58 protein-coding genes and 1 other RNA gene (1 of these 59 cut by a window edge) are annotated in these 56848 nt (G+C 64.6%); 23 read left to right on the top strand and 36 right to left on the bottom strand.

Going from position 1 to position 56848, the window contains the following annotated elements; translation table 11 throughout:
* Window positions 1–33, bottom strand: partial view of an FtsX-like permease family protein gene (locus PHI64_RS11020; RefSeq protein ID WP_299882564.1) — the 5' end (the start) only. 1194 nt of this gene lie to the left of the window's left edge; the window shows 33 of its 1227 coding nt (coding positions 1–33); the start codon lies at window positions 31–33; the stop codon falls past the left edge of the window.
* Between the two features lie 183 nt (window positions 34–216).
* Window positions 217–1086 carry a PEP-CTERM sorting domain-containing protein gene (locus PHI64_RS11015; RefSeq protein WP_299882562.1) on the bottom strand — a complete coding sequence of 290 codons (870 nt, stop codon included), beginning with the start codon at window positions 1084–1086 and terminating at the stop codon, window positions 217–219.
* Here PHI64_RS11015 and PHI64_RS11010 point away from each other — a divergent pair.
* Window positions 1085–1222 carry a hypothetical protein gene (locus tag PHI64_RS11010; RefSeq protein WP_299882560.1) on the top strand — a complete coding sequence of 46 codons (138 nt, stop codon included), beginning with the start codon at window positions 1085–1087 and terminating at the stop codon, window positions 1220–1222. The two genes, PHI64_RS11015 and PHI64_RS11010, sit on opposite strands and share 2 nt — an antisense overlap.
* A gap of 124 nt (window positions 1223–1346) precedes the next feature.
* On the opposite strand, the gene PHI64_RS11005 is transcribed toward PHI64_RS11010, so the two are convergent.
* The gene (locus PHI64_RS11005) at window positions 1347–2786 is read right to left on the bottom strand and encodes an HDOD domain-containing protein (protein WP_299882558.1); all 1440 of its coding nucleotides are present in this window, start codon (window positions 2784–2786) and stop codon (window positions 1347–1349) included.
* Window positions 2787–2878: 92 nt separating this feature from the next.
* The gene (gene secA, locus PHI64_RS11000; RefSeq protein WP_299882556.1) at window positions 2879–5605 is read right to left on the bottom strand and encodes a preprotein translocase subunit SecA; all 2727 of its coding nucleotides are present in this window, start codon (window positions 5603–5605) and stop codon (window positions 2879–2881) included.
* Window positions 5606–5751: 146 nt separating this feature from the next.
* On the opposite strand from secA, the gene PHI64_RS10995 reads away from it, so the two are divergent.
* Window positions 5752–6183, top strand: coding sequence for a DUF721 domain-containing protein (locus tag PHI64_RS10995; protein ID WP_299882554.1), 432 nt, complete (start codon window positions 5752–5754; stop codon window positions 6181–6183).
* Here the strand turns inward: PHI64_RS10995 and PHI64_RS10990 are convergent.
* The 19 genes from PHI64_RS10990 to PHI64_RS10900 all read right to left on the bottom strand — a co-directional run bounded on the left by PHI64_RS10990 (window position 6180) and on the right by PHI64_RS10900 (window position 25497).
* Window positions 6180–6368: a hypothetical protein gene (locus PHI64_RS10990; RefSeq protein ID WP_299882552.1), complete on the bottom strand. Its 189-nt coding sequence runs from the start codon at window positions 6366–6368 to the stop codon at window positions 6180–6182. The genes PHI64_RS10995 and PHI64_RS10990 overlap by 4 nt on opposite strands.
* Before the next feature lie 8 nt (window positions 6369–6376).
* A complete protein-coding gene (gene lpxC / locus PHI64_RS10985; protein ID WP_299882550.1) occupies window positions 6377–7294 on the bottom strand; it encodes a UDP-3-O-acyl-N-acetylglucosamine deacetylase in 918 nt (305 codons plus the stop codon).
* A 146-nt stretch (window positions 7295–7440) separates the two neighbouring features.
* Window positions 7441–8577, bottom strand: a complete 1137-nt coding sequence (ftsZ, locus tag PHI64_RS10980; RefSeq protein WP_299882548.1) for a cell division protein FtsZ — start codon at window positions 8575–8577, stop codon at window positions 7441–7443.
* 150 nt (window positions 8578–8727) lie between these two features.
* Complete coding sequence (gene ftsA / locus PHI64_RS10975; RefSeq protein ID WP_299882546.1) at window positions 8728–9957, bottom strand: cell division protein FtsA; 1230 nt, start codon at window positions 9955–9957, stop codon at window positions 8728–8730.
* Window positions 9957–10832, bottom strand: a complete 876-nt coding sequence (locus tag PHI64_RS10970) for a cell division protein FtsQ/DivIB (RefSeq protein WP_299882544.1) — start codon at window positions 10830–10832, stop codon at window positions 9957–9959. Before PHI64_RS10970 ends, ftsA begins: the two co-directional genes overlap by 1 nt.
* Window positions 10825–11739, bottom strand: a complete 915-nt coding sequence (locus PHI64_RS10965) for a D-alanine--D-alanine ligase (protein WP_299882542.1) — start codon at window positions 11737–11739, stop codon at window positions 10825–10827. Before PHI64_RS10965 ends, PHI64_RS10970 begins: the two co-directional genes overlap by 8 nt.
* A 4-nt stretch (window positions 11740–11743) precedes the next feature.
* Entirely contained in the window at window positions 11744–13138 is a 1395-nt protein-coding gene (murC, locus tag PHI64_RS10960; RefSeq protein WP_299882539.1) for a UDP-N-acetylmuramate--L-alanine ligase, read from the bottom strand.
* A gap of 22 nt (window positions 13139–13160) precedes the next feature.
* The gene (murG, locus tag PHI64_RS10955; protein WP_299882537.1) at window positions 13161–14219 is read right to left on the bottom strand and encodes an undecaprenyldiphospho-muramoylpentapeptide beta-N-acetylglucosaminyltransferase; all 1059 of its coding nucleotides are present in this window, start codon (window positions 14217–14219) and stop codon (window positions 13161–13163) included.
* A complete protein-coding gene (ftsW, locus tag PHI64_RS10950) occupies window positions 14219–15454 on the bottom strand; it encodes a putative lipid II flippase FtsW (protein WP_299882535.1) in 1236 nt (411 codons plus the stop codon). The genes murG and ftsW overlap by 1 nt, the downstream gene beginning before the upstream one ends.
* Window positions 15451–16845 (bottom strand): UDP-N-acetylmuramoyl-L-alanine--D-glutamate ligase, encoded by a 1395-nt coding sequence (gene murD / locus PHI64_RS10945; protein WP_299882533.1) that lies wholly within the window; start codon window positions 16843–16845, stop codon window positions 15451–15453. The genes ftsW and murD overlap by 4 nt, the downstream gene beginning before the upstream one ends.
* Before the next feature lie 6 nt (window positions 16846–16851).
* Entirely contained in the window at window positions 16852–17940 is a 1089-nt protein-coding gene (mraY, locus tag PHI64_RS10940) for a phospho-N-acetylmuramoyl-pentapeptide-transferase (protein WP_296564745.1), read from the bottom strand.
* 60 nt (window positions 17941–18000) lie between these two features.
* On the bottom strand, window positions 18001–19377 hold the full coding sequence (gene murF / locus PHI64_RS10935; protein WP_299882531.1) for a UDP-N-acetylmuramoyl-tripeptide--D-alanyl-D-alanine ligase: 1377 nt from the start codon (window positions 19375–19377) through the stop codon (window positions 18001–18003).
* On the bottom strand, window positions 19374–20882 hold the full coding sequence (locus PHI64_RS10930; protein WP_299882529.1) for a UDP-N-acetylmuramoyl-L-alanyl-D-glutamate--2,6-diaminopimelate ligase: 1509 nt from the start codon (window positions 20880–20882) through the stop codon (window positions 19374–19376). Before PHI64_RS10930 ends, murF begins: the two co-directional genes overlap by 4 nt.
* 8 nt (window positions 20883–20890) lie before the next feature.
* Window positions 20891–22648 (bottom strand): penicillin-binding protein 2, encoded by a 1758-nt coding sequence (locus tag PHI64_RS10925; RefSeq protein WP_299882527.1) that lies wholly within the window; start codon window positions 22646–22648, stop codon window positions 20891–20893.
* A complete protein-coding gene (gene ftsL, locus PHI64_RS10920; protein ID WP_299882525.1) occupies window positions 22645–22911 on the bottom strand; it encodes a cell division protein FtsL in 267 nt (88 codons plus the stop codon). The genes PHI64_RS10925 and ftsL overlap by 4 nt, the downstream gene beginning before the upstream one ends.
* A gap of 1 nt (window position 22912) precedes the next feature.
* The gene (gene rsmH / locus PHI64_RS10915; protein WP_299882523.1) at window positions 22913–23842 is read right to left on the bottom strand and encodes a 16S rRNA (cytosine(1402)-N(4))-methyltransferase RsmH; all 930 of its coding nucleotides are present in this window, start codon (window positions 23840–23842) and stop codon (window positions 22913–22915) included.
* Complete coding sequence (mraZ, locus tag PHI64_RS10910) at window positions 23839–24285, bottom strand: division/cell wall cluster transcriptional repressor MraZ (RefSeq protein ID WP_296564731.1); 447 nt, start codon at window positions 24283–24285, stop codon at window positions 23839–23841. Before mraZ ends, rsmH begins: the two co-directional genes overlap by 4 nt.
* Window positions 24286–24635: 350 nt before the next feature.
* An RNA gene (gene rnpB / locus PHI64_RS10905) (RNase P RNA component class A) lies at window positions 24636–25025 on the bottom strand.
* A gap of 43 nt (window positions 25026–25068) precedes the next feature.
* Window positions 25069–25497, bottom strand: coding sequence for a hypothetical protein (locus PHI64_RS10900; protein WP_299882520.1), 429 nt, complete (start codon window positions 25495–25497; stop codon window positions 25069–25071).
* A gap of 180 nt (window positions 25498–25677) precedes the next feature.
* Here PHI64_RS10900 and PHI64_RS10895 point away from each other — a divergent pair, with 180 nt between their 5' ends.
* The 4 genes from PHI64_RS10895 to PHI64_RS10880 all read left to right on the top strand — a co-directional run bounded on the left by PHI64_RS10895 (window position 25678) and on the right by PHI64_RS10880 (window position 28704).
* On the top strand, window positions 25678–26220 hold the full coding sequence (locus tag PHI64_RS10895) for a hypothetical protein (RefSeq protein ID WP_299882518.1): 543 nt from the start codon (window positions 25678–25680) through the stop codon (window positions 26218–26220).
* Window positions 26217–26705, top strand: a complete 489-nt coding sequence (locus PHI64_RS10890; protein WP_299882516.1) for a YMGG-like glycine zipper-containing protein — start codon at window positions 26217–26219, stop codon at window positions 26703–26705. Before PHI64_RS10895 ends, PHI64_RS10890 begins: the two co-directional genes overlap by 4 nt.
* A 63-nt stretch (window positions 26706–26768) precedes the next feature.
* Complete coding sequence (locus tag PHI64_RS10885) at window positions 26769–27932, top strand: UbiH/UbiF family hydroxylase (protein ID WP_299882514.1); 1164 nt, start codon at window positions 26769–26771, stop codon at window positions 27930–27932.
* A 43-nt stretch (window positions 27933–27975) separates the two neighbouring features.
* Complete coding sequence (locus PHI64_RS10880) at window positions 27976–28704, top strand: DsbC family protein (protein ID WP_299882512.1); 729 nt, start codon at window positions 27976–27978, stop codon at window positions 28702–28704.
* Window positions 28705–28758: 54 nt separating this feature from the next.
* Here PHI64_RS10880 and PHI64_RS10875 read toward each other — a convergent pair whose 3' ends face one another.
* Together PHI64_RS10875 and PHI64_RS10870 are read right to left on the bottom strand one after the other, a co-directional pair.
* Window positions 28759–29607, bottom strand: a complete 849-nt coding sequence (locus tag PHI64_RS10875; RefSeq protein WP_299882510.1) for an EAL domain-containing protein — start codon at window positions 29605–29607, stop codon at window positions 28759–28761.
* Window positions 29608–29746: 139 nt separating this feature from the next.
* Window positions 29747–30991 (bottom strand): murein transglycosylase A, encoded by a 1245-nt coding sequence (locus PHI64_RS10870; protein ID WP_299882508.1) that lies wholly within the window; start codon window positions 30989–30991, stop codon window positions 29747–29749.
* Between the two features lie 188 nt (window positions 30992–31179).
* Between PHI64_RS10870 and PHI64_RS10865 the strand changes: the two genes are divergently transcribed.
* Together PHI64_RS10865 and PHI64_RS10860 are read left to right on the top strand one after the other, a co-directional pair.
* Entirely contained in the window at window positions 31180–32043 is an 864-nt protein-coding gene (locus PHI64_RS10865; protein WP_299882506.1) for an ATP-binding protein, read from the top strand.
* On the top strand, window positions 32040–32978 hold the full coding sequence (locus PHI64_RS10860; RefSeq protein WP_299882504.1) for a Nudix family hydrolase: 939 nt from the start codon (window positions 32040–32042) through the stop codon (window positions 32976–32978). Before PHI64_RS10865 ends, PHI64_RS10860 begins: the two co-directional genes overlap by 4 nt.
* Window positions 32979–33004: 26 nt before the next feature.
* Here PHI64_RS10860 and PHI64_RS10855 read toward each other — a convergent pair whose 3' ends face one another.
* From PHI64_RS10855 to glnA, 10 genes are all read right to left on the bottom strand, one after another.
* Window positions 33005–33211 (bottom strand): DNA gyrase inhibitor YacG, encoded by a 207-nt coding sequence (locus PHI64_RS10855; RefSeq protein ID WP_299882502.1) that lies wholly within the window; start codon window positions 33209–33211, stop codon window positions 33005–33007.
* Window positions 33208–33963, bottom strand: coding sequence for a cell division protein ZapD (gene zapD, locus PHI64_RS10850; protein ID WP_299882500.1), 756 nt, complete (start codon window positions 33961–33963; stop codon window positions 33208–33210). Before zapD ends, PHI64_RS10855 begins: the two co-directional genes overlap by 4 nt.
* Before the next feature lie 66 nt (window positions 33964–34029).
* Window positions 34030–34653: a dephospho-CoA kinase gene (coaE, locus tag PHI64_RS10845; RefSeq protein ID WP_299882498.1), complete on the bottom strand. Its 624-nt coding sequence runs from the start codon at window positions 34651–34653 to the stop codon at window positions 34030–34032.
* On the bottom strand, window positions 34650–35438 hold the full coding sequence (locus PHI64_RS10840; protein ID WP_299882497.1) for an SPOR domain-containing protein: 789 nt from the start codon (window positions 35436–35438) through the stop codon (window positions 34650–34652). The genes coaE and PHI64_RS10840 overlap by 4 nt, the downstream gene beginning before the upstream one ends.
* 74 nt (window positions 35439–35512) lie before the next feature.
* Complete coding sequence (locus tag PHI64_RS10835; RefSeq protein WP_299882494.1) at window positions 35513–36232, bottom strand: type III pantothenate kinase; 720 nt, start codon at window positions 36230–36232, stop codon at window positions 35513–35515.
* Window positions 36232–37035, bottom strand: coding sequence for a biotin--[acetyl-CoA-carboxylase] ligase (locus PHI64_RS10830; protein ID WP_299882493.1), 804 nt, complete (start codon window positions 37033–37035; stop codon window positions 36232–36234). Before PHI64_RS10830 ends, PHI64_RS10835 begins: the two co-directional genes overlap by 1 nt.
* Before the next feature lie 131 nt (window positions 37036–37166).
* Window positions 37167–38570 carry a nitrogen regulation protein NR(I) gene (gene ntrC / locus PHI64_RS10825; RefSeq protein WP_296564686.1) on the bottom strand — a complete coding sequence of 468 codons (1404 nt, stop codon included), beginning with the start codon at window positions 38568–38570 and terminating at the stop codon, window positions 37167–37169.
* Window positions 38571–38650: 80 nt separating this feature from the next.
* Window positions 38651–39724: a nitrogen regulation protein NR(II) gene (glnL, locus tag PHI64_RS10820; protein ID WP_299882491.1), complete on the bottom strand. Its 1074-nt coding sequence runs from the start codon at window positions 39722–39724 to the stop codon at window positions 38651–38653.
* 79 nt (window positions 39725–39803) lie between these two features.
* Window positions 39804–40292, bottom strand: coding sequence for a DUF4124 domain-containing protein (locus PHI64_RS10815; protein WP_366945177.1), 489 nt, complete (start codon window positions 40290–40292; stop codon window positions 39804–39806).
* A gap of 145 nt (window positions 40293–40437) precedes the next feature.
* On the bottom strand, window positions 40438–41847 hold the full coding sequence (gene glnA, locus PHI64_RS10810) for a type I glutamate--ammonia ligase (RefSeq protein WP_299882488.1): 1410 nt from the start codon (window positions 41845–41847) through the stop codon (window positions 40438–40440).
* A gap of 355 nt (window positions 41848–42202) precedes the next feature.
* On the opposite strand from glnA, the gene PHI64_RS10805 reads away from it, so the two are divergent.
* From PHI64_RS10805 to PHI64_RS10735, 15 genes are all read left to right on the top strand, one after another.
* Window positions 42203–42655, top strand: coding sequence for a rhodanese-like domain-containing protein (locus tag PHI64_RS10805; protein WP_299882486.1), 453 nt, complete (start codon window positions 42203–42205; stop codon window positions 42653–42655).
* A gap of 18 nt (window positions 42656–42673) precedes the next feature.
* Entirely contained in the window at window positions 42674–43774 is a 1101-nt protein-coding gene (gene nadA / locus PHI64_RS10800; protein ID WP_299882484.1) for a quinolinate synthase NadA, read from the top strand.
* Window positions 43775–43883: 109 nt separating this feature from the next.
* Window positions 43884–44633, top strand: coding sequence for an endonuclease/exonuclease/phosphatase family protein (locus PHI64_RS10795; protein WP_299882482.1), 750 nt, complete (start codon window positions 43884–43886; stop codon window positions 44631–44633).
* A gap of 4 nt (window positions 44634–44637) precedes the next feature.
* Window positions 44638–45798, top strand: a complete 1161-nt coding sequence (gene clsB, locus PHI64_RS10790) for a cardiolipin synthase ClsB (RefSeq protein WP_299882480.1) — start codon at window positions 44638–44640, stop codon at window positions 45796–45798.
* A 74-nt stretch (window positions 45799–45872) separates the two neighbouring features.
* A complete protein-coding gene (gene rfaE2 / locus PHI64_RS10785) occupies window positions 45873–46358 on the top strand; it encodes a D-glycero-beta-D-manno-heptose 1-phosphate adenylyltransferase (RefSeq protein WP_299882478.1) in 486 nt (161 codons plus the stop codon).
* Window positions 46359–46415: 57 nt separating this feature from the next.
* Window positions 46416–46796 carry an antitoxin Xre/MbcA/ParS toxin-binding domain-containing protein gene (locus PHI64_RS10780; RefSeq protein ID WP_299882476.1) on the top strand — a complete coding sequence of 127 codons (381 nt, stop codon included), beginning with the start codon at window positions 46416–46418 and terminating at the stop codon, window positions 46794–46796.
* On the top strand, window positions 46756–47505 hold the full coding sequence (locus tag PHI64_RS10775) for an RES family NAD+ phosphorylase (protein ID WP_299882474.1): 750 nt from the start codon (window positions 46756–46758) through the stop codon (window positions 47503–47505). The genes PHI64_RS10780 and PHI64_RS10775 overlap by 41 nt, the downstream gene beginning before the upstream one ends.
* Before the next feature lie 87 nt (window positions 47506–47592).
* On the top strand, window positions 47593–48525 hold the full coding sequence (gene cysK, locus PHI64_RS10770) for a cysteine synthase A (RefSeq protein ID WP_299882472.1): 933 nt from the start codon (window positions 47593–47595) through the stop codon (window positions 48523–48525).
* Between the two features lie 4 nt (window positions 48526–48529).
* Entirely contained in the window at window positions 48530–49684 is a 1155-nt protein-coding gene (locus tag PHI64_RS10765; protein WP_299882470.1) for a MalY/PatB family protein, read from the top strand.
* Between the two features lie 9 nt (window positions 49685–49693).
* The gene (locus PHI64_RS10760) at window positions 49694–50905 is read left to right on the top strand and encodes an MFS transporter (protein ID WP_299882468.1); all 1212 of its coding nucleotides are present in this window, start codon (window positions 49694–49696) and stop codon (window positions 50903–50905) included.
* Window positions 50906–51009: 104 nt separating this feature from the next.
* Window positions 51010–52803 (top strand): NAD(P)H-dependent oxidoreductase subunit E, encoded by a 1794-nt coding sequence (locus tag PHI64_RS10755; protein WP_299882591.1) that lies wholly within the window; start codon window positions 51010–51012, stop codon window positions 52801–52803.
* Window positions 52800–53504, top strand: coding sequence for a 2Fe-2S iron-sulfur cluster-binding protein (locus tag PHI64_RS10750; RefSeq protein ID WP_299882466.1), 705 nt, complete (start codon window positions 52800–52802; stop codon window positions 53502–53504). The genes PHI64_RS10755 and PHI64_RS10750 overlap by 4 nt, the downstream gene beginning before the upstream one ends.
* Window positions 53501–54049: an NADP oxidoreductase gene (locus PHI64_RS10745; RefSeq protein ID WP_299882464.1), complete on the top strand. Its 549-nt coding sequence runs from the start codon at window positions 53501–53503 to the stop codon at window positions 54047–54049. The genes PHI64_RS10750 and PHI64_RS10745 overlap by 4 nt, the downstream gene beginning before the upstream one ends.
* Window positions 54050–54059: 10 nt before the next feature.
* Window positions 54060–55526 (top strand): Ni/Fe hydrogenase subunit alpha, encoded by a 1467-nt coding sequence (locus tag PHI64_RS10740; protein WP_299882462.1) that lies wholly within the window; start codon window positions 54060–54062, stop codon window positions 55524–55526.
* A 4-nt stretch (window positions 55527–55530) separates the two neighbouring features.
* On the top strand, window positions 55531–56022 hold the full coding sequence (locus PHI64_RS10735) for a hydrogenase maturation protease (protein ID WP_299882460.1): 492 nt from the start codon (window positions 55531–55533) through the stop codon (window positions 56020–56022).
* Between the two features lie 15 nt (window positions 56023–56037).
* Here PHI64_RS10735 and PHI64_RS10730 read toward each other — a convergent pair whose 3' ends face one another.
* On the bottom strand, window positions 56038–56535 hold the full coding sequence (locus tag PHI64_RS10730; protein WP_299882458.1) for a hypothetical protein: 498 nt from the start codon (window positions 56533–56535) through the stop codon (window positions 56038–56040).
* Window positions 56536–56848 lie beyond the last annotated feature (313 nt).

Genomic DNA, 56848 nt, shown 5'->3' with positions numbered 1-56848 from the left:
TGCGGCGGTGCGGAGAGTCAGGATGCCGTGCAATTGAGCTACCCAGTCGGGCTGTATTGGATTGGACGGTGCCCCGGAAGGGAAGGGTTGCGGAGCACCCCAGGCACTTGCACGACATACTTTAAAGGTCTGCGTATCCTTTGGCTATAAAAAAAGGGCCACTCTGATGAGTGACCCTTTTTTAGCCGAGACCCGAGCGGGCCTCAAGCTACCGACTTAGGCCTTGCGGCGACGGGCGGCGAAGAGGCCGGCGAAGCCGAGACCCACCAGAGCCAGGGAAGCGGGCTCAGGGATCACACCGCTGATGGTGCCGTCCAGCTTGGTTTGGCGCACAGCAACACGGTTGCCATCTCCATCGACGAATTCCAGCAGCTGGCTAGCGGTCGGAATCGGGGGGAACACGTTGGTGTCCAGGTTGAACTTGGTGCCATCGCCAACTGCAGAAAAGTTGCCGAAACCATCGTCAATGAACAGGAAGCCGGCTTCAGCGGAATCCACTTCCAGGAACAGATTCAGGTTGGCAACCTGAAGTTCAGAGCCAACCAAGTGGCCGGACACAACAACGCGGTCGTTGGCATTGTTCGTAAAGTCATTGAAGAACAGTTCCCAAGTGCCACCAGTGTAGCTCGGGCCGGAAGCGCTCATGACGCCGTTGAACCTGTAACGGACTTCCAAGTGCCAGCTGTCGTTGTAACCTTCGGCATCGGAGCCAAACGACGGGGGAACCAGCGGAGCCAGAGAGTCGATGTTGACCTGACCAACAGTCGGGTAGGTCAAATTAACGGTGGTGACGCCGTCCATGGCCGTATCACTGCGGGCAATCCCGAGCTTGGCGAAGTCGCTGGCCAGGTTGGTGTCGTAGAAAGCGCCATTGACAGAGTTGTCGCTCAGATCATAGACCGAAGTGGCCAGTAGCTGGTTGAAGCCAAATTCGGTGAAGGTACCGGTGTTGCTATCGGCATCCTGAGTGTTCTTGGCGCTCTGGTAGCTATTGCTGCCAACGTTGATGTAGAAGGACGGAGCCGCGACGGCTGCGGTGGCGGTCATCGCCAGAACGCTTGCAGCGGCAAGAAGTTTCATTTTCATGAGTGTTTCTCCGGAATTAGAGGCGGCAATAACGCGCAAAAAACATAGAGCAGATTCCATGCCCGCTTCCAGCCAAATCAAAATTCAAGCACAAGGCATTAATTTTATTGAAATTTTTTTCATCAAAAAAAAATGACTATGGAGTCCACGACACGCTCTGTAAAGATTTTCGACACAATCTGACTGCTTCTATCCCCCTCCCTTTCAAGCGCCACGCCACATCGGCTCGTCGATTCGGACACGGCACTACTGAAGGGTCATCAGCGGGGGGAGAAGGTGCGCCGTTCTGTAGCGCCGAGCTCCACGGCGAGGCTTGCCTGCAAGGCAAAGTGCCGGATGGCATCCCAGCACTCGCCGGCCAGAGGCTTGCCGCCACAATCCACATAGAGGACGCCAATCTGGCAGTTCGCAGTACCGATAGGGACCACCCCACACTCGCCGCAAGCGGTCACCCGGACAAGCCGCTCCGCACCGGGACGCATCAGGCGCCCCGCATCGACCAGGGCCGCCTCCCCACTGTCGATCGCCGCATCTAGAACGTCGTCCGGCTCCCCTTCCATCGGGAACACAAAGCGGGCAGCCAAGGCATCCGCATCGGCCCCAAGGGCAATCCTTCCGACAAGAGATTGGCGGTCCTCCGTCAGGAGGGCAACGACGACACGCCGACAGCCGATCGCGCGATAGACCCCCTCGACCACCAGCTGCAGAATATCGGCGATATTCGCGCGGGCCAGGCTCATATCTGCAAGGTCATGGAGGATGCGCAACTGCAGGCGTACATCGGGATCAGCAGGTGCAGGCGGAACCGGCGTCTCAGGCTGCGGGGCTGTCAGCGGAATCAGCCCTGCCGCTTCGGAAGCGCCGAATACACGCGCAACCCGGGCCGCCTCGGCCGCATTGGCAAGGATGTCTTCTTTGACTACGGCCACAGGCTGATCAAGATAGTCTGCAACTTCGTGCATGCTCTGCCGCCCGCGGATCGAATCCCAACCTTCGTCAGCGATCCGGGCAAGGCGATGGGCGAGGAAGATAGACCGGCCCGGACCGCGGCCACGGGAGTCCATCTCCATGGCGGCCGAGACCAACGGCCCCAGCTTCCATTCCTTCACCAGGCCGTGGGACAACTGGCGCAAGGGAAAGCCCAGCACCCGTTGCTGAGCCTCTTCTTCCTTGACCCCCGGCAGTACCAAGCATTGATCCAGTCTCCGCGCCTGCTCACCGCCGAAGCACCAGAACGCCATCTCACCCACACGCCCGAGCAATGCGGCGATGAAAACCTCTTCGCCAGCCCCCTCCCCGCGCTTGCGGGCAATCCAGCGGGCCTGGACCGCCGCATGGAAGCTCCGTGCCATCTCGGCATGCACCCGCTCGCGAATTCCCTGATTGAGCAGCGAGTCGATCAGGGCAACAGAAAGGGCGAGTTCGACGACCGGATCGAAACCCAGCACCACGATGGCCCGCGAAACGGTGCTGACGCCCTGATGGGAGTGATTGAAGAAGGCGCTGTTGGCAAGCCTGAGCACCTTTGTAGTCATCGGGGCATCCATCAGGATGACCTTGGCGAGGGCCGACGCCGACGCCCTGTCATCGGCAATCAGGGCCCGCAGGGCGTCCACCGTACGCCCGAACACCGGCATCTCACGCCCACGGATACGGGCGATCCAGCCAGCCAGATCGAGAGAGAATTCACTGGGGTTCATTGGCTCGGTAACGGCAGGGGGCATTGTTGCTTGAGGCGCCCGGTCAACGAAAACGCCGGCACAAGGCCGGCGTTTTTTCTGACGCACAAGACTCAGGAGAGCTTGCCGTGGCAATGCTTGTACTTCTTCCCGGAACCGCAGGGGCACGGGTCGTTGCGACCAGCTCTAGGCGCTGCCTGGGCAACCGGTTGGGCAACTTCGCGATCTGGATTGGCGGTGGCCAGAGCCTCGTCGTAGTCGGCATGGTGATACTGGACGTTCTCCAGTTCAGCCGGCGCCTCAACCTCCTCCAACTGGGCCTCGGAGCGGATCTGGACAGTCATCAGCAGACGGGTGACCTCGGTGCGGACAAGCTGCAGCAGATTCTCGAAGAGCTCGAAGGCCTCGCGCTTGTACTCCTGCTTCGGATTCTTCTGGGCATATCCCCGCAGATGAATGCCCTGACGCAGATGATCCAAGGCCGACAGATGCTCGCGCCAGTGGGTATCCAGGCTCTGCAGCATCACATTGCGTTCGAAGCCATGCCATGCGCTGGCATCCACCAGAGCGATCTTGTCAGCGTAGGCCTGGGACCCCGCTTCCAGCAGACGCTGCAGGATGTCGTCGTCACTCAGGCCGGAATCGGCCTTCACCCACTCACCGACAGGCACCTTGAGTTGATATTCGGATTCGAGGGCCAGTTCGAGGGCGGGGATATCCCACTGCTCCTCCACGGAGTCGACCGGCACGTAGATTCGGAAGAGGTCGTGGAGCACGCCCTCGCGCATCGCCGCGACGGTCTCGGAGATGTCGGTGCTCTCCAGCAACTCGTTGCGCTGCTGGTAGATGACCTTGCGCTGGTCGTTGGAAACGTCGTCGTACTCAAGCAGTTGCTTGCGGATGTCGAAGTTGCGCTGCTCGACCTTACGCTGAGCCGACTCCAGCGAGCGGGTCACCATGCCGGCCTCGATGGCCTCGCCCTCGGGCATCTTCAGGCGGACCATGATGGCGTTCAGGCGCTCGCCGGCGAAGATCTTCATCAGGGGATCTTCCAGCGACAGGTAGAAGCGGCTTTCGCCCGGATCACCCTGTCGGCCGGAACGGCCGCGCAGCTGGTTGTCGATCCGCCGGGACTCGTGACGCTCGGTGCCGATGATCTTCAGCCCCCCCGCCTGCAGGACTTTCTCGTGAACCGTCTTCCACTCCTCACGCATGGCCGCAATGCGGGCGTCCTTCTCGGCATCGGAGAGGGATTCGTCCTCGCGAATCAGGGACACGGGCTTCTCCACGTTGCCGCCCAACACAATGTCGGTACCCCGACCAGCCATGTTGGTCGCAATGGTGATCACCCCGGGACGTCCGGCTTCGGCAACGATCTCGGCCTCGCGGGCGTGCTGCTTGGCGTTGAGCACGTTGTGCGGGAGCTTGGAGCGAGTCAGCAGATCGGACAGCAGCTCCGAGTTCTCGATGGACGTCGTACCCACCAGCACGGGCTGGCCACGCTCCACGCAGTCCTTGATGTCCGCCACGATCGCGTCGTGCTTCTCCTTCATGGTGCGATACACCTTGTCGTTCTGATCCTTGCGGATCATCGGACGGGAGGTGGGCACCACCACGGTCTCAAGTGCGTAGATCTGGTGGAACTCGTAGGCTTCGGTGTCGGCCGTGCCGGTCATGCCGGACAGCTTGCCGTACATCCGGAAGTAGTTCTGGAAGGTGATCGAGGCCAGAGTCTGGTTCTCGGCCTGGATCTTCACGCCTTCCTTGGCTTCGACGGCCTGATGCAGACCCTCGGACCAACGGCGGCCGGACATAAGGCGGCCGGTGAATTCATCGACGATCACCACTTCGCCGTTCTGCACCACGTAATGCTGATCCTTGTGATACAGCGCGTGCGCCCGCAGGGAGGCGTAAAGGTGGTGGATCAGCAGAATGTTGCCCGGATCGTAAAGGCTGGAGCCCTCCGGCAACATCCCCAGCCGGGTCAGGATTTCCTCGGCGTGCTCGTGGCCCTGCTCGGTAAGGAGTACGGAGTGGGCCTTGAGATCCACGGTGTAATCGCCCGGGACGGTGATGTTTTCGCCCTCGCCTTCCTGACGGGTCAGGAGGGCGGGAACGGCGTTCATGCTGAGGTACAGCTCGGTGTGATCCTCGGCCTGACCGGAAATGATCAGCGGCGTACGAGCCTCGTCGATCAGAATGGAGTCAACCTCATCAACGATGGCATAGTTGAGGCCGCGCTGCACCCTCTCACCCGACTCGTACACCATGTTGTCGCGCAAGTAGTCGAAACCGAACTCGTTGTTGGTACCGTAGGTGATATCGGCCTCGTAGGCGGCCTTCTTCGCATCATGGGGCATCTGCGACAGGTTGCAGCCGACGCTCAGCCCAAGGAAACGGTAGATGCGCCCCATCCAGTCCGAGTCACGGCTGGCGAGGTAATCATTGACGGTGATGACATGCACCCCCTTGCCGGTGAGCGCGTTCAGGTAGACCGGCAGGGTGGCGGTCAGGGTCTTGCCTTCACCGGTACGCATTTCGGCGATCTTGCCGGCGTGCAGCACCATGCCCCCCACCATCTGCATGTCAAAATGGCGCATGCCATGCACCCGCTTGCCGGCTTCGCGGACCACCGCAAAGGCCTCGGGCAGCAGGGCATCGAGGCTTTCTCCCTTGGCGATGCGCCCACGGAATTCGTCTGTCTTGCCGCGCAATTCCTCATCGGACAAGGCCTGGATCTTCGGCTCGAGTGCGTTGATGGCACGCACTGTCTGGGAGTACTGGCGAATCAGCCGGTCATTGCGGCTGCCGAAAATTTTCTTGAGTAGGCCTGCGATCATTTGATTTCGAAGGAAAAACGCGGCAAAACGCGGATTCTATCATGGCACCCGGACGCGACCGTGACGGACCACCGGGCACCAGTGATACTTGTCCGCCCCGGACTATCCCCCTACGATGGGGACGGTTTCATGATTTCCAAGCCCTGATGAGCACCAGTTCGATCGACAACTTCCTGGGCAGCGGCGACGCCCTTGCCCGCCTGCAGGCCCATGCCGGCCGCCTGCTGCGCCTGCAGCAACAGCTAGAGACCCTATTGCCTGGCTACATGGCGGACGCCTGCCGGGTGGCAAACCTGAAGGGAGAGGAACTGGTGATCCACGTGGAAAGCGCCGGTCTGGCGGTCAAGCTGCGCCAGGCCGTGCCCAGCCTGCTGGCAGATTTCGCCCGGGCGGGCGTGATCCTCAGGGACATCAAGGTCAAAGTGGCGGTACGGGAATACCGGCCCGCAGCACCGCCTCCACCCCACAGGCATGTAAGCGATTCAACGCGCTCTGGACTCGACCACCTGGCGGCAAGCCTGCCGGCAGACTCTCCGCTGGCCAAGGCCCTCAAGCGCTTCGTAAAACAGGCCGGCTAAACAAAGGGGACGAAGACGCGCTCGACGATGAGTAGCGCAAAGAACACCAGCGCAACGATGATGGCGTAGCGGAACAGTCGCCAGCCCAGCGCCAGATAACGGCGATCACGGGTGAACACGAAAGCCAGCAGCGAACCGGCAATGCCGATCGCCACCAGCACCGCGACCAGTCGCAGGATCAGCATGATTCAGCTCAGGCGCTGGCCAGATCGAACAACCGGGCCACCGCCGGCGGCGTGCTGGCCTCTTCCTCGAAGGTCACGATATCCCACGCACTCCTGTCTTCGAGAAGCACCCTCAGAATCTGGTTGTTGAGGGCATGACCGGACTTGTAGGCGCTGTACGAGGCCAGCAGGGAATGGCCGGCCAGGTACAGGTCACCAATGGCATCAAGCACCTTGTGCTTGACGAATTCATCGGCATAGCGCAGGCCGTCGGCGTTGAGCACCCGGTATTCGTCCATCACGATGGCATTATCCAGGCTGCCGCCCAGGCCGAGCCCGTTGGCACGCATGAACTCCACGTCCTGCATGAAGCCGAAGGTGCGCGCCCGGGACACCTCGCGCACATAGGAGTGCTTGGCAAAATCGACCACCACCGAGGTGCCGGTGCTGTCGATGGCCGGATGATTGAAGAGGATGGAGAAGCTGAGCTTGAAGCCGTCATAGGGTTCCAGGCGCACCCATTTGTCGCCCTCCACGTACTCGACGGGCTTGAGCACCCGCAGGAAGCGCTTGGGGGCCTTTTGCTCTTCGATGCCAGCCGACTGGATCAGGAATACGAAGGGGCCGGCGCTGCCGTCGAGGATGGGGATCTCGGCCGCATCCACGTCGATGTGGGCGTTGTCGATACCCAAACCGGCCAGCGCCGACATCAAATGCTCGACGGTATTGACCTTGGCACCCTCGCGCTGCAGCCCGGAACACATGCGGGTATCACAGACGGCGTAGGGGTCGGCGGGCAGGTCAACAACCGGGGCAAGATCGACCCGATGAAAAATGATGCCGGTATCCGGTGCGGCCGGCCGCAGGGTGAGTGTCACCTTGGCGCCGCTGTGGAGCCCGACACCTGTGGCGGTGACAACGGTTTTGAGGGTGCGCTGCTTCAGCATGATCCGGATCCGCGTTCAAGTCCTTGAATCTTAACACAGACAGCGTGCTGCGCCGCAGCAAGCCGCCTGTCAACGAAAAACGCGCAGCGGGTGGAGGCGACCTCCCGCTGCGCGTTTTTCTGAGCCACCGGAGCGGCCCGGAGCAATCAGTCCGCCTGCTTACGCAGGAAGGCCGGGATGTCCAGGGTAGACATCCCATTAGCGCTCATGGCCTCGACGGTGGTCCGGGAAGTGCGGCGGATGACCGCGGGCAGCTCCAGGTTACCGTAGTCGATTTCCATACCGACGTTGTCGGTACCGGTACGCACCACCTCGATCTTGCGGGGCATGGCCGCAGCACGCACTGCACCAAGCCCCGTCGCCACAACAGTGACGCGGATGCGGTCTTCCATGTTCTCATCGAACACGGTGCCGTACTTGACGAAGGCTTCGGAGGCAGCAAAGGCCTGAACGGTCTTCACGGCATCACGGACCTCCGACATCTTCAGGCCGCGGCTGGCAGTGATATTGATCAGCACACAGCGGGCGCCTGACAGCTCGGTACCTTCCAGCAGCGGGGACACCGCAGCCTGCTCGGCGGCGATGCGAGCACGATCGAGACCGGAAGCCTGGGCAGAGCCCATCATCGCACGGCCCATCTCGGCCATGGCGGTGCGCACGTCCTGGAAGTCCACGTTGACCAGGCCGGGCACATTGATGATCTCGGCGATGCCACCCACCGCGCTTGTCAGCACGTTATCGGCGGAACGGAAGCAGTCCTCGAAGCCGGCGTCGTCGCCATACACCTCAAGCAGCTTGTCGTTGAGCACGACAATCAGGGAGTCCACCTGTTTGGACAGCTCTTCCACACCACTCTCGGCGACGCGGATGCGGTTCTCGAAATCGAAGGGCTTGGTCACCACGGCAACGGTCAGGATGCCCATTTCCTTGGCGATCTCGGCCACCACGGGCGCTGCACCGGTACCCGTTCCACCACCCATGCCGGCGGTGATGAAGCACATGTGGGCACCTTCAAGGGCCGCCGCGATGGCATCGCGGGACTCCTGGGCTGCGGCACGGCCGGCCTCGGGTTTGGAACCAGCGCCAAGGCCGGTCTTGCCGAGCTGGACCTTGGTCTGCGCCAGGCAGCGGGACAGGGCCTGCGCATCGGTGTTGGCGATGATGAAATCCACGCCCTGAACACCCTCACGGATCATGTGATCGACGGCATTGCCACCCGCACCACCGACACCAATCACCTTGATGTTGGTGCCGCCGCTCGCCTTTTCAACTATTTCAAACATTTACCTCGCCTCCAAGAGAAACTGCGCTCATTTGCCCTGCGCGCAAGCAGTCCTATATTTAGTATTAACCCGAAATTCTATAACTAAATAAAGGGCAACTGCACACAAATAATCAATTCAAAACACCCCATTGCCGGAGTGCCTCAACCATCAGAAATTGCGTTCGAACCAGGAACGCATTCTTGAAAACACCTGCCCCACATTCCGCGCCTGACGCGCCTGAATGCCGCGCCGCTTCTGCGCTGCCCCCTCCATCACCAGCCCCATTGCATTGGCATAGCGCGGCTCGCAAACGACATCGGCCAGCGCTCCGTCGTACTTCGGGTAACCGATGCGTACGGGCATGTGAAACACTTCTTCACCAAGCTCGACCATCCCCTGCATCACGGCAGCCCCACCGGCCAGCACGATGCCGGATGACAACAGCTCTTCGTAACCGGAACGGCGCAGCTCGGCCTGGACCAGTTCGTACAGTTCACACACCCGCGGCTCGATCACATCGGCCAGCGCCTGACGGGACAGCTTGCGCGGCGGGCGATCGCCGACGCCCGGCACCTCGATCATCTCCGAGGCATCGGCCAGGGTATGCATGGCCACGCCGTGACGGATCTTGATTTCTTCGGCCTCGGCGGTAGGAGTGCGCAAGGCCATGGCGATATCGTTGGTCACCTGGTCACCGGCGATGGGGATGACCGCTGTGTGACGGATCGCGCCCTGGGTGAACACGGCGAGATCGGTGGTGCCGCCACCGATGTCCACCAGGCACACGCCCAGCTCTTTCTCGTCATCGGAAAGGGTCGCATAGCTGGAGGCCAGTGGCTGAAGTACCAGGTCCAGCACTTCCAGCCCGCAGCGCCGCACGCACTTGACGATATTCTGGGCAGCGGACACGGCGCCGGTGACGATATGCACCTTCACCTCAAGACGCACACCACTCATGCCAATCGGCTCGCGCACGCCATCCTGTCCGTCGATGATGAATTCCTGGGTAAGGATGTGCAGGATCTGCTGGTCCGCCGGCAGGGGCATCGCCCGGGCGGTCTCGATGACCCGCTCCACATCGATCGGCGACACTTCCTTGTCCTTGATCGCCACCATGCCGTTGGAGTTGAAGCTGCGGATGTGGCTGCCGGCGATCCCTGTGTAAACATCGCGAATCTTGCAATCGGCCATCAACTCCACCTCCTGGATGACCCGGGAAATGGCATCGACGGTGGCCTCGATATTGACCACCACCCCCTTCTTCAGGCCCGAGGAGGGCTGGGTGGCCAGACCGATCACGTCCATCCGGCCGTCCGGCTTGAGTTCGGCCACCACACAGGTGATCTTCGAGGTGCCGATGTCGAGGCCGACGATCAGTTCCTTGTACTCTTTGCTCATTACTTACCTTTGCTTTCTTGCTTGCCCGACGGTGCAGCGGACGCGATTGGCCGCAGGGCAAAACCACTGGGGTAGCGGAGGTCCACCACCGCCACATTCATGTTCAGCTGGGCCTTGGCCTTTGGAAAATGACGCACGAAGCGTGACAGGCGCTCGTCGATCGGCGCTTTGGCCTGGTCATGGCCGAGCTCAATGGTCAGGCCGTCTTCCATCTTCAGCTGCCAGGCCTCCCGGGCAGACAGGGAGACACCAACCAGTTGCTTGCCGAGGGGCCCCAGCTTGTTGGTGAAGTCTTCGAACTTGGCCAGCAGCACCCCCGACGAACCCTCGGGGCCGCTGAAAACGGGCATCCGTGCGTTGCTGGCGGCCGAGAAGATCTCTCCGTAGCGGTTTACCAGGCGCATGTCACCGGTTTCACCCACTCGCCAGTAGGCTGAGGCCACATGCTCTTCGAGACGCACCTCGATACCTCCCGGCCAGCGCCGACGCACGTCGGCCCGACGTACCCAGGGCAGCTTCTCGAAGGCACCGCGCACGTCGTCCAGATCCACCGTAAAGAAATTGCCGCGCAGGGACGACCGGGCTGCGTACTCAAGCTGGGCGTGGGTCACCTGGGCCAGCGGGGTGGTGACCACGACTTCCCGCAGGGGGTACACCGGCAGGCGCGACAGCGCGGCAACAGCGGCATAGCCCAGGCCGGCTGCGCCAAAGACCAGCAGCACATCGGAGATCAGGTTGAGGAGCTGGGGACGATCCCACAGCCCGTTGCCACTCACATCCCGTGCCGGACGTGCGGGGCGCGCACGCTTCCCGCCGGCGGACGACTTGCCGCTGGCCTCAGGAGGCACGTTGGAAGTGGGGCGCAGATCAGCCAAGGCGGGCTCCGGCAAGGATCTCAAGGCACAAGGCCTCGAAGGACAGACCCGCCACCCGTGCCGACATCGGCACCAGGGAGTGGTTGGTCATGCCCGGCGCGGTATTGATCTCGAGCAGGGTGAAGCTGCCGTCGTCACGCAGAATCAGATCGGCACGCCCCCAGCCGCGGCAGCCCAGTACCTTGGCGCAGCGCACGATGGCGGCCTGGATCTCTTGCTCAAGGGCTTCCGGTAAGCCACTGGGGCAAAAATACTGGGTGTCGTCGGTGAAATATTTGTTCTGGTAATCGTAGTTGCCACCGGGGGCCACAATACGCACCAACGGCAAGGCCCGATCCCCCAGGAAGGGGGCGGTGAGTTCCTGGCCGGTGACGAACTCTTCGGCCAGCACCAGGGAGTCAAACTTCGCAGCAAGCTCCCAGGCGGCCTTTAGCTGCCCCGCCTCGGTGACCTTGGTAGCCCCCATGCTGGAACCCTCATGGGCCGGCTTGACGAAGATCGGCAGCCCCAGATCGGCCACCACCGCGTCAAAGTCGGTGCTGGCATCGAGGATCGCGAAGCGCGGCGTGGGCAGGCCCGAAGCAAGCCACACCAGCTTGGTACGCCACTTGTCCATGGCAATGGCAGAAGCCATCACGCCGCTCCCGGTGTAGGGGATCCCCATCAACTCAAGGGCGCCCTGCACGGTACCATCCTCGCCCCCCCGCCCGTGCAGGGCGATGAAAGCACGGTCATAGCCCTGCTCCTTGAGGATGTGCAGATCGGTCTCGGCCGGATCGAAGGCGTGCGCGTCCACGCCCTCGGCCAGCAGGGCGGCCAGCACGGCCTTGCCCGACATCAGGGAGATCTCCCGCTCGGCGGAGCTTCCGCCCAGCAGAACCGCAACTTTTCCGAATTGACTGCTCACGTCCTCAAACCTCGCCACTCACCAGTTTTCCCGGCACACCGCCGATGCTGCCAGCACCCATGGTGATCACCACGTCGCCATCCTGGGCCGAGGACAGAATGGCCCCCGGCATGTCCTCGATGTTCTCCACGAACACCGGCTCGATCTTGCCCGCCACCCGCAGGGCCCGTGCCAGCGAACGACCGTCGGCAGCCACGATGGGCGCCTCTCCGGCCGCATACACCTCGCCCAGCAGCAGGGCATCTACGGTGGACAGCACTTTCACGAAATCCTCGAAACAGTCCCGTGTCCGCGTGAAACGGTGAGGTTGGAAAGCCAGTACCAGACGCTTGTCGGGGAAGGCACCGCGCGCAGCAGCAATGGTTGCAGCCATTTCAACCGGGTGATGACCGTAGTCATCAACGATGGTGGCCGTCCCGCCACTCGGCAGCGCCAGTTCGCCGTAGCGCTGGAAGCGCCGGCCAACCCCCTTGAACTCGGCCAAGGCCTTGATGATGGCTTCGTCGGAGACGCCCACCTCGGTAGCCACGGCAATCGCTGCCAGGGCGTTGAGCACGTTGTGGCGGCCAGGGAGATTGAGCACCACCGGAATGCGGCTAGTGGTGCCATTGACCCGGACCACGTCGAAGCTCATGCGACCGTCGTCTGCATGGATGTTCTCGGCGCGCACATTGGCCGATTCGGAGAAGCCGTAGCGGACGATCTGCTTGGACACCAGCGGCATGATGGAGCGCACATGCTTGTCGTCGTCGCACAGCACCGCCACGCCATAAAAGGGCAGGTGCTGGAGGAAGTCCACGAAGGACTGCTTGAGGCGTGCGAAGTCGTGCCCGTAGGTCTCCATGTGGTCGGCGTCGATGTTGGTGACCACGGAAATCACTGGTGTCAGCAGCAGGAAGGACGCATCGGACTCATCCGCCTCGGCGACCAGGAAATCGCCCTTCCCCAGTCGGGCATTGGCGCCCGCAGCGTTGAGCTTGCCGCCGATCACGAAGGTCGGGTCGAGCCCGCCTTCGGCCAGAATGCTGGCCACCAGCGAGGTGGTGGTGGTCTTGCCATGGGTGCCCGCGATGGCGATACCCTGCTTCAGGCGCATCAGCTCTGCCAGCATCTGGGCTCGCGGCACCACCGGAATGCCCTTGGCCCGGGCTGCGATCACCTCCGGGTTGTCACCCTTGACAGCGGTGGACGTCACCACTGCATCGGCATCCAACACATTGCTGGCATCGTGCCCCTGGATCACCCGGGCGCCCAGAGCCTTCAGCCGGCGGGTGGCCGCGTTGTCGCCCAGATCAGAGCCACTGACGCAATAGCCCAGGTTGAGCAGCACTTCGGCAATGCCGCTCATCCCGGCACCGCCGATGCCCACGAAATGGATGCTTCTGACTTTGTGTTTCACGTTCTGTCCTGTTGAATACTTTTCAAGCGGCGAGGCCGGCGCACACGTCGGCCACTCGCGCCGTGGCGTCCGGCCTGGCCCGCCCCCGCGCCTTCTCGGCCATGCCCAAGAGGCGCTCACGGTCCATCTCCTTGAGCAGCGCGGCGAGGCGCTGCGGCGTCAGCTCGGCTTGGGGCAGCAACACCGCAGCACCTGCATCAGCCAGGAAGCGGGCGTTGCCGGTCTGGTGATCGTCCACCGCATGGGGAAAGGGCACCAGCACGCTGGCCACACCCACTGCCGCCAGTTCGGCTACGGTCAGCGCGCCGGAACGACAGATCACCAGGTCAGCCTGGGCATAGCGGTCCGCCATATCATCAATGAAGGGTAGCAACTCGCCACTCACCCCGGCCGCTTGATAGGCCGCCTTCAGGGCCTCGATCTGCTTGCTGCCGGCCTGATGCGTCACCTGCGGACGATCCCCCTGCCCCAGTAGGGCCAGGGCCCGCGGCATCGCCTCATTGAGGGCTGCAGCGCCCAGACTGCCGCCGACGACGAGCACCCGGAGGGGGCCATTGCGCCCCGCAAAACGCGCTGCAGGCGGCGCCACTGCGGTGATCTCCGCACGCACCGGATTGCCGGCCCACTCACCTTTTTTCAACACCCCGGGGAAACCCGTGACCACCTTGTCGGCCACTCCCGCAAGCACCCGATTGGCCAACCCGGCCACCGAGTTCTGTTCGTGCACCACCACCGGCTTGCCGAGCAGGGCCGCCATCATGCCGCCAGGGAAGGTCACATACCCTCCCATGCCAAGCACCACGTCCGGCTTGATCCGGCGGATCTGGCCAAGGGCCTGCGCAAAACCGCGCAGCAGGTTGAGCGGCAGCAGCAGCTTGCGTAGCAGCCCCTTGCCGCGCAGGGCCGTGAAGCGCACCCAGGCCACCTCATAGCCGCTGGCCGGCACGATGCGCGCCTCCATGCCATCAGGGTTGCCCATCCAGACGATCTTCCAGCCCCGGTCTCGCAGGGCGTCCGCCACCGCGAGTCCTGGGTAGATATGGCCACCGGTACCGCCGGCCATGACCATCAAGGTCGGCATCAGGCGTTGCCTCCGCGCATGATCTGCCGGTTCTCCCAGTCGATCCGCAGCAGGATCGCCAGGGCCACGCAGTTGGCGAGGATGCCGGATCCGCCGAAACTCATCAGCGGCAGGGTCAGGCCCTTGGTGGGCAGCAGCCCCATGTTCACACCCATGTTGATGAAGGACTGCACACCGATCCAGATACCGATGCCCTGGGCCACGAGAGCCGCATAGGTGCGCTCAAGGGTCACCGATTGCTTGCCAATGGCAAAGGCCCGCTGAATGAGCACGGCGAAGAGAGCCACAACCAGGAAAACTCCGACAAAACCGAGCTCTTCGGCAATCACGGCAAGCAGGAAGTCGGTATGGGCCTCCGGCAGGTAGAAGAGCTTCTCGATGCTGCCTCCAAGCCCCACACCGAACCACTCTCCCCGCCCGAAAGCGATCAGGGCGTGAGACAGCTGGTAACCCTTGCCGTAGGCATCCTGCCATGGGTCCATGAAACCCAGGATGCGCTGTCGCCGGTACTCGGAGAAGGTAATCAGGAGGACGAAGCCAATGGCCGCGACAATCGCCAACAATACAAACAGACGCACGTTGATCCCGCCCAGAAAGAGCACGCCGAAGGCGATCGCGGTGATTACCACGAAGGCGCCGAAATCGGGCTCTTTCAACAGCAGGAAACCGACGAACAGGATCACACCGGCCATGGGCATGAAACCCTGCTTGAAACTCCCCATCAGGGGCAGCTTGCGGGCGGTGTAATCGGCGGCATAGAGCGCCGCAAACAACTTCATCAGCTCCGAGGGTTGCAGATTCACCACTCCCAGGGGCAGCCAGCGGCGAGCACCGTTCACATCCCGCCCGATGCCGGGAATCAGCACGATCAGCAGCAGCACGACCCCGGCGATGAACAGCCACGGCGCTATCTCCTGCCAGGCACGCATGGGAATCTGGAATACCACCACCCCGGCAATCACCCCGATGGCCAGAAAGACCGCGTGACGGATCAGGAAATACGCCGGCTGATGACCGAACATCCGGCTGCCTTCGGCGGTAGCGATGGACGCCGAAAAGACCATCACCAGGCCCAGCAGCAACAAGGCTGCCGCCGACCAGATCAAGGCGGGGTCGAGCTCCCGCGGCTGTCCGTTGGGGCGCAGCAGGCGCCCAACTGCCTGACTGGTAACAGGGGCGATGCCACCACCACCATGACGGGCAAAGAAGCCGGAGAGGCTGGCAGCAAGTTTCATGCGGGGCTCACTCCGGGCAGACGGCGCACCGCGTCGATGAAGACCTGGGCGCGATGGGCATAGTTGCGGAACATGTCGAGACTGGCACAGGCGGGCGACAGCAGCACCACATCACCGGCCTGAGCCCGGGCGTTGGCCTCCAGCACGGCGGCGTCCATGTCGGCCGCGTGAACCAGGGGCACCTCACAGCCGTCCACCGCCGCGGCGATGGTGTCGGCATCGCGTCCGATCAAGACGACAGCGCGGGCATAGCGGGCAAAAGCATCCTTCAGGGGGGAGAAATCCTGCCCCTTGCCATCTCCGCCGGCAATCAACACCACCTTGCAGCGCAAGCCCTCAAGGGCGGCCACGGTAGCGCCCACATTGGTGCCCTTGGAGTCGTCGTAATAGCTCACGCCGTCGCCGCGCGCAGCCACCTTTTCGACCCGATGGGGCAAACCGCGAAAGGCCTTCAGGGCGGCGATCATCGGCGCCCGGGGCAGACCGGCGGCTTCGCCCAGGGCCAGGGCCGCCAGGGCATTGGCCACATTGTGGCTGCCGGCCAGAGGAAGCTCGGCGCGACGCAGGAGCTTTTCGCCCCCCCGCACCAGCCAGTCACCGCCCTCGGCATCGATCACACCGAAGTCGTCGGGGCCGCTCGGCGCATCAACGCCGAAGGTGAACACCCGGCGCTCCGGCAGGGCCATGGCGGCCACGCGGGCATCCTGCCGGTTGAGCACCTGCACACCCTTCCCCTGGAACACTGCGGCCTTGGTGCTGGCGTAGTCGTCCAGACCGGCATAGCGGTCGAGGTGGTCGTCGGTCACGTTGAGTACGGTCGCCGACACGGCCTGCAAGGCGGGGAAGGTCTCCAACTGGAAACTGGAAAGCTCCAGCACCCAGGCCGCCGGCGGCGGCAGGCCGGCATCCTGGCGTGCCATCAGCACGTCGAGGGCGGCGGGGCTGATGTTGCCCGCCACCACGGCGTCGACACCCGTCGCCTTGACCATTTCGCCGAGCAGGGTGGTGGTGGTGGTCTTGCCATTGGTTCCGGTGATGGCGATCACGATGGGCCGTGACGGCTGCCCCGGCTGTGCCAGGGCTTCAGCCAGCAGATCCATCTCACCGATCACCGGAATGCCCCGCGCCCGGGCGGTGCTCACCAGGGGCTGACGAGGGTCGAGCCCGGGGCTGATGGCGATGCGGCCAACACCTTCCAGCAGGGCATCCGAAAACGCCCCGGTGATCAACTCGGCCTCAGGCGCATCGGCGCGCAGACGCTCGACGCCAGGCGGTGCCTCGCGGGAATCGGCCACCCGCAGGGCCACGCCCTGGCGGGCAAGCCAGCGGGCCATGGCCAGGCCGGACTCGCCAAGGCCAAGCACGAGGGTGAGGGGCGCAGTGTGTGCCATGTCCGATCAGCGCAGCTTGAGGGTGGACAGGCCGAACAACACCAGCATGATGGTGATGATCCAGAAACGGACGACCACCTGGGTCTCCTTCCAGCCACCCAACTCATAGTGGTGATGCAGGGGCGCCATGCGGAAGATGCGCTTGCCCCCGGTGTATTTGAAGTAGAGCACTTGCACCATCACCGACAGGGCTTCGGCCACGAACAGGCCACCCATGATGAAGAGCACGATTTCCTGACGCACGATCACAGCGATGGTGCCCATAGCCGCGCCCAGGGCAAGCGCGCCCACGTCACCCATGAAAACCTCGGCCGGGTAGGCGTTGAACCACAGGAAGCCGAGCCCAGCGCCAGCGATGGCACCGCAGATCACGGCCATCTCGCCGGCCCCCGGGATGTAGGGCACACCCAGATACTTGGAGAAACCCATGTGGCCGGCCACGTAGGCAAAGATCGCCAGCGCGGCGCTAACCATCACGGTGGGCATGATCGCCAGGCCATCGAGCCCGTCGGTGAGGTTCACCGAGTGGCTGGTGCCGTTGATGACGAAGTAGGTCAGGATGATGAAACCCAGCACGCCCAGGGGGTAGCTCACGGCTTTGAAGAAGGGCACGATCAGTTCGAGCTGGGCCGGCAAGGTGGCGGTGAGCCCCAGAAAGGTGGCGGCAGCCAGAGCGATGGCCGAGGTCCAGAAGTACTTCCAGCGGCTCGCCAATCCCTTGGGGTCGCGGTACACCACCTTGCGCCAATCATCCACCCAGCCCACGGCGCCGAAGCCCAAGGTGACGAAGAGCACGACCCAGACGTACTTGTTGCTCAGGTCACCCCACAGCAGAGTGGTGACCGAGATGGAGATGAGGATGAGCGCACCGCCCATGGTCGGCGTACCGGCCTTGGTGAGATGGGACTTGGGACCATCGTCGCGGACCGCCTGCCCGATCTTCTTGGCGGCCAGCCAGCGGATCACAGGCGGTCCGAAGACCAGCGACAGGAGCAGCGCCGTCCCGGCGGCCAGCATGGTGCGCAGGGTGATATAGCCGAACACGTTGAAAAAACGCGCGTCCTTGCCGAGCCACAGGGCCAGTTCAAGCAGCATGGCGCTTCTCCGATAGCGTTACGGAAAAAACTGCACCCACATCTGCGCTACACACAATCATCAAACCTTCTCCGCGATGGCGTCCACGACCCGTTCCATCTTCATGAAACGCGAGCCTTTTACGAGCACCACCGTATCTGCATTCATTTCCGCCTTCACCGCAGCGACGAGATCGTCGAGCCGGGTGAAGTGGTGTCCGCCTTCTCCGAAGTTGCGCGCGGCAACCTCGCTCATCTCACCCAGCCCGAACAGGAAATCGACGCCTTCACTCTTGGCGTAGCCGCCGATCTCGTCGTGGTACTGGAAACTCTGATCGCCGATCTCGCCCATGTCACCGACGACCAGGATCTTGCGACCCGGCGTAGCCGCCAGCACCGCGATCCCGGCGCGCATGGAGTCCGGATTGGCGTTGTAACAGTCGTCGATCACCACCGCTCCGCCAAGCCCCTTGCGCAGGTGCAGGCGCCCGGGCGTTCCGGCATAGCCGCCCAACCCATTCGCGACGGCAGTCAGGGACACGCCGGCAGCCAGACAGGCCGCCGCAGCTGCCAGGGCATTGCGCACATTGTGCTGGCCCGGCACTTGCAACCGAAACTGGGTCACGCCCTTCGGCGAGTTCAGCACCACGTCACTGGCAAAACCATGGGTGGTGCACCGGGCGCTGACATCCGCATCAGCCGACAGACCGAAGGTGAGCGTACGGCGGCCGGCGTTGGCCGATTTCCAGTACGCGGCAAACGGGTCATCCGCATTGATCACCGCCACGCCATCGGAGGACAGGCCTTCGTAGATCGCACCTTTTTCCCGAGCCACCTCGTTGACGCTGCCCATGCCCTGCAGGTGGGCGCGCTGGGCATTGTTGACGATGGCCACGGTGGGCCGGGCCAGGTGGGTCAGATAGCCGATCTCGCCAGGATGGTTCATACCCATCTCGATCACGGCCGAGCGGTGGTTGCCCGACAGGCGCAGCAGCATCAGCGGCAGGCCGATGTCGTTGTTCAGGTTGCCACGGGTAGCCAGCACGGCCAGATCAGGGTCAAAGCCGTCGATACGGGCCTGGGCGCGGAGGATCGCCGCGCACATTTCCTTTACAGTGGTCTTGCCATTGCTGCCGGTCACGCCGATCAGAGGGAGATCGAAACGGCCACGCCAGCCGGCAGCCAGACGACCGAGCCCGAGGCGCGTATCTTCGACCACAAGCAGGGGCAGGGGCACCGGATGGGTTGCCGCCCAGGCACGATCAACCATCGCAGCAACGGCACCCTGGGCCGCCACGGCATCGACGAACTCGTGGCCATCAAAGCGATCGCCGCGCAGGGCCACGAACAATTGCTCGGGCTGAATGGCGCGGGAGTCGGTGCTCACGGAACGGAAGGACACGTTTCCGCCCACGGCAGTGCCGCCGGTGGCCAGCGCGGCCTCCTGGAGATCCATCATGAAAGAGCTCCCTGGGCGTCGTTCCAGGCTTCAAGAGCAGCACGAGTCTGCTCGACATCGGAAAAGGGGTGACGCACGCCGTTGATCTCCTGGTAGGGCTCATGCCCCTTACCGGCAATCACGACAACGTCGTCGGCCGCGGCGGCGAGAATGGCGCGACGAATCGCCTCGGCCCGATCGGGCACAACCTCTGCCTCCGCGCCTGCACCAGCGACGATGTCACTGAGAATCCGGGCGGGGTCCTCGGCGCGCGGATTGTCGCTGGTCAGCACGACCTGATCGGCCAGCCGGCGTGCCAGCTCGCCCATCATGGGGCGCTTGCCCGGATCACGGTCGCCGCCACAGCCGAACACGCAGACGAGCCGGCCGTTGCGCGCCTTGACGGTAGCCCGGACAGCCGTCAACACCTGCTCCAGGGCATCGGGGGAATGGGCGTAGTCCACGACCACCAGGGGCTCACCAATCCCGCCAAGGGTCTGCATGCGCCCCTGGGGCGGGGTAAGGCCCTCGGCGACCATCGCCGCATCCTCAAGGGTGAACCCCGACGCCATCAGCGTGCCGATGACTGCCAGCAGGTTCGATACGTTGAACTGACCGACCAGATGCGGATACATGTCGGCCGCATCGTTGCCACAACGGGCCGTAAAGCGGATGCCCGCGGCCGTGGTGGTGAGACGGTCGGCTACCAGCAGACGATTGACCGGCGCGGCATCGGCATTGCTCGGAAACAGGGTGTAGCCGATGACCTCCAGGCGCCTCCCCGCCAGACGCCGAGCCTGCTCCATGCCGAAGCGATCGTCGAGATTTAGCACCACTGAACGCAGGCCCGGCATGTCGAACAGGCGGGCCTTGGCGATGCCGTAGTTCTCCATGCTGCCGTGGTAGTCCAGATGGTCACGGGTAAGATTGGTGTGCACCGCGACATCGAAGCGCAAACCATTGAGGCGCCCCTGGTCGAGACCGATGGACGAAACTTCCATGGCGACGGCGTCGGCGCCAGATTCGCGAAAATGGGCCAGGGTCTGATGCACGGTCAGGCTGTCGGGCGTGGTGTTGAGGCTCGCCGACAGGGCTCCGGGAAAACCGATCCCCAGAGTGCCGATCACCCCGCACTTGCGACCAAGAGCCGCAAAGGCCCTGGACAGCCATTGAGTCACCGAGGTCTTGCCGTTGGTGCCCGTCACTCCGACGGTCCAAAGGGTTTCGGACGGACGCCCGTATACTTCATTGGCCAGATGGCCGGACAGAGCCGAGAGCCCTTCCACCGGCAGATTCGGCACCGACAGACGTGCATCCCACGTGTATCCGTCCCGCTCCCAGAGCACCGCTGCGGCGCCGGCGTGGACAGCGCTTTCGATGAAGCGCCGGCCATCCACACGCAGCCCCGGAAACGCCAGGAAGACGTCACCCGCCAGCACCTGGCGTGAGTCCCCACACAGCCGTCGGGGCTCCACCCCCATCGCCACCAGCTCGTCAAGGACGCGGCGGACCTGCTTCTCAGTCATCTCAAGGCTCACATGGCCTCCCGCACGACAGGCTGGGATACGCCCTGACGAGCGACCTGCAGCGGCTTTAGGGGCGCGTCAGGCGCCACACCCAGCGAACGCAAGGCCCCCGCCGTGACCTGAGAGAAGATCGGAGCCGCCACATCACCACCATAGTGTTTGCCGTTGCTGGGCTCGTCGATCATCACGGCGACGATCAGACGCGGGTCGGAAATCGGCGCGATCCCCACAAAGGAGGCCACATATTTGTGGGCATAGCGACCACCCACCAGTTTCATGGCGGTGCCTGTCTTGCCACCCACGCGGTAGCCAGGAACACTGGCCTGGGGTGCGGTCCCCCCCTGCTGCACCACCATCTCGAGCATCTGCCGCACTTCCCTCGCTGTCTGTGGCGAGAAGACGCGGGTGCCATGCACCGGCGGCGCATCCAGCCGCGACAGGGACAGGGGCACCATGTCGCCATCGCGGGCAAACACCTGATAGGCGTTGGCCATCTGCATCAGGTTGACCGACATGCCGTGGCCGTAGGACATGGTGGCCTGCTCAATGGGCCGCCAGGCTTTGGCCGGGCGCAAGCGGCCGCCCACTTCACCCGGAAAGCCGAGCTTGAGCGGCGACCCGAAACCGAGGTCGTCGAGCATTTTCCACATGGTCTCCGGCGGAAAGCTCAGCGCCATCTTGGCTGCACCGATGTTGGACGACTTCTGGATGACCTGGGCCACAGACAGGGCGCCGTGGGGGTGAGCATCGGAAATGGTGGCAGTGCCAATGGTCATCCGACCCGGCGCACAATTGATGATGGTGTTGGCGGTAACCTTGCCCTTGTCCAGGGCCATCGCGGCCGTAAACGGCTTCATGGTCGAACCAGGCTCGAAGGTATCGGTCAAGGCCCGGTTGCGCAGCTGATCGCCGGTCAGCTTGACCCGGTTGTTCGGGTTATAGGTCGGCGCATTGGCGAGGGCCAGCACCTCACCGGTCTTGGCATCCAGCACCACCACACCGCCGGCCTTGGCCTTGTGGTCGTTCATGGCCTGCTTGAGGGCCGCATGGGCGAGGTACTGGATCTTGTTGTCGATGGACAGAGCCACCTCACGGCCGTCCTGGGGCAGGCGGATCGACTGCACATCTTCAACCACATTGCCGCGTCGGTCCTTGACCACCCGGCGGGAGCCCGGCTTACCGGCGAGCTGGGACTCGAAAGCCAGCTCAATACCTTCCTGACCCTTGTCGTCCACACCAGTGAAGCCCAGCACATGGGCCATCACGTCACCGCCTGGATAGAAACGGCGATACTCGCGCTGATCATGGATGCCGGGCAACTTGAGCGCGGCGATACGGTCGGCAAGCTCGGGCGAAACCTGACGCTTCAGGTAGATGAAGTCCTTCTCGCTGGACAACTTCTGATTCAGTTCGCTGACCCCAACCTCCAGCAGCCCAGCCAACTGGCGGGTCTGAGAGGGGTCGAGGCGGGCATCCTCGGGGATCGCCCACACCGACTTGACCGGGGACGATACGGCCAGCACGTCGCCCTGACGGTCAGTGATCTTGCCGCGAGTGGCCGGCACCTCAAGCACCCGTGCATAGCGCGACTCACCCTTGGCCTGCAGGAACTGGTCATGCACACCCTGCAGGTAGGCCGCCCGCCCCACCAGGGCCAGGGACCCCCCGAGCAGGCACAGCAACACGAAGCGCGGCCGCCAGGCTGACAGCTCGGAACGCAGGAGGGGGTTGTGATTGAAGGTGACGCCCTTCTTGACCTTTTTCATGGCCGCTCCTCGATAGCGATGATCTGCCCCGACTGAGGGGGCCGCATCGCGAGCTTTTCGCGAGCAAGCTTCTCGATCCGGGCGTGGGCGGCCCAGGTGCTCTGCTCCAGTTGCAGCTGCCCCCACTCGACCTCAAGCTGATGGGAACGCTGCTGCTCCCGCTCGACAGCGGAGTAGAGCTTGCGGGCCTGGTGCTGCGAGGCCACGACGCCGAGGCTGCTCGCCACCACCAACATCACGAGAAATCCGGTCAGACGGGCCATGTCACGCCTCCATCCGTTCGGCAATCCGCATCACTGCGCTGCGGGACCTGGCATTGGCAGCGACTTCGGCATCGGACGGACGCACCGCCTTGCCCACCAGCCCCAGTCGGGGCTTGGGCAGATCAGCCGCACGCACCGGCAGACGGGCGGGCAACTGCGGCGGCCGAGACTCGTCACGCATGAAGCGCTTGACGATGCGATCCTCAAGGGAGTGAAAGCTGATCACCACCAGACGGCCTCCAGCCGCCAGTGCTGCCACCACCTGGGGCAGAACTAGCGACAGCTCCTCAAGCTCTTGATTGACGCAAATCCGTAGAGCCTGGAAGGTGCGCGTCGCAGGGTGCTGACCCGGCTCGCGTGTGCGGACCGCTTTTTCCACGAGCGCGGCAAGCTGTCCAGTGGTTGCAACATGCCCCCCTGCCCGAGCAGCAACAACCGCCTTTGCAATCTCATAAGCAAACCGTTCTTCACCGTATTCCCTCAGCACACGGGTTATATCTGCAACCGGCGCTTCCGCCAGCCACTCCGCCGCGGTCACACCGCGGGTCGTATCCATACGCATATCCAGCGGCGCATCGAACCTGAAGCTCATGCCCCGCTCTGCTTCGTCCAACTGGGGAGAAGACACCCCCAGATCCAGCAGAACACCGTCAACCTTCTCCACACCCCGCTCCGCCAGCGCCTCGGCAAAGTCCGAAAACGGCGCATGCACAAGCTCGAAACGGGGGTCCTGCAATGCCTGCCCGGCGGCCACAGCCACCGGATCACGATCAAACGCGATCAGACGCCCTGACGGCCCGAGCCGGGCCAGAATTGCCCGGCTGTGACCACCACGGCCAAACGTACCGTCCACGTATACGCCGTCCGGCCGAACGGACAGCGCCTCCACTGCCTCATGCAGCAGCACGGTGATGTGTGGAGCGGCACTCACAGCGGCAGGGTTTCCCAGCCCGCGGGCAACAGATCGGCACCAAGGGCGAAGATCTGCTCCTGCTGCTTCTGCCAACCCGCATCCGACCACAGCTCGAAGTGATCACCCTGCCCCACCAGGTGCACCTGCTTTTCCAGCAAACCAAACGTGCGCAACTCCGGTGCGATCAGCACCCGCCCAGCCGAGTCCATTTCCTCTTCCCGGGCAAAACCCACCAGGAGGCGCTTGAGCAGGGCGGAGTGGTTTTCAAGACTGGAGCCAGCGAGAACCTTGTTGCGGATCGGCTCCCACGCGGGGGCGGGGTAGATCAAGAGACAGCGATGGGGATGAGCCGTGAGGACCAGCTGATTCTCGGCGAGCTTGGCGAGCGCGTCCCGATGCCGCGCCGGTATCGCCAGGCGACCCTTCGCATCGAGAGTGAGCGCTGCTGCGCCTTGAAACATGTTTCCCCCACTTCTTCACCCGGACGAGCAGAAAAAACTCACTTTCTCCCACTTTCGTCCACTTCGTCCCACTTTAGAGCAAAAGAAATACACGGTCAAGCTGACCGGAGCGTAAATCTCTTTTGGACACAAGCACTTAGAGGACGGGAGCGGGCTTTTGAGGAAATCCGCTTATAAATCAATGACCCTAGAAAACATTGCAAAAGTGCTTGATTAATCGCCGCAGTTTCCCCCCTTGATGACGGGGAGCATCACCCTTCAAGGGTGCAGCGGTAAAAAAGCGTTTCGCGGCGCAACATTGCGCAACAAAACAGCGGGTCGGTGGGGAAAAGTGGATTGAACCGGGGAAGTTGGGAAGTCCGCCGATAAGCCGGGTTCTGTCGAGAAGGCCCGTCCGGAGACCGGCCCTCCGGGCAATCATTCCTCTGGTCGACGCGTTACCACGCCGCTCTAGCAGCCTACCCGGGGACTCAGCGAGCAGCCTCAACGTCCCCCTATTTGGCCTTGCCCCGGATGGGGTTTACCGTGCCGTCCGTGTCACCACGTCCGCGGTGGGCTCTTACCCCACCGTTTCACCCTTGCCTGATCTCCGCGAGGAGCCATCGGCGGTCTGCTCTCTGTTGCACTTTCCGTCGCTTTCACCCGAAGGCTATGGCGCCCGGCCGTTAGCCGGCATCCTGCTCTGCGGGGCCCGGACTTTCCTCGATGCGCGAACGCACCGCGATTGCCTGGCGAACTTCCCGGCCGGGAGTATAGCCGCTGCCGCCCGGTCGCGTCCCGCAATCAATCGCCACCACGCAGATCGGCGGCCTGTTCCACCACCTCGGCAATCACGCAGTCCAGCCGGGAACGGAACTCGGGGGCCCGGGCATTCCCCCAGGCAGTGATCGCCTCCCCAACGGAAATGCCCACATCCAGCTCACCGCACCCCTCAGCACCCGCCAGCCCAGGCAAGCGCCCGGCGACACGCTGCCCGAGACGCCCTCCACCGGCAAAGACCACCACCACATCATCGGAGCGCCGATCCACACCCAGGCTGCGAACGCCAATGGCCCTCAACGCCGGACCGTGATGCGCCTCAACATGTTCGGCGATAGCCGCATTGTTGGCCGGACGCCCCACCTCCGCAGCCTCCTGCTGAAGAAAAAGCACAACGCCCACGGCCAGCAGGGTCACGATACAGAGGATAACAACCAGCCTGCGTACATCCATCAAACAACCCAGTCAATAAAGGATTCAACATTTTCCCCAGCCGCCACTGCTAACGCCGCCAAATCGGACACATTCATGCTGCAGTCCACAAGTAAGCGGATTTTACAGACAAGCCCCCGCTTGCATCTGCTTACGTCTGTGAAGCCCCGGTACACATATGCAGCCACAGCCGGTGCTGGAATGAGCACGCAAGCCTTTCCGGAGTTCCACATGTACTCACCATTTGTTGTCCGCTCAGCGACCGCGCTTCTTTCTCTGGCCATGGCCGGCATCCTGACAGCAACTCCCGCCGAAGCAGGTGGGCGATATGGCGGCCCGCCGCGGGGCTACCCTTCCGGCCACTGGCACGGCCGCTACAACGACTTCAACAGTCTGTGGTGGATTGCCGGCACCGGCATGCTGCTCTATCCGTTAGTCACTCAGCCACGTACCGTCGTCATCGAACAGCCCGAGCCCGTCGTGGTTCCCGCTACCCCGGCCGCGCAGAACTGGTACTACTGCGACAGCGCAAAAGCCTACTATCCCTATGTGGAGAGCTGCGCCGAAGGCTGGCGGGCGGTGCCCTCGACCCCACCGGCGACACCGGCGCCGGCGGCAAGCAGCACCTGGTATTACTGCGACGCAGCCGGCGCCTATTACCCCTACGTCCAGGAATGTCCATCGGGATGGCGCGCGACACCGGCCACCGCGGGAACACCCGTCCCGCAGGGAGTCCGGCGATGAAGCACACCCTCCCTCTCGCCCTGCTGGCGCTGCTCGCGGGCTGCGCCAGCCTGCCGGACGGCCCCCGGGTCGCGGTGATGCCGGCCCCGGGCAAGCCCTTTGACGTGTTCGTCGCCGATGACCGCCTGTGCCGCAATTTCGCCGCCCAATCGATAGGCGCCGCCCCCAATGAGTTGGCCAACCGCAGTCTCGTCGACAATGCGGTCGCCGGCACCGCCATCGGCGCCGCAGCAGGAGCCCTCGCCGGCGGCCAGCACGGTGCCGCGACAGGTGCGGCCATCGGCATGGTGGCCGGAACTGCCAGCGGTGCCGGCCAGGCCTCGTTCAGCGGCAGTGAAGCTCAGCGCCGCTACGACATCGCCTACCAGCAATGCATGTACGCAAAGGGCAACCAACTGCCCGGCAACAGCGCCTACCACTACCGCGCAACACCACTACCGCCCCAAGCCTACCCCTACCCACCGCCGCCACCGCCGCTGCGCTAAACCCCTGTGGCGGGTGACTTCCCCTGCGCCGTCCGGCACAATCCCGGCGCAGGAGATTGCCCCATGAAATTCGATGTACTCGTCGTAGGTGCCGGGCTCGCCGGCGCAGCCCTCGCCGCTGCTCTCCGCGGCAGCCGCCTCAAAGTCGGTATCGTTGAAGCCCGCCCCCCGGCCCGACCCACTGGCTGGGATCCCCGCATCTACGCCATCAGCGCCGCCAATGTGGACTTCCTGTCCTCCATTGGCATCTGGCAGCACCTGGACTCACAACGCCTGGCTCCGGTTTACGACATGGAGATCCACGGCGATGCCGGTGGACGGCTGGATTTCTCGGCCTACGACTGCGGCCTCCGCGAACTCGCCTGGATTCTCGAATCCAGCCAGATGCAGCTGGAACTCTGGGAAACGGTCAAGCGCCAGCACAACGTCAGCCTGCTCTGCCCGGCCGCCCCCACCGCCCTCGCCTTCGACGAAGACAGCGCCTGCCTGACCCTGGCGGATGGTCGCCGCCTGGAATCCAGGCTCATCGTTGCCGCCGACGGCCGTGACTCATGGGTACGCCAGGCAGCCGGCATCGGTGCCCGCAACACGCCCTACGACGAAAAGGGCGTGGTCGCCAACTTCCGCTGCGAAAAGCCCCACCGCAACACCGCCTTCCAGTGGTTCCGCCCCGATGGCGTGCTGGCCTACCTGCCCCTGCCCGGGGAGTACATGTCCATGGTCTGGTCGGCCCCCGACGCCCTGGCCGACGAACTCGTATCGTTGTCACCGGAGGCGCTCGCCCTCCGGGTTGGCGAAGCCGGCGATTTCCGCCTGGGCAAGCTCGAAACCATCACCCCGGCAGCCGCCTTCCCGCTGCGCCTGATGCGCGTCGAAACCGTCGTCAAACCCCGCCTGGCCCTGATCGGTGATGCGGCCCACGCTATCCACCCCTTATCGGGGCACGGCATCAACCTGGGCTACCAGGACGCCCGCGTGCTCGCCGAGCAACTCGCCGCCCTCGACCCCTGGCGCGACCCGGGCGAGCTGGTAATCCTGCGCGCCTACGCCCGCGCCCGGGCCGAAGAAACCGCCCTGCTCCAGTACACCACCCACGGGCTCAACCGGCTGTTCAAGCCCGCCGATCCGCTTCTGTCTGGGCTGCGCAATTTTGGACTGAACCTCACCAACCGCCTGCCGGTCGTACGCAATGCGCTGGTTCGATACGCCATCGCCGGCCGTTTCTGAGCCCCACCTTAGCCTCACCTGCCCTTTCCCTGGAGATTCCCGGATGAAATTCCCCTTCGTACGTTCGCTGCTCGCCACCCTTCTCCTTGCAGCGGGCGTCGCCCACGCGGCCGATGAAAGCTCGGTCAAGAAAAACGTCGAGAACTTTCTCAACGCTCCCGCCGTGGAAAGCATCAAGAAGACCCCCTATGGTGGCCTCTACGAAGTCGTGCTCAAGTCGGGCGAACTGCTTTACACCGACGCCAACGTCAGCTTTCTGATCGATGGCAGCCTGATCGACGCCAAGACACGCAAGAACATCACCCAGGCACGGATGGCCCAGCTGATGAAGATCGACTTCGCCACCCTGCCCCTCGACCAGGCGATCAAGCAGGTTCGCGGCAACGGCAAGCGGGTAATCGCCAGCTTTGAAGATCCCAACTGCGGCTACTGCAAACGCCTGGCCAAAGATCTGCAGGGTCTCAAGGATGCAACGGTGTACACCTTCCTCTACCCCATCCTGAGCCCTGACTCGACCGAAAAATCGAAAAACATCTGGTGCGCAAAGGACAAGGCTGCCGCCTGGAACGACTGGATGACTGCAGGCAAAACGCCCGCCGCCGCGGCCGCAGGCTGCGACACCAGCGCCATCGACAAGAACGTAGCCCTCGGCCAGAAGATCAAGGTCAGCGGCACCCCGACCATCTTCACCGCCGATGGCAATCGCCTGCCTGGCGCAGTACCCCTGGCCCAGCTTGAGCAAGCCATGACCCAAGCCGCGGGCGGCAAATAAGACTTTGAAAGACAGGGGCAGGCCCGGGCCCCAAGGCCCGCTGCCCCGTACCGCTCAGGCCGCCTCGCGGGGCTGACGCGGTCTCACCACCGGCAGGCAGTGGGCCGCCGGCCGGCCAATGCGGTAACCCTGCAGCCAGTCCACACCTGCATCCTGGGCCACCTGCAACTGCAGGGGGTTCTCGATGCACTGGCACACCACCCGAGCGCCCAGTCGCCGGATTTCTCCGCTAAGCTCCGTCATCACCCGCTTGGCCAGGCTCAGGTGCCCGGCATGACCGATCAGGCTGCGATCAAGTTTGACGATGTCGGGTGCAAGTGTCTCCAGGCGATCCAGGCAGGCCGTGTGACGGCCGAAATTATCGATCGCCACCCGGTAGCCCCGCGCCTGGTAAGCCGCGATGGCGGATCTCAGGCGCGAGATGCCGTCAAAGCCATCATCAGACACCTCCAGCACGATCCGCTCGGAGGTCAGGCCACAACGCGCCAGGATGGACTCAAACACATGTCCGTGATGCTCACGCACCACCCGCAGCAGCTGCGGATGAATGTTGAGGGCCAGAAAGCCCCCGTGCTGCTCCCGCTCCAGCAGGAAATTGAGCGCGTGCAGGGTGCGCACCAGCCGGTCCAGGTAGACCAGTTCGTGATCGTCGGAGGCTTCCAGGAAAACCCCCTGGGTCGGCCCCCCCGCCCACTCCCCCGCCAGCACCTGGAGATGCGCCTCATGACCGATCACCTGACCGCTGAGGCGCTCGACCACCGGCTGGAACAGGGAGCCCAGCACATTACCGCGAAACTGCGCCCGGACCTGCCCATCTACAATCGCCAAGCAGTCTTCGTCCCCGGCACTGCAGGCAAGTCGATTGCGCTTGTTGAAATAGTGAACCAGTTCGGTGAGGGGCACGGTGGTCTCCGTAAACATGCAGATCCGATCGCGTCAATGAACAGAGGCGCGAGCTTCGCACGATAGCCAGGAACACCGTGCCAGCGAACCAAGAATTTACGCAATAGTTATTACAAATCTACGCTTTCACCCATCCGGACTATCGAGGCACCTGGTCCCTGGGCCATAGAACCCACATTTCCCCCTTCTGACGCATCCGCCCGGCAAGGGCGCCAGCCTCGGCGCCAAACCCCCAAAAGAAGTCCCCGCGCACGCCCCCCTTAATCGCACTTCCCGTATCCTGGGCCAGCATAAGGCGGCGCAGGGGCTGCGGGCTGTTGGGCTGGGTGGTAGCCAGAAACACCGGCGCCCCCAGCGGGATGCTGCGTGGATCCACCGCCAGGCTGCGCCCTTCGGTCAGCGGCTGCCCCAGGGCACCCACCGGACCACCGCTGGACTGAGCCACCTCTCGGAAGAAGATATAGCTCGGATTGGCGTTGAGCATCTCCTGCAGGCGTCCCGGGTTGGCCCGTGCCCAGTTCTTGATGCCCTCCATGGATGCCTGCTCCAGCCTCATCTCGCCCTTATCCACCAGCCAGCGCCCGATCGATTGATAGGGATGGCCGTTGGTGTCGCCATAGGCCAGCCGCAGCACGCTGCCGTCCGGCAACTGGACACGCCCGGACCCCTGCACCTGGAGGAAGAACAGCTCGACGGCATCCTCGGCATAGAGCAGGGTCTTGCCGGCAAAGCGCTCGGTCTGGCGGGCCAACTCGGCACGGGTGTAGTAGGGCACCACCCGATTGCCGGCCAGGCGCCCCCGCACCCGCTGGCCCTTCAGATCAGGAAAGACATCACCCAGATCGATGGTCAGCAGATCATCCGGCACGCCATGCACCGGCCACGGATACGCCTTGCTGCGACTGCGGCTACCCTTGATCAGGGGCTCGTAATAGCCGGTAACCAGCCCTTCCCGCGTTCCATCCGGGTTCACCACCCGCCAAGGGCTCAACCGTGCCTCGAAGAAACGGCGCACCGCAACGCCCCCCGGGTTCTCCCCCAGAGCTCTGGCCGCATCGCACACTGGCCGCCAGACCGGCTGCCGGCCCACCGCCCGGCAGGAGGCAACAAAGGCCGGCCATGCATCCTCCACCGGATCGGCTGCCCAGCCCGACAGATCGGACCAGTCGGCAGCCTGCAGCGGCCGCGCCAGAGGCTGGGGCGCCGGAGCCCCGCCTGGCGCGGCCGCCCCAACGGAGGGCACGGAAGCCGTCGAGGATGTCGTTGGAGCGGGCGTGGTGATCGGAGCACGGGCCGGCTCACTCACCGGCCTGGGGGAAGCGGCACAGGCGGCCAGGAGGAATACCGGAAAAAGAACCGGCAGGCGGGAAATGACGGGGAACATGGATGGGGTAAACTCGTGGCTTGCTGTCGATACCCGCCCGAGTATAACCACCGCTTTGCCCGACCGGGCCTGCAAAAGGGAACATCCATGTGGCTGATCGGCCTTGAACTCGGCATTGTTGCCGTGCTGCTCGTCATCGTTGCCGTGGCCCTGCGCAACCCGAAGAACAAGGATACGGACGCCCCTCCATGACTGACCTGAACCACTTTCTGGCCCGCGCCGAACGGCTGCTCGAGCGCCTTGAACATTTTCTCCCAGCCGCCCCGCAAGCCCCCGATTGGCAAGCATCGAGCGCCTTCCGTTGGCGCCGCAAGGGGAATACTGCCGGCCTGCAGGCGGTGCAGCACCCCCACCAGATCCGCCTCGCCGATCTGCAAGACATCGACGACAAGAAGGCCCGCATCGTCGCCAACACCCGCCAGTTCCTCAATGGCAAACGCGCCAACAACGTGCTGCTGACCGGCGCCCGGGGCACAGGCAAGTCATCCCTGGTCAAGGCCCTGCTGACCGAATACGCTGCCGAAGGCCTGCGCCTGATCGAGGTGGACAAAGACGACCTGATCGACCTGCCGGACATCGTCGAACTGGTGGAAGGGCGCCCGGAACGTTTCATTCTGTTCACTGACGACCTTTCCTTCGAAGACGGCGAACCGGCCTACAAGGCGCTAAAGAGTGTCCTCGACGGCTCCCTCGCCGCCGTGCCGGACAACGTGCTGATCTACGCCACCTCCAACCGGCGCCACCTCATGCCGGAGTACTTCTCCGAGAATGCGGCCACCAAGCACAAGGACGGCGAAGTACACCCCGCCGAGGCCGTAGAGGAGAAGATCTCCCTGTCCGAGCGCTTCGGTCTGTGGATCTCCTTCTACCCCTTCAGCCAGGACGAATATCTGGCCGTGGTGCGACACTGGCTGGGCGAGTTCGGCGTGCCGGCCGAGGCCATCCCCGATGCCCGGGGCGAGGCCTTGCAGTGGGCGCTGCTGCGTGGCTCCCGCAGCGGCCGGGTGGCCTGGCAGTTCGCCCGGGACTACGCGGGGCGCTTCGAGCAATGAAGAAGATCGTGCATGTGGCGGCAGCCGTCATCACCCGGCCCGACGGCAGCTTCCTGGTCGGGCAGCGGGCTGCCGACACCTTCTACCCGGGCTACTGGGAGTTTCCCGGCGGCAAGGTCGAAGCCGGCGAAACGCCCCGCGACGCCCTTATCCGCGAACTCCATGAAGAGCTCGACATGGAGGTGCTGGAAGCCTGGCCGTGGTTGACCCGCGAACACGTCTATGAGCACGCCCACGTCAACCTGCACTTTTTCGAAGTACCGGCCTGGCGGGGCGAAATCCACGACCGGGTGCACGCAGCCCTCTCCTGGCAGCAAGCTGGCAGCATGGACGTCGAGCCCATGCTGCCAGCCAACGGCCCCATCCTCAAGGCCCTGCGCCTGCCCCGCCGAATGGCCATCACCCAGGCCGCCGAGATCGGCATCGACACCCAGCTGGCCCGCCTTGACCAAGCCCTGGCCGATGGCCTGCGCCTGATCCAGATCCGCGAACCAGGCCTGCCAGCCCCCGACCGGGAAGCCTTCACCCGCGCCGTGCTGGCTCGCACCCGAGAGGCGGGCGCCATCGCCCTGATCAATGACGACGTGGACCTAGCTACGCGCCTGGGCGCCAACGGTGTGCATCTGCCGGCCCGTCGCCTGATGGAACTCGATACCCGGCCGAATCTGGAATGGGTTGGCGCGTCCTGCCACACCCGTGACGAACTGGAACGGGCCGCTGCCCTGGGGCTCGACTACGCCCTGCTCGGCGCAGTCAAACCCACCGCCAGCCACCCGGAACGCGACGCACTGGGTTGGAACGCCTTTGCCGACCGAGTGCGCACTCTTCCGCTACCGGTGCTGGCCCTCGGCGGGCTCAAGCCCGATGACATGGACACGGCCAAAGCCCATGGCGCCCACGGCATCGCGGGCATCCGGAGCTTCTGGCAGAGCTAAAGCGAAGAAAGCGGCCTGCAGGCCGCTCAGTGACGCAGATCGCGCAGAGGATCGGATTCGTCATCAAGGGGCGCATCGCCCTCGACACGATAGCTGTCGGTGGCCCAAGCACCCAGATCAATCAGGCGGCAGCGCTCGGAGCAGAACGGGCGCTGCGGGCTCTGGGGGCCCCAGACAACGGCTGTGCCGCAGGTGGGGCACTTGACGACGCGGGGCTTGGAGGAATCGCTCACAGATTGCAGAAAGTCAGTTCGAACGGAATGTCGACGTCCGCCTGACGGGGCCGAACCACCGTTTCGGCGTGCATGAAGCGCACATTCAGGGCGTATTTGTTGGCACTGGTTTCCGGCACGCACATGGCGGTCGAGGCGACGCGGATACGGATCATCTGGGCCGTGCGCCCACCCATGGTCTGCTGAAAGGCGCCACGCAGGGCCATCAGTTCTTCCGGCCGACCGCTGGCCCGCAGCAGGCGGAGCACGATGGCCAAGCCGTCACGGATGGGCAGCAAGGGGTGCACCCAGGCGCCCAGATCGCGGCGGCGGGATTCGACTTCGCGGTTGAGCCAGTGGTGATAGGAGGGCAGGTCGAACTCGCAGGCGCCGCCGGGAATCGCGGCGCGGCTGCGGATGTTCATCAGCCACTCGTTCTCCCGCAGGTACTGGCCGGTCTTGCCCGCCATGGCAAGCAGGGAGGCGGATGCCTGTTCGATCTCGTAGAGGGCGCCAGCCAGAGCCTCTTCGGAAATCTGCGGATTGTTGCGAAAGGAAAGCAGGATCTGACGCTGACGCTCAAGTTCCTGGACCAGGTCCACCTTGAGGTCGGCACGGCCGGCCACTTCAAGGATCTCGAACAGAGTCAGCAGGGCAACATGGTGCTCTAGGGAACCTTCGGCACGCACGAAATGCGTGACCTTCTCAAACAGGTGCTCAAGCCGTAGAAGCGTGCGGATCCTCTCGTTGAGTGGATATTCGTAGGTGATCACGCGCGCGCCTGGGCCTGGGCCTGAATGAGGTATCGGTATATGTCTGTATGACCGCAGCGAATCATATCACAGGCCTCCAGGGGGCGCGGCGAGGGCCAGGTAGCCACTATGCAGCCGGGCCACCTGGGTCCGCAGCGCCTCCAGCGAGCCGGCGTTGTCCACCACGTCGTCAGCCGCGGCCAGGCGCTCCGCCCGACTCGCCTGGGCTGCCATGATGGCGCGCACCTGGAGCTCATCAAGGCCGCTGCGCTGCATGACCCTGGCCACCTGGACGGCCTCGGGGCAATCCACCACGCACAGCCGGTGCACCCGCTCCCGGTAGGCGCCCGATTCGATCAGCAGGGGTACAGCCAGGATGACATAGGGTGCGCTGGCAGCCAGGCACTGGCGCTCGCTCTCCTGCCGGATCATGGGGTGCAGGATGCCTTCGAGGCGCTTTCGCGCTTCCGGACTCTCAAAGGCCAGCGCCCGCATGGCCGGACGATTCAGGGCGCCGTCGCCGTTCAACACGCCGTCGCCGAAGGACTCGCGAATGGCAGCCATGGCCGCGCCTCCAGGCGCGGTGAGAGCGTGAGCGATCTGGTCGGTATCGACAATCACCGCCCCCAATTCAGCGAAGAGGTCTGCGGCCGCGCTCTTGCCGCTGCCTATGCCTCCTGTCAGACCAACAATGAAAGGCTGAGCACTCACGGGCTGCACTCCAGACGACTGGCACCTCTCAGGCGCTCTGAAAGATCGCTGGCCAGGGTGGCCAGGCTGTCACCGGGGCCACGCACCTCGATGCGCCTGACCCCCGCCCCCCGGGCGGTGATCTGCGCGCTACGCACACCCTTCTCCTTGAGCGCATCAAGCAGCCGGGTGGCCGCCAACTCGCTTTTGTAGAGGCCAAGGGACACGGCAAACTGGTTGGGGCCTGGGTCCTGCATGATGAACAGGTCATCCACGCCGAGGCGACGCAGTTCGGCGACCTTCTTGTCGGCACCTTCGCGGCTGCCCTGGGGCGGGATATTCACCCACCAGGACGACGGCGCATCGCTGCGTGTCTCGCTGAGCTTGAAGCCCGTTCCGGCCCTGGCGATACGTGCAGTCAGCTCCCGCGCCTGATCTACGCTGAGACCGGCGAACACCACGCAGGCCTGGGGCGCCACTGCCTCTGCAGCGACTTTTTCCGGGGCTTTCTCTGCAACCTTTTCTTCAGCCTTCTCGTCGCCCTTCTCGTCGCCCTTCTTCTCGGCCTTCTCATCGGCTTTATCGGAAGCAGCCTCTGGCTCGGTGGCGGGCGCGGGCCTCACCACCGGCGGCGGCGCTGGTGGACGGGCTTCCGTCATCAGGCGCAGGCGGTCAGGGTTCAACTGGTTACTGAGCCGCTCGGGCTCGCCATAGGACGCCGCACCGCCAAGCCAGCCTTTCCACAAGGCGAGCGCCAGCAAGTTGGCAAAGATCAGGATGATGACAGCAACACGAAGTGGGGCCATGGCAGCAAGACTAACCGATACGAAGGCACGGGAAAAGGCGCCGGCTCCCCGACGCAGGAAAGGCCGGCTGCACCCTAGTGTGCCCAGAGCATGCGAGCCAAGCCTTCGAGCACCAGGTTGTCCACCTCCCGCAGCGGACACTCCAGCAAGGGCGCCAATGCGGCCGCAGCACCGCCATTGAGCAGGCAGAGGCTGCCCGGCTCGCCGGCAACCAGGCGGAACATGCGCTCGATGGCACCCAGCTGAGCGTGCAGGCAGCCGGTCTGGATAGCATCGGCGGTACGTCGGGGTGTCCGCTCGAAACGGCCGTCGGAGAAGGGCAACTGGGCAGTGTCGCGGGCGAGGGAAAGGCGCATCAGATCGAGGCCGGGCAATATCACGCCGCCTTGGAAGACGCCCTGACCGTCCAGCACGTCAGCCGTGGTGGCGGTACCGGAAGTCACCACCAGCGCAGCCCCCCCGTGCAACGCCCGGGCACCGACCAGCGCCGCCCAACGATCAGCGCCCAGGCGCGAGGGGTCGAGATAGGCGTTACGCACGCCATAGCCTTCGCTCAGGGGGCATATCCACTCGGCCATAAGCCCGGCCCGTTCGAGACAGACCCCCAGACGCCCACCAACCGTGGCACCGGCTACATTGGCTCCGAGCATCCGATCCACCGGCCCGAGGCCGGCGAGGACATCGGCAAAACCATCGAGGGCACTGAGCAGCACGGCCCCCTGACCGCGCCACTCCTTGCCGTCATGCAGCCCCCACTTGAGACGGGTGTTGCCCACGTCAAGAAGTAGATCCATCAGGCGAGCCTCAGGGACACTTCACCTGACAGCACCCGGCGCAGCCCGTCGGCCGTGCGCAGCAGCAGGGCGCCGTCCTCATCGACGCCGGCACAGATACCGCTCAAGGCTTCGGTCTCACCGGAAATGCTCACCGGCAAATCGGCAAAGGCATTGCGCTGCTGCCAGGCCCCGCGCAAAGCAGCGAAACCCGCGGCGGAGTACACCTCAAAGAGACGGTGAAGCTGTACCAGCACCCGCCCCAGCAGTTCGCTCGGGCCGGGCACGCGCCCCAGGCTGTCGGCCAGATCAGTCACGCCAGTAGCGTATTCCACCTCTGCGTCCGGAGGCAGGTGCACATTGATGCCGATACCGACTACCGCCGCAGGCGTGCGGCCGCGACCGGGTGTGAGCTCGACAAGGATGCCTGCCAGCTTGCGCCCATGCACCAGCACGTCGTTCGGCCATTTAAGCTGTACCCCCTCAACACCAAGATCTTCGAGCGCCCGCGCCACGGCCAGCCCCGCCACCAAGGACAGCCCTGCCGGCACCGGCGAACCCGGAGCAAAGCGCCACAGGGCCGAGAAGGTCAGGCTGGCCCCGGGCCACGACTGCCACACCCGCCCGCGCCGCCCGCGCCCCGATGTCTGCACGTCGGCCGCCAGCACATGCACGCGGCCGTCATCGGGCGGCAGCTCGGTCAGCAGCCGGGTATTGGTGGAATCGCACTCCGCCAGGAGTACCACTGAAAAGGCGCTGGCCAGGTCACCCAGCGCAGCCGCCACCGCCCCCGCATCGAGGGCTTCGTAATCGGAACGGTCCAAGAATCAATTCCCGGCTAATGAATACAAGCCAGTCATTATGGAGTATGGCGGGCGCCCTGCGCAGCGGACGCAGCCCTTTGATGGCGAGGAACGGGGTTCAGACACCCGCTCTGCAGCTCAGGAGGGGCGTTTCAAACCGGATCCGGATCTTCCAGCCCCAGCTCCTGGATCTTGCGGGTGATGGTATTGCGACCAATCCCGAGCAGCTGAGCCGCCTCGATGCGCCGCCCGCCAGTGGCAGCCAGGGCTCGCCGGATGAGGATGCGTTCGAAGTCCTTGCTCAGGCGGTCGAAGACCTCACCCGGATTCTGGGCCAGGGAGCGATCAGCCTCGGCCATCAGGGCATCGCCCCAGTTGGCCGGCTGCTCCCGGGTCGGTTGGTCCTTCAGCTCGGGGGGCAGATCGGCCACTTCCACGGTCTGGCCGGGTGCCATCACGGTAAGCCAGTGGCAGAGGTTCTCGAGCTGACGCACATTGCCGGGAAAGTCCAGGCTCTGGAGGTATTTGAGGGTGCTCTCCGACAGGCGCTTGGCTTCGACGCCCAGTTCCTGGGCCGACAGGGCGATGAAGTGCTTGGCCAGGGGCGGAATGTCCTCGCGGCGCTCGCGCAGAGGCGGCAGACGCAGGCGGATCACGTTGAGGCGGTGGAACAGATCCTCCCGGAACAAGCCCTGACGGACTCGCTCTTCCATGTTCTGATGGGTAGCAGCGATGACCCGCACATTGGCTTTGATGGGTTGATGCCCGCCGACTCGGTAGAAGTTGTTGTCCGACAGCACGCGAAGCAGGCGGGTCTGCAGCTCGGCGGGCATGTCACCGATTTCATCAAGAAACAGGGTGCCGCCTTCAGCCTGCTCGAAACGCCCCCGGCGCATGGTCTGGGCGCCGGTGAAGGCACCGCGCTCATGGCCGAACAGCTCCGACTCCAGCAGGTCACGGGGAATGGCGGCGGTGTTGATGGCGATGAAGGGGGCATCCTTGCGCGGGCTGTGGCGATGCAGGGCTCGGGCGACGAGCTCCTTGCCCGAACCGGACTCACCGTTGATCAACACCGTGGCGTGGGACTGGGACAGACGGCCGATGGCCCGGAAGACCTCCTGCATGGCCGGGGCCTGGCCGAGGATCTCGGGCACGGCGCTGAGCACCTCTTCCGAACCCGCCTGGTGGGCGCTCTCGTCGATGGCGCGGCGCACCAGTTCGACGGCCTGGTCCACGTCGAAGGGCTTGGGAAGATATTCGAAGGCGCCCCCCTGGAAGGCCGCCACCGCGCTGTCCAGATCGGAGTAGGCGGTCATGATGATCACCGGCATGTGCGGGAAGCGTGCCTTGACCTTGGACAGCAGGGTCAGGCCCGATTCGCCGGGCATGCGGATGTCGGAGAGCAGCACCCGTGGCGCCTGGGAAGAACTCTCCAGCGCCGCCAGCACCTCGCCGGCAGAGCCGAAGCTCTTGTACGGGATCTCCTCCCGGGCCAGGGCCTTTTCCAGCACCCACCGGATCGAGCGGTCATCATCAACTATCCATACTGCATTCATGTCATTCACGCGCACAAGTTTGATACAGGCAAACAAAGGGGTTCAACGAATGGGCACCATAGTGGTGCATAACCATCCACTCATGATTCCAGGTCCCTGGCGATCGGCAGGAAGATCGTGAAACAGGTGCGCCCCGGGCGGGACTCCACCTCAATCGCACCCTGATGCTGTTCGATGAAGCTCTGGGCCAGCGACAAGCCCAGGCCACTGCCATTCTCTCGACCGGACACCAGGGGATAGAAAATCTTGTCGCGAATGCTGTCCGGGATGCCGGGGCCGTTATCGATCACCTGCAGTTGCAAGGCCAGCTTGAAGCGGCGCTTGGCCAGCGTGACCTGGCGGGCCGCCCGGGTGCGCAGCACGATCTCGCCATCACCGTGCAAGGCCTGGGCCGCATTACGGGCGATGTTCAGGATCGCCTGGATCAGTTGCTCCCTGTCACCGGTGATGTAGGGCAGGCTGGTGTCGTAATCCCGCCGCACACCGACGGACGGAAACTCTGCCAGGATCAGGCGCCGGACCCGCTCCAGCACGTCATGGGGATTGAGCTGGGAGGGCTGCATCATCCGGTGGGACGTGAGCAGCCGGTTCATCAGATCCTGCAGGCGATCCACCTCGGCGATGATCACCTGGGTGTATTCACGGAGTTGCGGGTCGTCCAGTTCGCGCTCCAGCAACTGGGCCGATCCGCGAATGCCCCCAAGCGGGTTCTTGATTTCGTGAGCCAGATTGCGGATCAACTCGCGGCTTGCCTGTTGTTGGTGCGCCAGTTGCTCCTCGCGCGCCACTTTCAGGTGCGCGTCCATCGGACGAAACTCCAGAAGCAGGCGTGCATTGACGGAATCGACCGGTGTAACGGTGCAGTCGAGCTGCAAGGTCTCCATTCCGGGGCGTGCCACAGTCAGATTGTGTCCGGTGTAGCTCCAGTTATCCCGCAGGACATTGTTGAGCGCATTGGCCAGCCCGGCTGGTTCGCCCAGCAGGCGGCGCAAGGAATAGCCGACTATCTTGCGGCTGCTCGCCGCAAACAGGTTCTCCGCCCCGGGGTTCAGGTAGCGAACGATGAGTTCATCGTCTACCAACACCACGGCAGAGGACAGCAGCTCAAGGCCGGCGAAAGGAGAGACGGGGCTGGGGGGCTGGTCGGTTTGCATATGGGCAGATCAATGCAAGAAGCAGACCACTTGCCCGGGCAATCATCAACATGCCCACCCCGTGCGGCGATCCCGGCCGTCAGCGGAGATTCGCGATTTCCTTGCGCAGGGCTTCGATGTTGCGCTCGTGGATCTGCAGCTTGTCCTTGTAAGGCTGCAAGCGCTCAAGGGCCTTCTGGTAATTGCGCTCATCGGAGCGGACGCTTTCCTGGCTTGCAAGCTCCCTGCGGGCTGCATCCAACGCCCGTTGCTCGCTGGCGAGCTCCTCGTCGAGGATGCGACGCCGATCACTGTCACGCGCCTTTTGGGTGCCGGTATCAACCTTCGGAAAGCCCACCCCTGCGGATGATGCACTACTTTGGGGCGCTGCGGCAGGGCGTGAGGGCCCCGGCCCGGGAACCGACGAAACAGCCTGATCACGCGCCAGCAGACTGCACCCCCGGCCGGACGCCTTGGCATTGGTATAGGTGATGTGGCCTGCCTCATCGACACACTTGTAGATATCCGCCCAAGCCGGCGAAAAGCACAGCAGGGCAGCTAGCGAAAGGGAGATTCTCGAGATCATCATCAGCACAGTTATTCCGGAAGCGCAGCTAGTGTAGGGGCCGGTCCGGCCAAATACAAACATAGGCCAAAAACAAAAGGACGGGCCTGAGCCCGTCCTTTTGTAACGCAGCAACCGGTCAGCACGCTGACCGGCTCCGATCTGGAGATCAGATGGCGTAGTACATCTCGAACTCAACCGGATGCACTTCAACGCGCAGACGGTTTACTTCTTCTTGCTTGAGGGCAATGAAGGAGTCGATGAAGTCGTTGCTGAACACACCACCACGGGTCAGGAACTCACGATCCTTGTCGAGGGCGGCCAGGGCCTCGTCGAGGCTGGCGCAGACGGTCGGGATGAGCGCGTCTTCTTCCGGCGGCAGGTCGTAGAGGTTCTTGTCGGCGGGGTCGCCCGGGTGGATTTTGTTCTGGATGCCGTCGAGGCCGGCCATCATCAGCGCAGCGAAGCACAGGTAGGGGTTTGCGCCCGGATCCGGGAACCGGGTCTCGATACGACGGGCCTTTTCGCTATTCACGAAAGGAATGCGGATGGAAGCGGAACGGTTCTTGGCAGAGTAGGCCAGCTTCACCGGGGCTTCATAGTGCGGAACCAGACGCTTGTAGGAGTTGGTCAGCGGGTTGGTGATGGCATTCAGGGCCTTGGCGTGCTTGATGATGCCACCGATGTAGAACAGGGCGGTCTCGGACAGGCCGGCGTAGCCGTTGCCGGCGAACAGGTTCTTGCCGTCCTTCCAGATGGACTGGTGCACGTGCATGCCTGAACCGTTGTCACCAACGATGGGCTTGGGCATGAAGGTGGCCGTCTTGCCGTACTGGTGGGCAACGTTCTGGACGATGTACTTCAGGATCTGGGTCTGGTCGGCGCGACGCACCAGGGTGTCGAACTTGGTGCCGATTTCGTTCTGGCCGGCGTTTGCCACTTCATGGTGGTGCACTTCAACTGGCACGCCGCAGGCTTCGAGAGCCAGACACATGGCGGCACGCATGTCGTTGAAGGAGTCGACCGGGGGAACGGGGAAGTAACCACCCTTCACGGCGGGACGGTAGCCGGTGTTGCCACCTTCGTACTTGATGTCGGACGACCAGGCACCTTCTTCGGAGAAGATCTTGTGGTACGCGCCGGACATATCCACCTTCCACTCGACGGAGTCGAAGATGAAGAATTCGGGTTCCGGGCCAAAGAAGGCGGTATCGCCAATACCGGAGGACTTGAGGTAAGCCTCGGCACGGTTGGCGATGGAACGCGGGTCACGGTCGTAGCCCTTGCCGTCGGCCGGGTCGATAACGTCACAGGACAGGACCAGGGTGGTCTCGTCGAAGAACGGGTCGATGTAGGCGGTGTTGGGGTCCGGCATCAGCAGCATGTCGGAGGCCTGAATACCCTTCCAGCCCGCGATGGAGGAACCGTCAAAGGCATGACCGCTTTCGAACTTGTCTTCATCGAAGGCGCTGACGGGCACACCGACGTGGTGCTCCTTACCCTTGGTGTCGGTGAAGCGGAAGTCGACGAACTTAACTTCGTTCTCCTGGACGATCTTCATGACGTCTTGCGGGGTCATATAACTCACTCCTAACGGGTTGAATCTGCTGCGCAGTGGAAAAGATGTAGTGGTTACAACAATAAGCCAGGCAACACGACAAGCAGAAATCATGCCACCCTAAAAACTTGAACACCTCATTGTGCCACAAGGCTTCGACCCGGCGCCCCAGAAAAAACAAGCACCAAAATGGTGCAACAATCCAAAAAGACGCCCGATTATGGTGCAGACAGACAGCCCCAAGCCTTCGTCCACGCCACACAACAAGGCGTAACACACCCGGCGCCAGGCACAGCCACGCGCCATGCACACATCCCTTGCGGGTCCGGGGTGCGGCGGTATACTCGCAGACCCCTCATCTCATCGGATGCGTGCCATGGGAAAACTCAGTGATACTCTCGCCCTCGCTCAGGAGCGGGCCCGCAGTCTGGGCCTTCCCTATGCAGGCGCCCTCACCCCCCGGGAAGCCTGGGACGTACTCCAGCTTGCCCCCGGCTCGAAGCTGGTGGACGTGCGCACCCGCGCCGAATGGGACTGGGTCGGTCGCGTTCCCAACGCCGTCGAGATCGAGTGGATGATCTATCCGGGCAATGAACCCAACACCCACTTCCTGGCCCAGTTCAAGCGCCAGGTCGACCCAGAGGCACTGGTGATGTTCCTGTGCCGCAGCGGCGCGCGCTCCAATGCCGCGGCCACGCTGGCGGCCAATTCAGGCTACACCAATGCCTACAACATTCTGGAAGGCTTCGAGGGCGACAAAGACGCCAACGGGCACCGCAACCGGGTCGGGGGCTGGCGCCACGCCAGCCTGCCATGGACCCAGGGCTGAACACCACAGGACAAGCAGATGCTAGCCGTTCCCATCAGTTTCGACCGCTTCAATACCCTCTCCGATAATGACGCCCACTCGCGCATCCGTGCTGCCCGTGAGCGCCTCGGCGACCGGGCTGTGCTGCTGTGTCACCACTACCAGCGCGCCGATGTCTACCAGTACGCCGACCTCACCGGCGACTCCCTCAAGCTTTCGCGCCTGGCCTCGGAGACGGACGCCGAGTTCATCGTCTTCTGCGGCGTGCACTTCATGGCAGAAGTCGCCGACATCATGTCCAAGCCGCATCAGCAGGCCATCCTGCCCGACTTGGCCGCCGGCTGTTCAATGGCCGACATGGCCAACCTGGCCAAGGTCGAGCGCTGCTGGCGCGAGCTGGCCGAGGTCCTTGACACCCCGGACGCACTCATCACCCCCGTCACCTACATCAATTCCGCCGCAGACCTGAAGGCGTTCTGCGGCGAGCATGGCGGCATCGTGTGCACCTCCACCAATGCCCCTACCATCCTCGACTGGGCCTTCGCCCAGCGCGAGAAGGTGCTGTTCTTCCCCGACCAGCACCTGGGACGCTGGACCGGCTTCAAGAAGGGCATCCCCCTGGACGAGATGGTGGTGTGGGACCCGGACCTCGAATACGGCGGCCTCAGCGTCGAGCAGATCCGCAAAGCCAAGATCCTGCTTTGGAAGGGGCATTGCTCGGTGCACCAGATGTTCCAGCCGGCGCACATCATCAAGTTCCGCAACCAGTATCCGGATGGCAAGGTGATCTCCCACCCGGAGAGCGCTCTGGAGGTGTGCCGTCAGTCCGACTACGTGGGCTCCACCGAGTACATCATCAACGTCATCAAGGGCTCCGACCCCGGCACCCGCTGGCTGGTGGGCACCGAGCTCAACCTGGTCAACCGCCTGGCCGAAGAGGTCAAGCCGGAAGGCAAGATTGTCCAGTTCATGGCCCCAACCGTGTGCATGTGCTCGACCATGCAGCGCATCGACCCCCAGCACCTGGCCTGGACGCTGGAGAACCTGGCCGACGGCAAGGTGGTCAACCGCATCACCGTGCCCGAGCACGAAGCGGCCCTGGCCAAGCTGGCCCTGGATCGGATGCTGGCAGTATCCTGACCCCTTGCCACCGCTCCCGCTCAAGACGGCGCCCACAGGCGCCGTTTTTCATGGAACGCAACATGCAGCACCATGCTGTTGAAGGCAGAATGGATAGAAAGGAGATCCGATGAGCACCCTGCGCATCTGTACCTACAACATCCACAAAGGCTTTTCCCAGTTCAACCGGCGCCTGTCCATCCACGACCTGCGAGACCGCCTGCGCCTGCTCGGTGCCGACGTGGTCTTTCTGCAGGAGGTGCAGGGCATGCATCTACGCCATGCCCGGCGCCACGCAGACTGGCCCGAGCAGCCCCAGCACGAGTTCCTGGCAGGTGACATGTGGCAGCAGACAGCCTATGGCGGCAACGCCGTCTACGGCCACGGCCACCATGGCAATGCCATCCTCAGTCGCCACCCCATCCTGTCCCAGGCGAACGAAGACGTCTCCGACCACCGCTTCGAGAGCCGTGGCCTGCTTCACTGCGAGATACACGTGGCCAACGTAAGCCAGCCGGTGCATTGCGTATGCGTGCACCTCGGCCTCACCGCCGGCAGCCGGCGGCGTCAGATGGCGGCCCTGGTCCGGCGTCTGGACGCCCTCGCCCCCGATGGCGCACCGCTCATCATCGCAGGCGACTTCAATGACTGGCGCAACCACGCCGACGACTGCCTGACCGGCCAGCTCGGGGTGACCGAGGCCTTCGTCTCCATCCGCGGCCGCCCGGCGCGGAGCTTTCCCAGCACCCTGCCGGTCCTGCGCCTCGACCGCATCTACGTGCGCGGCTTTCAGGTGGATAAGGCCGAGGTGCACTACGGCCAGCCCTGGAGCCAGATTTCCGACCACGCGGCCCTCACCGCGCAGCTGCGCTCCCGCTGAGCCCATGAGCATCGCCTGGCACCCCGGCAACGCCCTGACCCTGCTCGAGAACGGCGCCGAGTTCTTCCCGGCATTGATCGGCGCCATTGACGGAGCCTGCACCGAAATCTTCCTCGAGACCTACATCTTCGCCAACGACGAGACTGGCCAGGAAGTCTCCCGGGCCCTCCAGCAAGCCGCCCGCCGCGGCGTCACCGTGCGGGTGTTGGTGGATGGCTTCGGTGGCCGTGAGTTTGTCGACGAGATGATGGAGGCACTGACCACTGCCGGCGTGCATGTGCTCATCTACCGCCGCGAGGTCAGCACCCTGTCCCTGCGCCGACGCCGCCTGCGCCGCCTGCACCGCAAGCTTGCCGTGGTAGATGGCCGCATCGCCTTCGTGGGTGGCATCAACATTGTCAGCGACTTCGAAGACCCCAAGGTCACAGCCCCCCGTCAAGATTACGCCGTGCACCTCGAAGGGCCGCTCCTTGCCCCAATCCACGCCACCGTGCGGCGGGTGTGGGAGCTGGTCGCCTGGGCATCCTTCCGGCAACGCCTGCGCCTTGTCGGCAAACCTCCAGCCTGCCCCCTGCCCTGCGGCGACATGGACGCCGCACTGGTCATCCGCGACAACATCCGCCATCGCCACGATATCGAAAACGCCTACCTGCTGGGCATCGCCAGCGCCCGCCGCGACATCCTGCTGGCCAACGCCTACTTTCTGCCCGGCCGGCGCTTCCGCCAGGCGCTCCTCGACGCTGCCCGGCGCGGCGTGCGCATCACCCTGCTGATCCAGGGCCTGGCCGACCACCCCATCCAGCAGCGCGCCACCCGCGCCTTCTACGGTCAGCTTCTCGATGCCGGCATCCGCATCGTCGAATATCACCGCAGCTACCTCCACGCCAAGGTCGCCGTCATGGACGATCACTGGGCCACCGTCGGCTCCAGCAACATCGACCCTTTCAGCCTGCTGCTGGCCCGGGAGGCCAACGTGCTGGTGCGCCACCAGGGCTTCGCCACCATGCTGCGCAGCCGCCTGGAACAGGCCATCGCCGCCGGTGGCGAAGAGATCCACCCGGCCCGGTGGCAGCGAGGCTCGCCCCTCCAGCGCCTGATCAACTGGACCGCCTACGGCCTGGTGCGGCTGATGATCGGCATCGCCGGCTACGGCAACCGCCACTGAGCGCCCGCCCTCCCTCTTCGCCCCTGCCACCCGGTAGCTCATAATTCCTGCCCTGCCCCAAACCGGATCTACCCATGTACCCCGCCCCCGCCTTCGAAGCCCGCATCTGCCCACCGGACCAACTCAAGGCCCGCATCGCCAGCCTGCCCCGCCCCCTGGTGTTCACCAACGGCTGCTTCGACATCCTGCACCGGGGCCATGTCACCTACCTGGCCCAAGCCCGTGCCCTCGGCGCAGCCATGATCGTCGCCCTCAATAGCGACGCCTCGGTGCGCCGTCAGGGCAAAGGCGACGACCGCCCGATCAACACCCTGCAGGATCGCCTCGCCGTGATGGCATCTCTGGGCTGCGTTGACCTGGTCACCTGGTTCGATGAGGACACCCCCATCGCCCGCATCCTCGAATGCCAGCCCGAGGTGCTGGTGAAGGGCGGAGACTGGGCGCCTGAGCGCATCGTCGGCGCCGCGGAGACCCTGGCCCGGGGCGGCAGCGTCCATTCCATCCCCTTCGAACACCAGCGCTCCACTACGGCACTCCTCGACAAGATCCGGCAACTCTAAGGCACAACCTTTCATCAGAAAGAAAATGAAATTATAATTTCTCAAGAAAGGATGCCCATGACTGCCCTCGCCCGTGCCGCCCCTCCTCAGCCCAACGCCGCCGCGGTGCTCGGCAAGGCGGTAGCCCGCGCTGCCGAACGGCTAGGCTTGTCCCGCGCCCTGCTGGCCCAGGTTCTGGGCCTCAGCCCTGCCAGCATCAGCCGCTTGTGCGCCGGCAACTACCATCTTGATCCGAAGCGCAAGGAGTGGGACTTTGCCCTCCTGCTGGTACGCTTGTTCCGGGCCCTCGACTCCATCGTCGGTGACGAGGCCACCGCCCGCAAATGGCTCACCAGTGACAACCTTGCCCTCAACGGCCGCCCGGTCGACCTGATCCGCAATACCGAAGGCCTTGTGCGTGTCGTTCACTACCTGGATGCCTCCCGAGCTGTCGTCTGAGGCCCGCCCCTGGCACGCCGACGTATGGCGCATGGTCGAAGCCCAGCACATCGCCTCCACCATGAAACTGGTGGACGACAGGGCCGAGCAGGACCTCCTCGAAGCCCTGCTCGAAGGCAGCAAACCCCCCGCAGCAGACAGCACCGCGGGCCTCAACTACCTGCTGGCAGCCCCCTTTCGCTACAGCCCCCGGCAGGGTGGCTCACGCTTTCGCAGCGGCGCCGACCCCGGCGTCTTCTACGGCGCCGACTACGTTGCCACGGCCTGTGCCGAACTGGGCTACTGGCGCTGGTGCTTCCTGCGTGACGCACCAGCCCTGGAGCGTCTCGACCCGGTGGCCCACACCGCCTTCCGCACCCGCATCGCCACCACCGCCATTGACCTGCGCCAGCCGCCCCTGGACCGGGACCACGCAGCCTGGTGCCACCCTTCCGACTACCACGCCACCCAGGCCCTAGCCCGCCAAGCCCGCGAGGCTGCCATCGGCGCCATCGTGTACGCCTCAGTACGCGCCCCAGGCCCCGCCTGGTGTGTAGCCGTCCTGACCCCGGCGGCCTTCGCCCGTAGCGCTCCCGAACAACCCACCCAAACCTGGTGGCTGGCGGTACGCCACGACCAGGTGCAGTGGCGACGGGACGGTGAGGCGATCGTCTTCGATACCGCCCGATGGGCAGACACCTCGGCCTCGTCACCCCCGGGAATTATTTGAATATTCTCTCTTGATCTAAAACAATGACAGGTACGACCCTAGAATGAATTAAGCCTTCATTCAATTTTCCTGACACGGAGATTCACCATGCGCATCGCCAACAACGTGGCCGAGCTGATCGGCAACACTCCCCTGGTCAAGCTCAATCGCCTGGCCCCGGCCAGCGGCGCCACCGTGGCCCTCAAGCTGGAGTTCTTCAATCCGGCCCACAGCGTCAAGGACCGTATCGCCGCAGCCATGCTCGACGCTGCCGAGGCCGCCGGCAAGATCGGCCCCGGCACCATCATCCTTGAGCCCACCTCCGGCAACACCGGCATCGGCCTGGCCATGGTCTGTGCCGCCCGCGGCTACAAGTGTGCCTTCGTGATGCCCGAAACCATGAGTCGCGAACGCAAGCTGCTGCTAAAAGCCTATGGCGCCGACCTGATCCTCACCCCCGGCCCAGAAGGCATGCCCGGCGCCGTGAAGAAGGCCGAGGAGCTGGCTGCCGCCGATCCCCGCTACTTCATCCCCCAGCAGTTCGAGAACCCCGCCAACCCGGCCATCCACCGCCAGACCACGGCCGAGGAGATCTGGGCCGACACTGACGGCCAGGTGGACATCTTCGTCTCCGGCGTGGGCACCGGCGGCACCGTCACCGGCGTGGGTGAAGTGCTCAAGGAACGCAAGCCCGGGGTCAAGGTGGTGGCCGTGGAGCCCGCCGCCAGCCCCATCCTCTCCGGCGGCCAGCGTGGCCCCCACCCCATCCAGGGCATCGGCGCGGGCTTCGTGCCGGGCATCCTCAACACCCAGGTGTACGACGAGGTCGTGCAGGTTCCCAATGATGCAGCCCTCGACACGGCCCGCCGCCTGGCCACCGAAGAAGGCCTGCTGGTGGGCATCTCCTCCGGCGCCGCCGTGTGGGCCGCCCTGCAGGTAGCCGAACGCCCCGAGAACGCCGGCAAGCTGGTGGTGGTGATCATCCCGTCCTTCGGCGAGCGCTACCTGTCCACCGTGCTCTTCCAGCACCTGGAAGTCTGACACCTTGGCTGCCTTCGACTTTAGCACCGCTCCGGATCGCACCGGCTCCGACAGCATCAAATGGCGTCGCTACGCCGGCCACGACGTGATTCCCATGTGGGTGGCCGACATGGATTTTGCCGCTCCCCCTGCGGTGCTGGACGCCCTCCACGCGCGCATCGACCACGGGGTGTTCGGCTACGCCGACCCGTGGCCTTCGGTGCTTGAGGCGGTGGTCGAAGGCATCGCCCGCGACCACGCCTGGCGCATCCAGCCTGAGTGGCTGGTGTGGCTCCCGGGAGTGGTCACGGGCTTCAATGTGGCGGTGCGCGCCGTCGGCCAGCCCGGAGACGGGGTGTTCACCGCAACTCCGGTGTACCCGCCCTTCCTGCACGCCCCAGCCAATTTCGGACAACGCCTGGTCACCACGCCGCTGCTCAACAACGGCCAGCGCTGGGAATGGGACTGGCCTGCCACCGAGGCCGCTGTAGCCGATGGGGTGCGCCTGTTCATGCTGTGCAACCCCCACAACCCGGTGGGCCGTGTCTTCGACCGGGACGAGCTGGGCCGCATCGCCGCCCTGGCCGAGCGCCACGACCTGATGATCTGCTCCGACGAGATCCACTGCGGCCTGGTCCTCGACCCGGCCACGCCGCACATCCCCATTGCCGCCCTGGACGCAAGTGTCGCCCGCCGCAGCATCACCCTGATGGCTCCGTCCAAGACCTGGAACATCCCGGCCCTGTACTGCGCCTTCGCCATCATCCCCGACGCCACCCTGCGCGCCCGCTACAAGCGCGCCATGGCCGGCATCGTGCCCCACGTGAATGTGCTGGGCCTCACCGCCACCGAAGTCGCCTATCGAGACTGCGGCCCTTGGCGCGAGGCCCTCATCGCCACCCTGCGCAGCAACGCAGCCCGGACCATCGAAGCCATCAACGCCCTTCCCGGCCTGTCCACCACACCGGTGGAGGCCACCTACCTGGCCTGGATAGACTGCCGCGACTGGCTGGCCGCCAAGGGCATCGACAACGCTGCCCAATACTTCGAGAAGGCCGGCGTAGGCCTCTCCGACGGCAAGGACTTCGGCCTGCCAGGCTTCGTGCGCCTCAACTTCGGCTGCCCGCCGGCCCGCCTGGAAGAAGGCCTGGCCCGCATCCGCCGGGCGGTCACGGGCTGACCCCAGCGGGTGAAGGCCGCACTGCCCCGGGACTTCCGGCTCTACCTGCTGATCAGCATCATGGGCGCCCTGGTCCACTTCGGCCAGGGCGTGGCCGTGGGGTGGTCGGTGTATGAGCAGACCGGCTCCTCCCTGGCCCTGGGCCTGGTCGGCCTGGCCCAGTTCCTGCCCATCCTGCTGTTCTTCCTGCCCGCCGGCCAAGTTGCAGACCGCTTCGAACGACGCAGCGTGATCGTCACCAGCCTGGCACTCAGTGCCTCAGCCGCCCTGCTGCTGGGCGCCGCCGCCTGGCTGAACCTGGGTGTGGCCTGGACCTACGGCGCCCTGCTGCTCTCGGGCTGCGCCCAGATCCTCAACCGGCCCGCCCGGGATGCCCTGATGCCCACCCTGGTCCCGCCGGCACAGCTGGCCCGGGCCATTGCCCTGGCCAGCTCGCTGCATCAGGTGGCCTCGATGGCCGCGCCCGCACTGGCCGGCCTGGGGCTGGCCGTGTTCCACTCAGCCCTGCCCATCCACGCGGCCAACACAGTGTTCATCCTCGTCGCCCTGGCGGCGACCCTGGCCATCCGCCAGCGCTCCCGCGGCCAGGCGCCGGCGCCCGGTGGCCGCGGCCGCCTGCGCGAGATGCTGGCCGGCTTCACCCACATCCGCAGCACCCGGCTACTCCTCGCGGTGATGTCCATCGACCTGCTGGCGGTACTCTTTGGCGGCGCAGTGGCGCTGCTGCCGGTATACGCCAAGGACATCCTGCAGGTCGGGCCTGCCGGGCTGGGCATGCTCAGCACCGCCCCGGCCGTGGGCGCCGCCGTGGCCGGGCTGGCCATGGCCCGCTTCGGCGTGGCTCTGGACGGGCGACTGTTCCTGGGGGCAGTGGGGGGCTTCGGGCTGATGACCATGGTGTTCGGCCTGTCCACCCACTTTCCGCTGTCCCTCATCACCCTGGCCCTGCTGGGCGGGCTGGACAGCATCAGTGTGGTGATCCGCCAGACGGTCATCCAGCAGGCCACACCCGATGCCCTGCGCGGCCGCGTCGCCGCCGTAAACCGGGTTTTCATCAGTTCGTCGAACGAACTGGGTGCGCTGGAATCGGGCCTTCTCGCCGCCGCCGTGGGGCCGGTACTGGCGGTGACCGGCGGCGGTGCGCTGACCCTGCTGGTGGTGGCTGCCAGCCAGCGCCTGTTCCCCGAGCTGAAGCACTGGCGGCGCCCGCAGCACCCCTGATCGCCCAAGCGTCTTTTCTGATCCAGCGCAAACCGGCCCGACTTGCCCGGCGCATACTTGCTGCGTCGTCCCTGCTGGAGAAGTCCGTGCATACGCAGCCGCCCATCCCCGGAGCAGCCCTCGACGGCATCCTCCAGCAGCACGGCCATCAGCCGACCGAACTGCTGCAGATTCTGATCGATACCCAGGCCCTCGAAGGCTGGCTTTCTCCCCCTACCCTCAGCCACATCGCCCGGGCCCTGAATCTGCCCCGCGCCCGGGTGGAGGGTGTGGCCGGGTTCTACAGCTTTCTCCACACCCGCCCCGCTGGCCACTACCGGGTGCTGTTCTCCGACAACATCACCGACCGCATGCTGGGCAATGCCGAGCTGATGGATGCCCTGTGCGGCAAGCTGTGGATCGAACCCGGCAAGCTCTCCGAGGACGGCCTGGTCAGCATCGCCGCGACATCCTGCACCGGCCTGTGCGACCAGGGCCCGGCCATGCTGGTCAATGGCCACGCCATCAGCCAGCTCAGCCACCGGCGCATCAACGAGATCGCCGAACTGATCCGCCAGCAGCGCCCCCTCGAACTGTGGCCCGCCGAGTATTTCCAGATTGAGGACAACATCCGGCGCCGGGATGCCCTCCTCGACCTCACCATGCAGCCCGGCGAGGCCCTGGCCGCCGCCGTCGCCCGTAACCGGGCCGGCTGGCTGGCCGAGATGCAGCTCTCCAACCTGCGCGGCCGCGGCGGTGCCGGCTTCGCCACTGCCGTCAAATGGGCCAGCGCCCGCAACGCCCCCGGCGAGGCCAAGGTGATCGTCTGCAATGCCGACGAGGGCGAACCCGGCACCTTCAAGGACCGGGTGCTGCTCAACCGCTTTGCCGATCTGGTCTTTGAAGGCATGACCCTGGCCGCCTGGGCGGTGGGTGCGACGGAAGGCTTTCTCTACCTGCGCGGCGAATACCAGTATCTCCGCCCGCAACTCAAGGCAGTGCTGGCCCGGCGCCGGGCCGCGCAGCTGCTGGGCAACGGTATCCTCGGACAGGCCGGCTTTCACTTCGACATCCGCATCCACCTGGGCGCCGGCGCCTATGTGTGCGGGGAGGAATCGGCGCTCATCGAATCCCTGGAAGGCAAACGCGGCACGCCCCGCATCCGCCCGCCCTTCCCTGTCACCCACGGCTACCTGGGCCGGCCGACGGTGGTGAACAACGTGGAGACCCTGGCCAAGACCTGCCTCATCGCCCTCCACGGCGGCGAAGCCTTTGCGGCCACCGGCACGGCCCAATCGGCCGGCACCAAGCTGCTGTCCATCTCCGGCGACTGCGCCGCGCCCGGCATCTACGAATACCCCTTCGGCGTCTCCATCGCCCGGGTGCTGGAAGACTGCGGTGCCAGCGACACCCAGGCGGTGCAGGTGGGCGGCGCCTCCGGCATGTGCCTGGCGGCCTACGAATTCCAGCGCCGCATCGCCTACGAGGATGTGCCCACCGCCGGCGCCTTCATGATCTTCGACGGCACCCGCGACCTCTTCGAGGTGGCGCGCAGCTTCGTGCACTTCTTCGCCCACGAGAGCTGCGGCTTCTGCACCCCGTGCCGGGTCGGCACCGCACTGCTGAAGGGCTTCATGGACAAGCTGGCCGCTGGCCACGGCGCCCAGGCCGATCTGGCCGACATCGACTGGCTCGACCGCCTGCTCAAGAACGCCAGCCACTGCGGCCTGGGCAGCGCCGCCCCCAACCCGGTGATCGACACCCTGCAGAAGTTCCGCCCGGCCTATGAGCGGCGCCTGGTGTCCCTGGACTTCGAGCCCGCCTTCGACCTGGACGCCGCCCTGGCCGAAGCCCGCCAGCTCACCGCCCGGGATGACCCCGGCGCCCATCTCAAGACCCACGAGGAGGATGCCCGATGAAACAGTTCCTCCTCGACGGACAGCCCGTCCCCTTCGCAGACGGTCAGAGCATCCTTGAAGCCGCCCGCCAGGCCGGGCACTACATCCCCAGCCTGTGCTGGCACAAGGACTTTCCCGCCCATGGCAGCTGCAAGCTGTGCATCGTCAAGGCCGCCGGCCGGCATGTGTCGGCCTGCGCCACGCCGGCCAGGGAAGGCTGGGAGGTGGAGAGCAACACCCCCGAGATGAACGGTGAGCGCCGCGGCCTGCTGCAGATGCTCTTCGTGGAGGGCAACCACTTCTGCCCGTCCTGCGAGAAGAGCGGCAGCTGCGAGCTGCAGGCCCTGGGCTACGAATACGAGATGCTCACCTCGCGCTTCCGCCACTTCTACCCCGACCGCCCGGTGGACGCTTCCCACCCGGACGTCCTGCTCGACTTCAACCGCTGCATCTTCTGCGAGCTGTGCGTGCGCGCCAGCCGGGACGTGGATGGAAAATCGGTCTTTGCCCTTACCGGGCGCGGTATTCACAAGCACCTTGTCGTCAATGCAGAATCGGGACGGCTGGCCGATACCGACTTCAGCAAGGATGACATGGCAGCCCACATCTGCCCGGTGGGCGTCATCCTGCACAAGGGGCCGGGGTTCGCCGTGCCCATTGGCGAGCGCACCTACGACACGTCCAGCATCCGCAGCCTGAAGCTCCAGGAGGAGGACTCATGAGCGCCCCTGCCCGCAAGCTGCGCGTCGCCACTACCTCCCTGGCGGGCTGCTTCGGCTGCCATATGTCCTTCCTGGATATCGACGAGCACCTGTTCGAGCTCGTCGAACTGATCGAGTTCGACCGGTCCCCCCTCACCGACATCAAGGAGGTGGGGCCCTGCGACATCGGCCTGATCGAAGGCGGCGTGTGCAATGCCGAAAACGTGCACGTGCTGCGCGCCTTCCGCCGGAACTGCAAGACCCTGATCGCCCTCGGCGCCTGTGCCGTCAATGGCGGCCTGCCGGCCCAGCGCAACCACCTGCCCCTGTCCGAATGCCTGCGCGAGGTCTATCAGTTCCGCCCTGGCATCGCCAACGGCCAGATCCCCAACGATCCGGAGCTGCCCCTGCCCCTGGACAAGGTGCGGCCCATCCACGAGGTGGTGCGCATCGACTACTTCCTGCCCGGCTGCCCGCCTTCGGGGCCGGCCATCTGGAAGTTCCTCACCGACCTGATCGCCGGCCGCAGCCCGCGCCTCACCGGCGGCCTGCTGCACTACGACTGAGGTTCACGCCATGAGCTTCGAACTGGAAACCGCCGCCAACCGGGAGAACCTGCGCCGGGTGGCCATCGACCCCGTGTCGCGAGTGGAAGGCCACGGCAAGGTCACCCTGCTGCTGGACGAGGCCGGGCACGTGAAAGAAGCGCGGCTGCACATCGTCGAGTTCCGCGGCTTCGAGAAATTCATCCAGGGCCGGCCCTACTGGGAAGTCCCGGTGATGGTGCAGCGCCTGTGCGGCATCTGCCCGGTGAGCCACCACCTGGCCGCCGCCAAGGCCCTCGACCCGGTGGTCGGCGCCCTCACCCTTACCCCCGCCGCAGTGAAGATCCGCCGCCTGATGCACTACGGGCAGATCCTCCAGTCCCACGCCCTGCATTTCTTCCACCTGTCGTCCCCCGACCTGCTCTTCGGCTTCGAGTCGCCCGTCCAGCAGCGCAACATCGTCGGCGTGGCCGCGGCCCATCCGGAGGTGGCGCGGCAGGGCGTGCTGCTGCGCAAGTTCGGTCAGGAGGTGATCCGCATCACCGCCGGCAAGCGGGTGCACGGCACGGGCGCGGTGCCGGGCGGCGTGAACAAGTCACTCACCGCCGCCGAGCGCGACACACTGCTCGCCGACGCCGATCAGATGATCGCCTGGAGCCACGAAGCGGTGCACCTGGCCCGCCGCCTGCACGAAAGCGATCGCGCCCTGTATGACGAATTCGGCCTGTTCCGCAGCCACCTGTTCAGCCTGGTGCGGGCCGACGGGGCCATGGACCTGTACGACGGCCACCTGCGCCTGCGTGACGCCCGCGGCCACATCGTCAAGGACGCCATCTCCTGCGCCGACTACGAACAGCACATCGTCGAAGAGGTGAAACCCTGGAGCTACATGAAATTTCCCTTCATGCAGGATCTCGGGCCCCTCAAGGGCTGGTACAAGGTCGGCCCCCTGGCCCGGGTGCAGAACTGTGATTTCATCCCCAGTGCGCGGGCCGAAGCCGAACGCCAGGCCTTCGTGGCCCACGGTGAAGGCGAGCCGGTGCACGCCCCGCTGGCCTACCACTGGGCGCGCATGATCGAGATGCTCCACGCTGCCGAGGTGATCCGTGATCTGCTCAACGACCCGGACCTGCTCTCCGACCAGCGCATGAAGGAGGGCACCAAGGGGCGCGAAGGCGTCGGCATCATTGAAGCGCCCCGAGGCACTCTGATCCACCATTACCGGGTGGATGAGGATGACCTGGTGAGCTACTGCAACCTGATCGTCTCCACCACCCACAACAACCAGGCCATGAACGAAGCCGTACGCCAGGTGGCACGCCGCTACCTGGACGGGCGACAGCTCACCGAGGGCCTGCTCAACCACATCGAAGTGGCCATCCGCGCCTTCGACCCCTGCCTGTCCTGCGCCACCCATGCCCTGGGCAAGATGCCCCTGGCCGTGGAATTGCTGGCCGCCGACGGCAGCCTGGCCGACCGGGCCGTGACGGGCAGCTGAAACCGTGTCCCTGGTGATCTTCGCCGTGGGCAACCCGTCCCGGGGCGACGACGCCCTGGGCCCGCTGCTGATGGCCGAGCTGGAAACACAAGGCTGGCCCGACGTCACGCTGGTGGCGGATTTTCAGCTACAAATCGAGCACGCCCTGGATCTGGACGGCCATGACCTGGCCTTGTTCATCGACGCCGGCACCGAAACGCCCGCGCCGTTTGCCTTCTACGAAACAGCACCTGCCACCGCCCCGTCGATCTCCAGCCACGCCCTGAGCCCTGCGGCGGTGCTACAGGTACACACACGGCTCCGGCAGGCCACGCCGCCAGCCTTCGTACTGTGCGTCCGGGGTGAGAAATTCGAACTCGGCGAGGCGCTCAGCAAAGCCGCTCAAGGGCATCTCGCCGCCGCCCGCCAACATCTGGCCACCTGCCTCGCAGCCCCTGAAGCAAGCTGCTGGCGACAGCTGCAAACCCACGCCGGCACGCCGCGGACACAGCCCTGAGCACGGGCGCACGAGCTACTTTCCCGGTGCAGAAGCCCGCCGGGTGGTGTACTCCTCAAGCAGAATGGAGATGGCGTGGCTCGCCGACTCCTGCAGGCGAACCCCACCACGCAACTGAGCCATCAGAACCGGAGAAGGCTGACTCCGTTCCGCAACACGGCTACGCACCAGCAGTAACTGGTCACAGGGCAAGTCATGCCAGGCCGGGGAGCGAGCGTCAATACCAATGCTCACCGCATCCTCCCGGGAAGCCAACCAGAGAAGCAGCTCGTCACTGAACGAAGAGCAGGACACAACCCGCTCCGACTCCCCGCAACGGCCAAACCCGCTGACCCAGACCAGTTCCTCGTGGATGCACTCCCCGTTGGGGCTGAGCAGGCCGATGGCGATCCGCTCCGCGTCCAGGGCACGCAGCAATTGACGCAGGGCCCTCAGGGTGGCGAAACGGACATCATCAAGATGCCGGACCAGGGCCGCCCCCGTGATGGCCGCTTCAGAAACGGGATCTGCCACGTAACCATCTCCAAGGGGCTGACCGAACTGCCGTCCCACCCGCGAAAGGGATTCCTGTTCGAGCTTACACAACATGACTTGACCCTCGGGCACATTAGGACGCAGACGCAGTGTCTGACGCACTTTGCCGGCAACGCACAGAAGCGCCCGCTGCAAAATACACAAATTAATCGTTATTGATAAATTCTATAGGGCGCCTCGAAAAACCTCAGCTTGCCCACCCTTGGTAAAATTACATCGTCCTGACCCCTGCTGCAGCTTATCCCGATGAAACAGCGTAGTGCCATCAAGACTGACCTGTTTGCCGACGAAC

The organism is Zoogloea sp. (assembly GCF_028689785.1).
Classification (GTDB): Bacteria; Pseudomonadota; Gammaproteobacteria; order Burkholderiales; family Rhodocyclaceae; genus Zoogloea.
This window is presented reverse-complemented; position numbering and strand designations above follow the sequence as displayed.

Coding starts and splice junctions, on each gene's coding strand:
- ftsA (WP_299882546.1), bottom strand. CDS start 9,957: ATGAGCAAAGAGTACAAGGAACTGATCGTCGGCCTCGACATCGGCACC.
- PHI64_RS10890 (WP_299882516.1), top strand. CDS start 26,217: ATGAAGCACACCCTCCCTCTCGCCCTGCTGGCGCTGCTCGCGGGCTGC.
- PHI64_RS10835 (WP_299882494.1), bottom strand. CDS start 36,232: ATGGATCTACTTCTTGACGTGGGCAACACCCGTCTCAAGTGGGGGCTG.
- secA (WP_299882556.1), bottom strand. CDS start 5,605: ATGATCGCAGGCCTACTCAAGAAAATTTTCGGCAGCCGCAATGACCGG.
- PHI64_RS10990 (WP_299882552.1), bottom strand. CDS start 6,368: ATGCTGATCCTGCGACTGGTCGCGGTGCTGGTGGCGATCGGCATTGCC.
- PHI64_RS10930 (WP_299882529.1), bottom strand. CDS start 20,882: ATGACTGAGAAGCAGGTCCGCCGCGTCCTTGACGAGCTGGTGGCGATG.
- PHI64_RS11010 (WP_299882560.1), top strand. CDS start 1,085: ATGAGTGTTTCTCCGGAATTAGAGGCGGCAATAACGCGCAAAAAACAT.
- mraZ (WP_296564731.1), bottom strand. CDS start 24,285: ATGTTTCAAGGCGCAGCAGCGCTCACTCTCGATGCGAAGGGTCGCCTG.
- lpxC (WP_299882550.1), bottom strand. CDS start 7,294: ATGCTGAAGCAGCGCACCCTCAAAACCGTTGTCACCGCCACAGGTGTC.
- PHI64_RS10895 (WP_299882518.1), top strand. CDS start 25,678: ATGAGCACGCAAGCCTTTCCGGAGTTCCACATGTACTCACCATTTGTT.
- rfaE2 (WP_299882478.1), top strand. CDS start 45,873: ATGTACCCCGCCCCCGCCTTCGAAGCCCGCATCTGCCCACCGGACCAA.
- PHI64_RS11005 (WP_299882558.1), bottom strand. CDS start 2,786: ATGAACCCCAGTGAATTCTCTCTCGATCTGGCTGGCTGGATCGCCCGT.
- PHI64_RS10870 (WP_299882508.1), bottom strand. CDS start 30,991: ATGTTCCCCGTCATTTCCCGCCTGCCGGTTCTTTTTCCGGTATTCCTC.
- PHI64_RS10885 (WP_299882514.1), top strand. CDS start 26,769: ATGAAATTCGATGTACTCGTCGTAGGTGCCGGGCTCGCCGGCGCAGCC.
- PHI64_RS10745 (WP_299882464.1), top strand. CDS start 53,501: ATGAGCGCCCCTGCCCGCAAGCTGCGCGTCGCCACTACCTCCCTGGCG.
- cysK (WP_299882472.1), top strand. CDS start 47,593: ATGCGCATCGCCAACAACGTGGCCGAGCTGATCGGCAACACTCCCCTG.
- ftsL (WP_299882525.1), bottom strand. CDS start 22,911: ATGGCCCGTCTGACCGGATTTCTCGTGATGTTGGTGGTGGCGAGCAGC.
- PHI64_RS10865 (WP_299882506.1), top strand. CDS start 31,180: ATGACTGACCTGAACCACTTTCTGGCCCGCGCCGAACGGCTGCTCGAG.
- ftsW (WP_299882535.1), bottom strand. CDS start 15,454: ATGAAACTTGCTGCCAGCCTCTCCGGCTTCTTTGCCCGTCATGGTGGT.
- PHI64_RS11015 (WP_299882562.1), bottom strand. CDS start 1,086: ATGAAAATGAAACTTCTTGCCGCTGCAAGCGTTCTGGCGATGACCGCC.
- PHI64_RS10805 (WP_299882486.1), top strand. CDS start 42,203: ATGGGAAAACTCAGTGATACTCTCGCCCTCGCTCAGGAGCGGGCCCGC.
- murF (WP_299882531.1), bottom strand. CDS start 19,377: ATGATGGATCTCCAGGAGGCCGCGCTGGCCACCGGCGGCACTGCCGTG.
- murG (WP_299882537.1), bottom strand. CDS start 14,219: ATGCCGACCTTGATGGTCATGGCCGGCGGTACCGGTGGCCATATCTAC.
- glnL (WP_299882491.1), bottom strand. CDS start 39,724: ATGCAAACCGACCAGCCCCCCAGCCCCGTCTCTCCTTTCGCCGGCCTT.
- mraY (WP_296564745.1), bottom strand. CDS start 17,940: ATGCTGCTTGAACTGGCCCTGTGGCTCGGCAAGGACGCGCGTTTTTTC.
- PHI64_RS10740 (WP_299882462.1), top strand. CDS start 54,060: ATGAGCTTCGAACTGGAAACCGCCGCCAACCGGGAGAACCTGCGCCGG.
- PHI64_RS10780 (WP_299882476.1), top strand. CDS start 46,416: ATGACTGCCCTCGCCCGTGCCGCCCCTCCTCAGCCCAACGCCGCCGCG.
- PHI64_RS10750 (WP_299882466.1), top strand. CDS start 52,800: ATGAAACAGTTCCTCCTCGACGGACAGCCCGTCCCCTTCGCAGACGGT.
- murD (WP_299882533.1), bottom strand. CDS start 16,845: ATGGCACACACTGCGCCCCTCACCCTCGTGCTTGGCCTTGGCGAGTCC.
- nadA (WP_299882484.1), top strand. CDS start 42,674: ATGCTAGCCGTTCCCATCAGTTTCGACCGCTTCAATACCCTCTCCGAT.
- ftsZ (WP_299882548.1), bottom strand. CDS start 8,577: ATGTTTGAAATAGTTGAAAAGGCGAGCGGCGGCACCAACATCAAGGTG.
- PHI64_RS10840 (WP_299882497.1), bottom strand. CDS start 35,438: ATGGCCCCACTTCGTGTTGCTGTCATCATCCTGATCTTTGCCAACTTG.
- ntrC (WP_296564686.1), bottom strand. CDS start 38,570: ATGAATGCAGTATGGATAGTTGATGATGACCGCTCGATCCGGTGGGTG.
- PHI64_RS10860 (WP_299882504.1), top strand. CDS start 32,040: ATGAAGAAGATCGTGCATGTGGCGGCAGCCGTCATCACCCGGCCCGAC.
- PHI64_RS10995 (WP_299882554.1), top strand. CDS start 5,752: ATGAGCACCAGTTCGATCGACAACTTCCTGGGCAGCGGCGACGCCCTT.
- PHI64_RS10900 (WP_299882520.1), bottom strand. CDS start 25,497: ATGGATGTACGCAGGCTGGTTGTTATCCTCTGTATCGTGACCCTGCTG.
- PHI64_RS10815 (WP_366945177.1), bottom strand. CDS start 40,292: ATGATGATCTCGAGAATCTCCCTTTCGCTAGCTGCCCTGCTGTGCTTT.
- PHI64_RS10880 (WP_299882512.1), top strand. CDS start 27,976: ATGAAATTCCCCTTCGTACGTTCGCTGCTCGCCACCCTTCTCCTTGCA.
- clsB (WP_299882480.1), top strand. CDS start 44,638: ATGAGCATCGCCTGGCACCCCGGCAACGCCCTGACCCTGCTCGAGAAC.
- glnA (WP_299882488.1), bottom strand. CDS start 41,847: ATGACCCCGCAAGACGTCATGAAGATCGTCCAGGAGAACGAAGTTAAG.
- PHI64_RS10795 (WP_299882482.1), top strand. CDS start 43,884: ATGAGCACCCTGCGCATCTGTACCTACAACATCCACAAAGGCTTTTCC.
- PHI64_RS10925 (WP_299882527.1), bottom strand. CDS start 22,648: ATGAAAAAGGTCAAGAAGGGCGTCACCTTCAATCACAACCCCCTCCTG.